Origin of the sequence: Acinetobacter tjernbergiae DSM 14971 = CIP 107465, assembly GCF_000374425.1 — a bacterium.
Classification (GTDB): domain Bacteria; phylum Pseudomonadota; class Gammaproteobacteria; order Pseudomonadales; family Moraxellaceae; genus Acinetobacter; species Acinetobacter tjernbergiae.
The window spans coordinates 1-57,671 of record NZ_KB894366.1 but is presented as its reverse complement, the minus strand read 5'-3'; the positions used below and the strand labels follow the sequence as shown (position 1 = coordinate 57,671).

43 protein-coding genes (1 of these 43 running past the window's edge) are annotated in these 57,671 nt (G+C 38.5%); 33 read left to right on the top strand and 10 right to left on the bottom strand.

The features are described from left to right. From C502_RS0111345 to C502_RS0111335, 3 genes are all read left to right on the top strand, one after another. Positions 1-1,165 carry the 3' portion of a beta strand repeat-containing protein gene (locus tag C502_RS0111345; RefSeq protein ID WP_018678938.1) on the top strand. The gene continues 1,523 nt to the left of window position 1, outside the view, so only the last 1,165 of its 2,688 coding nucleotides appear in the window; the start codon falls outside the window, past its left edge; it ends in the stop codon at positions 1,163-1,165. Positions 1,166-1,292: 127 nt separating this feature from the next. Next, on the top strand, positions 1,293-7,382 hold the full coding sequence (locus tag C502_RS0111340) for an SdrD B-like domain-containing protein (protein WP_023274578.1): 6,090 nt from the start codon (positions 1,293-1,295) through the stop codon (positions 7,380-7,382). 77 nt (positions 7,383-7,459) lie between these two features. After that, a complete protein-coding gene (locus tag C502_RS0111335) occupies positions 7,460-8,566 on the top strand; it encodes an OmpA family protein (protein ID WP_018678936.1) in 1,107 nt (368 codons plus the stop codon). Between the two features lie 52 nt (positions 8,567-8,618). Here the strand turns inward: C502_RS0111335 and C502_RS0111330 are convergent, their stop codons facing one another. After that, positions 8,619-9,236 carry a TetR/AcrR family transcriptional regulator gene (locus C502_RS0111330; RefSeq protein ID WP_018678935.1) on the bottom strand — a complete coding sequence of 206 codons (618 nt, stop codon included), beginning with the start codon at positions 9,234-9,236 and terminating at the stop codon, positions 8,619-8,621. A 489-nt stretch (positions 9,237-9,725) separates the two neighbouring features. Here C502_RS0111330 and C502_RS0111325 point away from each other — a divergent pair, with 489 nt between their 5' ends. The 5 genes from C502_RS0111325 to C502_RS0111300 all read left to right on the top strand — a co-directional run bounded on the left by C502_RS0111325 (position 9,726) and on the right by C502_RS0111300 (position 15,409). Next, entirely contained in the window at positions 9,726-10,685 is a 960-nt protein-coding gene (locus C502_RS0111325; RefSeq protein WP_018678934.1) for a metal-dependent hydrolase, read from the top strand. 303 nt (positions 10,686-10,988) lie between these two features. After that, positions 10,989-11,963 (top strand): metal-dependent hydrolase, encoded by a 975-nt coding sequence (locus C502_RS0111315; RefSeq protein ID WP_018678932.1) that lies wholly within the window; start codon positions 10,989-10,991, stop codon positions 11,961-11,963. Between the two features lie 38 nt (positions 11,964-12,001). Further along, positions 12,002-12,826, top strand: coding sequence for an SDR family NAD(P)-dependent oxidoreductase (locus tag C502_RS0111310; protein WP_018678931.1), 825 nt, complete (start codon positions 12,002-12,004; stop codon positions 12,824-12,826). Between the two features lie 95 nt (positions 12,827-12,921). After that, complete coding sequence (locus C502_RS0111305; protein WP_018678930.1) at positions 12,922-14,442, top strand: flavin-containing monooxygenase; 1,521 nt, start codon at positions 12,922-12,924, stop codon at positions 14,440-14,442. Between the two features lie 94 nt (positions 14,443-14,536). Continuing rightward, the gene (locus C502_RS0111300; RefSeq protein ID WP_018678929.1) at positions 14,537-15,409 is read left to right on the top strand and encodes a class I SAM-dependent methyltransferase; all 873 of its coding nucleotides are present in this window, start codon (positions 14,537-14,539) and stop codon (positions 15,407-15,409) included. A 75-nt stretch (positions 15,410-15,484) separates the two neighbouring features. Here C502_RS0111300 and C502_RS0111295 read toward each other — a convergent pair whose 3' ends face one another. Next, positions 15,485-15,712 carry a hypothetical protein gene (locus tag C502_RS0111295; RefSeq protein WP_018678928.1) on the bottom strand — a complete coding sequence of 76 codons (228 nt, stop codon included), beginning with the start codon at positions 15,710-15,712 and terminating at the stop codon, positions 15,485-15,487. 291 nt (positions 15,713-16,003) lie between these two features. Here C502_RS0111295 and C502_RS0111290 point away from each other — a divergent pair, with 291 nt between their 5' ends. From C502_RS0111290 to C502_RS0111240, 10 genes are all read left to right on the top strand, one after another. Then, complete coding sequence (locus C502_RS0111290; protein ID WP_018678927.1) at positions 16,004-16,615, top strand: LexA family protein; 612 nt, start codon at positions 16,004-16,006, stop codon at positions 16,613-16,615. Between the two features lie 458 nt (positions 16,616-17,073). After that, the gene (locus C502_RS0111280) at positions 17,074-17,616 is read left to right on the top strand and encodes a YbhB/YbcL family Raf kinase inhibitor-like protein (RefSeq protein ID WP_018678926.1); all 543 of its coding nucleotides are present in this window, start codon (positions 17,074-17,076) and stop codon (positions 17,614-17,616) included. 97 nt (positions 17,617-17,713) lie between these two features. Continuing rightward, complete coding sequence (locus C502_RS0111275) at positions 17,714-22,051, top strand: AMP-binding protein (RefSeq protein WP_018678925.1); 4,338 nt, start codon at positions 17,714-17,716, stop codon at positions 22,049-22,051. Positions 22,052-22,105: 54 nt separating this feature from the next. After that, positions 22,106-23,098, top strand: a complete 993-nt coding sequence (locus C502_RS0111270; RefSeq protein ID WP_018678924.1) for a porin — start codon at positions 22,106-22,108, stop codon at positions 23,096-23,098. 97 nt (positions 23,099-23,195) lie between these two features. Next, complete coding sequence (locus C502_RS0111265; protein WP_018678923.1) at positions 23,196-24,002, top strand: AraC family transcriptional regulator; 807 nt, start codon at positions 23,196-23,198, stop codon at positions 24,000-24,002. A gap of 93 nt (positions 24,003-24,095) precedes the next feature. Beyond that, positions 24,096-24,758: an isoprenoid biosynthesis glyoxalase ElbB gene (gene elbB / locus C502_RS0111260; RefSeq protein ID WP_018678922.1), complete on the top strand. Its 663-nt coding sequence runs from the start codon at positions 24,096-24,098 to the stop codon at positions 24,756-24,758. Between the two features lie 6 nt (positions 24,759-24,764). Further along, entirely contained in the window at positions 24,765-25,559 is a 795-nt protein-coding gene (locus C502_RS0111255; RefSeq protein WP_018678921.1) for a 4'-phosphopantetheinyl transferase family protein, read from the top strand. A 154-nt stretch (positions 25,560-25,713) separates the two neighbouring features. Further along, positions 25,714-26,472, top strand: a complete 759-nt coding sequence (locus tag C502_RS0111250; protein WP_018678920.1) for a LamB/YcsF family protein — start codon at positions 25,714-25,716, stop codon at positions 26,470-26,472. Positions 26,473-26,504: 32 nt separating this feature from the next. Next, a complete protein-coding gene (locus C502_RS0111245; protein WP_018678919.1) occupies positions 26,505-28,088 on the top strand; it encodes a 5-oxoprolinase subunit B/C family protein in 1,584 nt (527 codons plus the stop codon). After that, positions 28,081-29,808 (top strand): acetyl/propionyl/methylcrotonyl-CoA carboxylase subunit alpha, encoded by a 1,728-nt coding sequence (locus tag C502_RS0111240; protein WP_018678918.1) that lies wholly within the window; start codon positions 28,081-28,083, stop codon positions 29,806-29,808. Before C502_RS0111245 ends, C502_RS0111240 begins: the two co-directional genes overlap by 8 nt. Positions 29,809-29,879: 71 nt before the next feature. Here C502_RS0111240 and C502_RS0111235 read toward each other — a convergent pair whose 3' ends face one another. Continuing rightward, positions 29,880-30,653: a M48 family metallopeptidase gene (locus C502_RS0111235; protein ID WP_018678917.1), complete on the bottom strand. Its 774-nt coding sequence runs from the start codon at positions 30,651-30,653 to the stop codon at positions 29,880-29,882. Between the two features lie 204 nt (positions 30,654-30,857). Next, positions 30,858-31,565: a cAMP-activated global transcriptional regulator CRP gene (crp, locus tag C502_RS0111230; protein ID WP_018678916.1), complete on the bottom strand. Its 708-nt coding sequence runs from the start codon at positions 31,563-31,565 to the stop codon at positions 30,858-30,860. A 148-nt stretch (positions 31,566-31,713) separates the two neighbouring features. Here crp and C502_RS0111225 point away from each other — a divergent pair, with 148 nt between their 5' ends. After that, complete coding sequence (locus C502_RS0111225) at positions 31,714-32,136, top strand: OsmC family protein (protein ID WP_018678915.1); 423 nt, start codon at positions 31,714-31,716, stop codon at positions 32,134-32,136. Positions 32,137-32,204: 68 nt separating this feature from the next. Here the strand turns inward: C502_RS0111225 and C502_RS0111220 are convergent, their stop codons facing one another. Further along, positions 32,205-33,005 carry a M23 family metallopeptidase gene (locus C502_RS0111220; RefSeq protein WP_023274581.1) on the bottom strand — a complete coding sequence of 267 codons (801 nt, stop codon included), beginning with the start codon at positions 33,003-33,005 and terminating at the stop codon, positions 32,205-32,207. Positions 33,006-33,266: 261 nt separating this feature from the next. Here C502_RS0111220 and clpB point away from each other — a divergent pair, with 261 nt between their 5' ends. Both clpB and C502_RS0111210 read left to right on the top strand, forming a co-directional pair. After that, complete coding sequence (gene clpB, locus C502_RS0111215; RefSeq protein ID WP_018678913.1) at positions 33,267-35,846, top strand: ATP-dependent chaperone ClpB; 2,580 nt, start codon at positions 33,267-33,269, stop codon at positions 35,844-35,846. 164 nt (positions 35,847-36,010) lie between these two features. Next, entirely contained in the window at positions 36,011-36,430 is a 420-nt protein-coding gene (locus C502_RS0111210) for a hypothetical protein (protein WP_018678912.1), read from the top strand. Positions 36,431-36,444: 14 nt separating this feature from the next. On the opposite strand, the gene rlmKL is transcribed toward C502_RS0111210, so the two are convergent. Together rlmKL and C502_RS0111200 are read right to left on the bottom strand one after the other, a co-directional pair. Continuing rightward, entirely contained in the window at positions 36,445-38,649 is a 2,205-nt protein-coding gene (rlmKL, locus tag C502_RS0111205) for a bifunctional 23S rRNA (guanine(2069)-N(7))-methyltransferase RlmK/23S rRNA (guanine(2445)-N(2))-methyltransferase RlmL (RefSeq protein WP_018678911.1), read from the bottom strand. Positions 38,650-38,727: 78 nt separating this feature from the next. Further along, complete coding sequence (locus tag C502_RS0111200) at positions 38,728-38,961, bottom strand: hypothetical protein (RefSeq protein WP_154650418.1); 234 nt, start codon at positions 38,959-38,961, stop codon at positions 38,728-38,730. Between the two features lie 607 nt (positions 38,962-39,568). Here C502_RS0111200 and C502_RS0111195 point away from each other — a divergent pair. From C502_RS0111195 to C502_RS0111150, 10 genes are all read left to right on the top strand, one after another. Then, entirely contained in the window at positions 39,569-39,940 is a 372-nt protein-coding gene (locus tag C502_RS0111195) for a hypothetical protein (RefSeq protein WP_018678909.1), read from the top strand. A gap of 571 nt (positions 39,941-40,511) precedes the next feature. Beyond that, positions 40,512-41,528: an aspartate carbamoyltransferase catalytic subunit gene (locus tag C502_RS0111190; RefSeq protein ID WP_018678908.1), complete on the top strand. Its 1,017-nt coding sequence runs from the start codon at positions 40,512-40,514 to the stop codon at positions 41,526-41,528. A gap of 12 nt (positions 41,529-41,540) precedes the next feature. Continuing rightward, a complete protein-coding gene (locus C502_RS0111185; protein ID WP_018678907.1) occupies positions 41,541-42,776 on the top strand; it encodes a dihydroorotase in 1,236 nt (411 codons plus the stop codon). 173 nt (positions 42,777-42,949) lie between these two features. Then, positions 42,950-43,507: a hypothetical protein gene (locus tag C502_RS0111180; RefSeq protein ID WP_018678906.1), complete on the top strand. Its 558-nt coding sequence runs from the start codon at positions 42,950-42,952 to the stop codon at positions 43,505-43,507. A gap of 158 nt (positions 43,508-43,665) precedes the next feature. Next, positions 43,666-44,445, top strand: a complete 780-nt coding sequence (locus C502_RS0111175; RefSeq protein WP_018678905.1) for a Rossmann-like and DUF2520 domain-containing protein — start codon at positions 43,666-43,668, stop codon at positions 44,443-44,445. A gap of 245 nt (positions 44,446-44,690) precedes the next feature. Continuing rightward, on the top strand, positions 44,691-47,525 hold the full coding sequence (locus tag C502_RS0111170) for a TonB-dependent receptor domain-containing protein (protein WP_018678904.1): 2,835 nt from the start codon (positions 44,691-44,693) through the stop codon (positions 47,523-47,525). A gap of 60 nt (positions 47,526-47,585) precedes the next feature. After that, positions 47,586-47,933, top strand: a complete 348-nt coding sequence (locus C502_RS0111165; RefSeq protein WP_018678903.1) for a DUF3649 domain-containing protein — start codon at positions 47,586-47,588, stop codon at positions 47,931-47,933. Between the two features lie 4 nt (positions 47,934-47,937). After that, positions 47,938-49,635 carry a PepSY-associated TM helix domain-containing protein gene (locus C502_RS0111160; protein ID WP_018678902.1) on the top strand — a complete coding sequence of 566 codons (1,698 nt, stop codon included), beginning with the start codon at positions 47,938-47,940 and terminating at the stop codon, positions 49,633-49,635. After that, entirely contained in the window at positions 49,635-49,970 is a 336-nt protein-coding gene (locus C502_RS0111155) for a DUF3325 domain-containing protein (RefSeq protein ID WP_018678901.1), read from the top strand. The genes C502_RS0111160 and C502_RS0111155 overlap by 1 nt, the downstream gene beginning before the upstream one ends. Before the next feature lie 539 nt (positions 49,971-50,509). Next, positions 50,510-50,737 carry a hypothetical protein gene (locus tag C502_RS0111150; protein WP_018678900.1) on the top strand — a complete coding sequence of 76 codons (228 nt, stop codon included), beginning with the start codon at positions 50,510-50,512 and terminating at the stop codon, positions 50,735-50,737. A 473-nt stretch (positions 50,738-51,210) separates the two neighbouring features. Here the strand turns inward: C502_RS0111150 and trmB are convergent, their stop codons facing one another. Next, the gene (trmB, locus tag C502_RS0111145) at positions 51,211-51,927 is read right to left on the bottom strand and encodes a tRNA (guanosine(46)-N7)-methyltransferase TrmB (RefSeq protein WP_018678899.1); all 717 of its coding nucleotides are present in this window, start codon (positions 51,925-51,927) and stop codon (positions 51,211-51,213) included. 184 nt (positions 51,928-52,111) lie between these two features. On the opposite strand from trmB, the gene C502_RS0111140 reads away from it, so the two are divergent. After that, entirely contained in the window at positions 52,112-54,580 is a 2,469-nt protein-coding gene (locus C502_RS0111140) for an ExeM/NucH family extracellular endonuclease (protein ID WP_018678898.1), read from the top strand. Between the two features lie 241 nt (positions 54,581-54,821). Beyond that, positions 54,822-55,433: a glutathione binding-like protein gene (locus tag C502_RS0111135; RefSeq protein WP_018678897.1), complete on the top strand. Its 612-nt coding sequence runs from the start codon at positions 54,822-54,824 to the stop codon at positions 55,431-55,433. Positions 55,434-55,493: 60 nt separating this feature from the next. Here the strand turns inward: C502_RS0111135 and C502_RS0111130 are convergent, their stop codons facing one another. Continuing rightward, the gene (locus C502_RS0111130) at positions 55,494-55,838 is read right to left on the bottom strand and encodes a hypothetical protein (RefSeq protein WP_018678896.1); all 345 of its coding nucleotides are present in this window, start codon (positions 55,836-55,838) and stop codon (positions 55,494-55,496) included. A 157-nt stretch (positions 55,839-55,995) separates the two neighbouring features. Next, positions 55,996-57,561, bottom strand: a complete 1,566-nt coding sequence (gene ahpF, locus C502_RS0111125) for an alkyl hydroperoxide reductase subunit F (protein ID WP_018678895.1) — start codon at positions 57,559-57,561, stop codon at positions 55,996-55,998. Positions 57,562-57,671 lie beyond the last annotated feature (110 nt).

Below are 57,671 nucleotides of genomic sequence, written 5' to 3'. Positions count from 1 at the left end.
TACGAATAGTACTGGTACAGTTGTTGGTGCGTCTGGTAAAGATACGGGTCAATATATTGATACGAAATCAACCAAACCAGGTCAAGCGACTAACTTCCCATTAACTGTTGATAACAAAGGTGCAACTGGAGATAACTATAATTTATCTACTTCACCAACGTTACCTGCAGGTTGGACAGTTCAGTATTATTTAGCAGATGGTTCAGGTAACCCAACAGGTGCACCAATTACCAATACTGGTAACATTCCAAGTGGTGGTAGTGTTCAGCTTGTTGCAGTTGTAACGCCACCAGCAAATGCTCCAGCAGGTGATCAAGAAGTTATCTTTAAAGTTGCATCTCCTGCAACTGGCTTAACCGATGTAATGTCTGATCGTGTAACTGTAGAAACAAATCGTGTACTTAGCCTGCAAAATGATCGTACTGGTCAAGTTGCTCCTGGTGGTACTGTAGTCTACAAGCATACTTTGACGAACAACGGTAACATTGTTGAAGGTGCAACAGCGGGTAGCTTGCTATATACGCTTACAAACGATCAGGCTGCAAATGGTTGGGTAACTAGTTTATTTGTTGACTTGAACAAAGATGGTATTGCTGATGCAAATGAATTAGTAACTGGCAATGATCTTGCTGCATTAACGGGAAGTATTGCTCGTGGTGCTTCGGTTAACTTACTCATTAAAGTTCAAGCCCCAACAAATGCAACTGCTGGAACACCAAGTGCAGTCGTATTAACGATTAAACCTACAGTTGTAGGTGGTCAAGCTGTTGCTGATCTTGTAAATACTGACTTAACAACAGTTACAAGTGGTCAAGTACGTTTGGTTAAAGAGCAATCTCTAGCAAACTGTTCTACTGGTGTGGCTACAGGTTCTTATACTCAAAATACAGTTTCTGCTAAGCCTGGCGAGTGTGTGAAGTATAAGATTACTGCGACAAACGAAGGTAATGCTGATGTGACGAATGTTGTTATTAGCGATGCGACACCTGCATATACGACCTTGAAAGTAATTGCAAGTGCATCTCCTGTAGCAACAAATGCAACATTAAGTACTTCAACGACTGCGCTTACTGATGGTTCAACGGGTACAGTTTCGGCTGAGAAAACACCTTTGGTACCAAATACAAGTGCAGTATTAGAGTTTGTAATCAAAGTAAATAATTAATATTCATTCGACAATTTTATTGTTGATTATGAATTGATTAAATATATGGGCATTTGTTTTGTGCAGATGCCCATATAAAATAATTTTAATTTTTTTTATTTAGACTATTTAGTTGAAGGGTAAAGCTGTGCTACGACAGAAGCAAATTCAAGTATGCCAAAACATGACTTTCATGTTATCGACGTTGACATTATCGATATTGTCAATGCAGTACGGTCATGCAGCGAATATTCCTGAAGTTGGTAGTACCATCCAAAATATTGCATATGCAACTTTTATTGCTGCAAATGGTAAAGAACAGCAGTCTGTTTCAAATGCAGTAGAGGTTAACGTTTCAGCATTATATGCAATTACTTTAACAACACCTCCAATACTCGATACTGAACCTAATGTCAGAGTGATATGGGCAAATACCTTATCAAATAATAGTAATGCACCAGTTAATGTTGAGCTAGAAGCAGTAACAATAAATGAATTAAATAATATTAAAATCTATATAGATACAAACAAAGATGGTCAGTTTGATACAAATGATCAACAAATAACGACATCAGTGCCTTTAAAAATTGGTCAGAGTGTCAATTTATGGGTTGTTGCAACAACAAATTCAAATTTAACAGAAGGTCAACAGTTTAATTTACCGATCAAAGCAAAGGTAGTCGAAGATAGTAATGTAACAGCGACTGCAGTAGATAGTGCTGTGAGTTATGGTGCAAAATTAGTTGCTACTAAGGAAGTCCTACAAAAAACGTTCGAACCGTCTGCGACAGCAAATTATGATTTAAATTACACATTAAACATTAGTAACCAAGGTAAGAAACTAGCTAGACCGATCGATGTTACCATTGATGGGCAATTGCAAAAAATGGTACTATTGATTGATGAATTACCTGCGAATACTACATTTAAATCTGCGATAGCAAAAAATTCACAAGCAAAGATTTTATATAAACTTGCAACTGATCGTTATACGACAATTGCGCCTAATGATGTAACTCAAATAAATCAATTAGTGGTTGGTTTTCCTCAAATTGAGGCGAATACCTCTGAGCAAATTGATCTTGTCGTCAGTATGAACCGTAATATTGCAAAAACAACGGTTAAAAATACGTATCAAGTATCTTATGCAGTTACTGATAGCCAGAAAGTTGTTTTATCAAATATTGCCTCTACTGTAGTGAGTGGTTCAGCTAATATTACAAATAATACGGGTGATTTTAAAAATATTTTAGCAACAGGTAGTGTAAATAAACCACTTAATATAGAAGCTAAAAATGCAAGCTGTAATGCAGATCGTTATGTTTCTGATCGTGTTAAAATTCGTATTAAATCTACAAAAACAGGTGATATAGAAGATGTTATTGGTATTGAAACAGGTGCTAATACTGGAGTATTCCATTATACCTTGCCAACAACTCTTTCAGATAAAGGTATTCCATATGATTCCGTTTTACAGACGCTTAAACGAGATAAGGTTGATATTAGTTTAACCGATTGCTTAGATGCTCAAGGGCAATCAACTGAGACAATCACGGATATTAATACCAATGTGTTAATGGATCCATATGGTACTGTATTCGATGCTAAAACAGGCTTACCTGTTGCAGGGGCTACAGTCACACTATTAGATCAAAGTGGTCAACCAATTGGAAGTAATGTTGCATTTGAATTAAATGCTCAAACAGGTGATTTGATTTCTTTACCAGCAAAACAAGTAACAAATAGTGCTGGGGAGTTTATTTATCCCTTAGTTATCGCTGGTACATATAGTTTTGTTGTTGATACTAGTACGATTCCTGGGAATTCTCGTTACACCTTTGTGAGTGACAAATCGGTATATCCAAGTTTTCCTGCAGATAAAGCGGTTGATCTTAAATGGTCATATGCAGGACAATTTACTTTAAATAATGGCGATCCAGCGCTGAATATTGATATTCCGATTGATCCTGAATCATCAAATACAAATTCTTCTTTATTTGTAAAAAAAGCTGTTTCGAATAAGACAGCGGAAATAGGTGAATTTGAAGAATATACGGTCACTGTTGCAAATCGTGGTACCGTAGATTCAACCGATGTTTCAATTACAGATACATTGCCTCGTGGTTTTGTGTATGTACAAGGTTCAATGCGTGTTGATGGAACCAAAGTTGCAGATCCATTGGGTGGCAAAGGTCCTTATTTAACACTTGGATTGGGAACGCTTAATCCGAACAAAGAAGTGAAAGTCCAATATCGAGTTTATATTGGACCAAATGCACTGAATGGTGATGGTATTAACCGTGTTCGTGCCAAAGATAAAAAAGGTACTGAGTCTAATGAAGCATCAGCAAAAGTCGAAGTTACGCCAGGTGCAATGATTGCAGATGGTTTTATTGTAGGTAAAATCTTTACAGATTGTAATCGCAATGGTGTGCAAGATGCAGGTGAAATTGGTGTTCCTGGTGTACGTATTTATCTAGAAGATGGTAGTTATGTTATCACGGATAGTGAAGGCAAATATGACTTCTACGGCATTAGTGCGAAAACGCATGTTTTAAAAGTTGATCGTACAAGTTTACCGATTGGTTCTGAGTTGGTATTAATTAGTAATCGACAAGCTGGGGATCCAAATAGTCGTTTTGTAGATTTAAAACGTGGTGAGTTACACCGAGCAGATTTTGCAATTGCGGATGGTGCAGGTCAATGTTCACAACCACTTATTCAACATGTTTTAGAACGCAAAAAACAAATTGAGCAAGATAATACAAATCTAGAACAAGTATTGCGTTCTGATTTAACCGTTGACCCAATTTTTTCTAAAGTTACAGATGTACGTGGGCAGCCAGCAAGTGGTTGTATTTCGGTTGTTGGTGTTCAAGCGAATTGTAATCTAGATTTTTCAAAAGAGCAGATTAAAGAGCTTAAAGAAGTTCAATTTGAACCAGAAAAGTCAGGTGCAAAGTCTTCAGTTGCTTTACCAAGCTCTTCAACTTTAGTGGTACCCGATGAAACACAGGCCGCATTAGTAAACTCGGCTAAAATGATCAACTTGGAAACAGCTTTAGAAACAGCTTCTAATAATCAATTAGAAATCTTGAATTTAAAAGATGGACAAGTATTAGCTTATCCCCAAACTGCTATACAAATAAAAGGAGCTGCTGGTACTCAACTTGAGCTTTGGGTAAATGGAACACAAGTTCCTGAAAAGCGGATTGGTAAGCGTGCAGTTCTGCCTGATTTACAAGTTTCGGGTTTAGATTTTATTGGTGTTGATCTGAAAGCAGGTCATAACACAATTGAAGTACGCCAAGTTGACATGATGGGTAACACGCGTGATACAAAACGTATTAATGTAATTGCACCAGATCAATTGGATAAGCTACAACTCGAATCAAGTAAAATAATTCCACAAGCGAATGGCCGTGATCGTTTTAATGTAACTTTGAAAGTTGTTGATCGTCATGGAACACTGGTTTCTAGCCGTACACCTATTACCTTAGACAGCTCAATTGGTAAAATTGATTTAGTGGATTTAGATCCAAAACAACCAGGTATTCAAGTATTTGTTGAAGGTGGAACATTAACGGTTCCGATTCAAGCACCTATTGAAGCTGGAGAAGGAACACTATCGGTTGAAAGTGGTATTTTCCATTCAAGTACACCGATTCGTTTCTTACCCGATTTAAGACCAATTATTGCGGTTGGTATGGTTGAAGGTTCATTTAATTTTAAAAAATTTGACCCTAAAGAACTCGGTGGCGTGCATTCAAATGATGGCTTTGAAGAAGAATTAAATGAAATCTCCACTTCAAAAGATGGTAAGCGTAATTTAACAGGTCGAGCTGCATTATTTTTGAAAGGTAAGGTCAAAGGTGAATACCTCCTGACACTTGCTTATGATTCAGATAAAGACAAAAAACAACGATTATTCCGTGATATTCGTCCTGATGAATATTACCCAGTTTACGGTGACTCTGCTGCCAAAGGCTTTGATGCTCAATCAACCAGCAAATTATATGTCCGTGTTGATAAAGGACGTTCATATGCAATGTATGGTGACTATGTAACGCGTACTGAAAATGATGAAGGTTTATCTTTAGGACAATATAACCGTTCATTAACAGGTGTTCGCAGTACTATAGAAGTTGATAAATATAAAGTAACTGCATTTGCTGCACAGACTAATACGCAACAAGTTGTGAATGAACAACGTGCTATGGGCATTTCAGGTCCATACAGCCTAGGTGGCGTTAATGCCCAAGATGTTCGTGATAACAGTGAAAAAGTGGAAGTTATTACCCGTGATCGTAATAATCCAGGTTTAATTATTACACGTACAACTTTGACCCGTTTTACTGATTATGAAGTTGATACTTTTAGTAATAGTATTTATCTCAAAGACCCAGTTTCAAGTGTTGATGCTGATTTAAACCCAGTGTTTTTACGCATTACAGTTGAATCTGATCAAGGTGGCGAAGAATATACCGTTGGTGGTGTGTCTGGTTCTGTAAAAGTCACAGACCAAGTCAAAGTGGGTGCTTCTTATGTGAAGAGCAATAATCCACTGACTCAAGATCAATTGGCGAGTGTAAATACAGTGGTTAAATTTGCCAATGATAAAGGTAAATTGGTTGCTGAGTTTGCACGGTCTGAGAATATTAATGATGGTCTGAATTCATTAACACAAATTAATGTACAACCAGATGCAACGGGTAAATTATCAGGCGATGCTGCACGAGTTGAATTAAATTATTCGTACAAAGACTTGGAAATGAAGGTTTATCATAACCAAGCAGATACAGGTTTCTATAATACAGCCGCACCAATTACAGCAGGTCGTAAAGAAAGCGGAATTAAAGGGCGTATTCAATTAAACAAAGTTGGTTTGGCTAAATTAGAAGCAATTCGTACCGAAGATCAATTAAGTGGTGTTAACCAAGGTGTATCTGCAAGCATTGAGCGTGCAATAAATCGCATTTTAGCTGTAGAGCTTGGTTTAAAATATTATGATGAGTCATCTAATCCAGCAACATTGAATACCACACAAGTAACTCCATACCATGGTGTGACTGTTCGATCTAAGTTAACAAGCCAACTTCCTTGGCAAGGTTCGAATGTCTTTGCTGAATATGAACAAGACATCTCTGAAGCAGATCGTCGTATTTTGGCGCTAGGTGCGAATTATCAAATTAATTCGAAACTTCGTGCTTATGGTCGCCATGAGTTAGTTTCGAGTATTAGTGGTCTTTATGATTTGAATAGCAATCAACGCCGAAATGTAACGGTATTCGGTCTTGATAGTAAGTACAACAATAATGGTACAGCATTTAGTGAATATCGTGTTCGTGATGGTATTAGTGCAAGAGAGGCAGAAGCTGCAATTGGTTTACGTAACCGTTGGGAACTTGAAAAAGGTTTTTATGCTAATACGAGTTTTGAACAAACTAAATCGTTATCAAATAATAATAATCTAAGCTCTGATAGCACAGCCGCGTCTTTAGGTTTGGAATACTTAAAGAATCCGAACTGGAAAGCAGTTGCTCGTATTGAGGCACGTTGGTCAGATCAGTCTGATACGATTCTAAATAACTTAGGTGTTGCTTATAAATATTCAGATGATGTGACATTATTAGCAAAAAATGTCGTGAGTCTAACAGATAGTAAAAGTAATAGTGGAGGTGATCGTTTAGTGGATCGCTTCCAATTAGGATTGGCTTATCGTGATACAGAACACAATCGTTTTGATGCGCTAGCTAAAGTTGAATATCGTTATGATGACAATAAAACAGATTTAAGTAATCCTTATCTTAAACATGTTTATATTTTCTCGAATCATTTAAATTATCACCCAACACGAGATCTTACGCTGTCTGGTCAATATGCTGTGAAAAATGTAGATACGACATTCTCTGGTTTAGAGTCTAGTGGTATGACTCATATGTTCAGCGCAAGAGCAATGTATGACATTAATGAACGATGGGATGCGGGTGTTCATACTGGCGTACTATGGTCGGATATGAGTTCAGGACGCCGAGTTCTTGTTGGTGGAGAGGTTGGATATCTTGTTGCAGCAAACTTATGGTTGTCTGGTGGCTATAATTTCTCAGGTTATAAAGATGATGATTTAGCAGATAGTGATACTACAATTCAGGGTGCTTATGTTCGTTTTAGATTCAAGTTTGATGAGAATCTATTCTCTAATAATAATGCTACAGTGAATGCTTCAAGAGAACCATAAATATGAAATATCTTCAAAATGATGTATATAGAATGTGTTCTCCTTTTTATATTGGAGCATCTGCTTGTCTGCTTCTGATGAGTAGTTTTGCATTTGCTGAGTCTGTATCTGAGCAAGTTGTAGTTGGAGAGCCAACTCGTTTATTGGTTCAAGATGTGGATCAGCAGAAACCGTTTAATCCAAAAGATCAACAGGTCGCAGCTTTACAAACGCGCCTTTTACCGTACCTAAAGCCATCAGAAAATATTAGCTATTATCAGGCTGTAAAAGCTTTAGCGTGGTTGGGTTATGCAGCACACGAGGGCAGTGAGAAAAGTTTGAGTTCTGCTCGAGTAGAAGCACTCGAACAGGCAAGAAAGATTATTGAGGGTTTAGAACAAGGGCAAATTGAAAAATTGAGCCTAACGACGCCAATACTTTCTGAATCAAGTGTAATGCGTAGAGATCTTTGGGCAAATGCGGAGTTATTGAAGCAACATGAGGGTTTCTCATGTGCTCAAGCTGAGATTGCTCAAGCTGAGGTCATGTTAGTTTGGGCTGCTGCTGAACACTGTGAACTTGGATGGAGACATTCGAGAGAGTTATTTTTATCTGCTCAAAGTCTTATAGATCAGGCAAATCAAAAAGCATTTGCTTGTAAGTCTGGAATAATTCAAGAATTACCTAAAGTCACTTATCCATCTTTGCAAGAGTTGAATGGTGATGATAAAGGATGTCATGGTGTGAAGGGACAATGGCCGATTTGGTCACCTGAACAAAAAGTTGTTCCTCAACCATTACCGATTATTCAATCCAATGTACCCAATGTCGTTCATTTTGCTTTGGATCAATCGAATTTGTCTAAAGAATCAATTGACGTATTAAATCAAGTTGTGGCGTTCTTAAAAGAGAACCCAACCTATACATTGACTTTATATGGCTTTACTGATGCTCGTGCAAGTGAACAATATAATTTGAAACTTTCGATGAGACGAGCAAAGAGTGTACTTGCATATCTTCAGCAACAAGGCATTCATCTAGATCGAGTTGCGGTTGAAGCAAAAGGGAAAAAGCAAACCATTGATGATGAAAATCGGAAGTTCGGTCATGCTTTAAGCCGTAGGGTAGAATTGATATATGTTGACCCTGAAGGAAAAGAAGTCATGACCTTCAAGCAACGCCAAGATCTACAGATAGAGAAATAGCGCTTAATCCCAAAAGCTTAAGCGATTTTAAAAAAGAGCCATAAGGCTCTTTTTAGCTTTCTGCTTTGGCTAATTCGGTTTCAATATAGCTAATAATCATATTGCTTAAACCTTTCACCATTTCATCAAAACTGATTTGTGGGTTAGGCAAAATGAGATGTCGCGCTACATTAAAAATACTGCTATTAATGCTGATATACGCAGTTACGCTCAGATTATTTATTTTCAAATATCTTGGATGACGCATCATATATTTCATCAGTACTTCCATTAATGCCATTTCGATTTGTCCGATATAGCGTTCATATTTGAGTTCAGTCGCGTATCGGAGACAGATCAGATAACGATCATTGTCTCTCGTCAGCAAGTCACGAAAGGTATAGAAAATCATTTCAAATAAAGGCTCTAACTCCATTTCAACGATGATCGGTGTAAGCTCTTTAACCATATCAAGCACTTCTTTGACAAATGATTTTGCCATTGCATCGTAGATTTCTTCTTTATTTTTAAAATATTCGTATAAAGAGCCGACACTAACACCTGCAATATCGGCGATGTGCCGTGTTGTGGTTCCACTCGTCCCATTTGTTGCAACAGCAATAAAACCTGCTTCAATAATGGTGTCTACGGTGACCTTTGATCGAGTCTGGCGTGGTTTACGAGTAGTCATAAAGTATTGTTATCTAAATCCGAACATAACGTCAGACTAACATGCTGTCGTATGAAGTAAAAGGCTCATAGGTATAATCCGAACAAATAAAATTACATACTTTTTAATATCGAGTTTTTATTTGTAATAAAAATATTCATTCAAGCAAAGAAAGAGATTTTCCTGCCAAAGTTTAGAATTTAAAAAATTATCTATATTATTGATATATATCATTTAAGTTGAATTTTTGTAGATTCTAATAATTCACTATTTAAAGTAGAAAGAGGCATTTATATACGTTGCTTTGTCTCATGTAAAAGGGGAATTTTACCCGAATTGAATCCGAACATAAGATCGGTTTACATTGTTTCTAGTAGGACATCAGGTTCACTAAAATCTCCCGAATGTTTTTTCGTAACTCAAAAATATGTAGTGATACGAAAAGAGATGAACCTGATTCAAAGAATGTAAAGGGCAAATGACGCTCAAGTGAAGTAGGTAGGTGTAGCCATGATTAGCAACACATTAAAGAAAGGTTTAAGTTTATTTAAATCTAACCCGATAACTGAGCAAATTGATTTTGCAAGTAAAAAAAGTATTCCAATTCGACATCTCGCAATTGGTTTTGAAGGCAAGCAAGTCGATTTATCATTTTATATGAACAATCAATTCGCGACCATTTTCTTTGCGACACTTTCTGTATTTTTGACTTATGGTGAAGACTTAGTTATTGAAACAGCACGTCATCATCGTGATTTATTAAAAGATCCTATTTTAAGACAGCGTGTGACCTCATTGATTGGTCAGGAAGCGATTCACTCAAAACTTCATAATGAGTTTAATGATGCAATTGTTGAGCTTGGCTATCCAGTGAGACTTTATCGTTTCTTGGGCGAGCAATTTTTTGATCATATCTTCTTAAAATTTCCACAACCATTAAAACTTTCTTTAATGGCGGGGATTGAGCATTTTACGGCTGTATTAGCTGAATACATGATGGCACATGAGCAAAACTTTTATTTTTCTGATGATGCTAAAACACGTGCGCTTTGGATGTGGCACATGTTAGAGGAATCTGAGCATAAAGATGTCGCTTATGATGTTTATCAAACGTTGAATGGTAATTATGCACTGCGTATTTCTGGCTTCTTCCTCGCATATTTTACGATTTTAGGTTTGATTCCATTTGCCGCAACATTTGTTCCTGTTTTGCGTAGGCCTCAAGAGATGCTGACTTCAAAATTTTGGAAAGATACACGCCGTGGCATAAAACTGGTTTTTAGTCCGAAAGATGGTGTTTTTGGTAGTACACAAGGTCGAATTTTTGATTATCTGCGTACTAATTTTCATCCTAATGATCATGATGCTTCTGCGTATTTTGAATACTACGAAAAGAAATTATTGTCTGAAGGTGGCGCGTTACATCCTTTCTTTGTTAAGCAATTTACACCGAAAGTTCAAGCTGCTTAGTCTCTGTTGTAGCTCATAAGTGCGCAGTCATGTTGATGCATCGAATTGGCAAAAAAGCTCAGGTTTTTATGAGCAATTTGGTTCTTGTTGCCTCTATTTTGCTCGTGCACTATGCAAACACGTTTCTTCAGAAAATATCTGTTCAAAGATTTTCTAGGATGAAAAGAGCGATGCCATCGGACTTAAATTTTTTAAGCATTGAAATCGTAAATGTTGCAGAAATAATCTTATAGACAACATTATGGTTTGAATTGATGTGTAACGCTTTGATTTTATTTTTACTCTCTTCATGGGGATCAAGTCATGGTCGCTCAAGTTATTCGAAATGTTTTTTCCGATAAATTCAGTACTAAATATCAGGGAATTATTCAGAATTTTGTGAATAAATCACCGATTCCTATTCGTCATTTTGATTTTAAATTTAATCCAGCAGAATTGGATGAAAAGTTTTTCTTAAACAAAGAATTAGCGACCTCTTATTTTCATGCGCTATCGATTTTCTTAACTTTTGGTGAAGATGTGGTGATTGAAACCGCACGTCATCATCGTGATTTTATTCATGATCCAATTTTAAAACAAAGACTGACTTCTTTGATTGGACAGGAAGCGATTCATTCAAAAATTCATAACCAATTTAACGATGAGGTTTTGAAAGAAAATGGTTATCCCGTGGAATTGCTTCGTGCGATTGCAGGGAAAGTTTTTGATTATGGCATTTACAAGCTGCCGCAATCTTTACAACTGTCATTAATGGCAGGCATTGAGCATTACACGGCAGTTCTCGCTGAATTTATGATGCAGCATGAAGACTATTTACTTGGCTCACAAGATGAAAGACAACGTGCAATGTGGATGTGGCACATGCTTGAAGAATCTGAGCATAAGGATATTGCTTATGATGTATTTCTTGAGTTATCAGGTGATTACTGGCTCAGAATTACAGGTTTCTTGTTGGCAAGTTTAACAATTTTGGGTGGTGTATCACTCGGTGGTTATCTAATGCCGTTTGTACGTAAGCCAAGTCATTTGATTAATCCTCGTTATATGAAAGATGTCGTGGAAAGTACGGCGTTATTGTTCGGTAGTGAGCGTGGCGTATTTGGTAGTAGTTTTATGCACATTTTGGAATATCTACGCCCAAGCTTTCACCCAAATGATCATGATACGACTGCTTATATGGAATATTACAAAGAGCGCTTGTTAAACCCTGAAACAGGTCTATTAGCCCCATATTTCCTTAAAGAGTTTGTACCGCCTGTACGTGCAGCATCTGCATAACTTGGTCAAGGTAAACACGAGATTGCTGAGAAACAAAGATGAAATTATTTGGTAAAAAAAGAAAACCAAGTCAAAAAGCATTTGCTGTAGTGACTGGTGCGGGAAGTGGGATCGGTCGTAGTTTTGCACTTGAACTGGCAAAACGTGGTGGGACTGTGGTGTGTTCAGATATTGATTTAGACGCAGCCAAAGAAACCGTAAGTTTAATTGAAAACTTAGGTGCAAAAGCATTCGCAGTAAAATGTGATGTAGGGAATGCCAAGCAAGTTGAAAAATTGGCTGAACAAGCTGAACAACTGATGCAGCATCCAACCACATTGGTCATTAACAATGCAGGCGTTGGCTTAGGTGGCAAGTTTGATGAGATGACTTTAGCGGATTGGAAATGGGTTGCGGATGTGAATTTGTGGGGTGTGGTGCATGGTTGCCATTATTTTGTCCCTAAATTTAAGCAACTGGGTCATGGAGCGATTATTAATGTAGCTTCGGCAGCATCCTATACCGCTGCGCCAGAAATGACTGCATATAATGTGACTAAAGCAGGTGTACGTGCTTTATCTGAGACCTTATCTGCTGAACTCAGAAAGTTTGACATCAAAGTGAATGTGCTTTGCCCAACACTTGTTCCAACCAACATTATTAAAAATGGCAAAGTGCCGCATAAAGGTCTTTTGGATTATGCCTTGACCAATTTGGCATTTACCACCAGTGATAAGGTCGCAAAACTGACTTTAGATCGTTTGGATAAAGATCAGCTTTATACCATTCCACAAATTGATGCCAAGTTATTTTGGTTAATGAAACGCGCTGCACCGAATTTATATGCCAAATTCTTGGGCAACTCGTACAGATTTATGAAGTAATTCCATTAAGTGACAAAAGATTTTGATCGATGGAATAAGCGCAAGTCCGATGATGACAGGCTTATTTTAGTTGAATGAATAAAAGGATATTGTAAATGACTGCTCAAGCAAAAAAATTAAACTCAACTGAAGGCAAGGCTTTACCACAGCACATCTATGATACGTTTATCGTGGGGGCAGGTATCTCAGGTATTGCAACAGCAATTCGTCTTGACCAAGTGGGTTATACCAATTACAAGATCATCGAAAAAGCGACACGTGTAGGCGGAACTTGGCGTGAAAATACCTACCCAGGTTGTGGTTGTGACGTGCCATCAGCATTATATTCGTATTCATTTGCGCCGAGTGCGAAATGGAGTCATCTATTTGCTCGTCAACCTGAGATTTTGAATTACTTAGAAGAAGTTAGCGAAAAATTCAATGTGAGTTCAAAAATTGAATTTGGTACGGAATTGTTAAATGCAGCTTGGGATACTGAACGTAATTTATGGGTGATTGAGACCAATAAAGGGCAATATTTGTCTAGGACTGTGGTTTTTGCAACAGGCCCAATCACAGAAGCACAAATTCCAAAGCTCGATGGCATAGAAACATTTAAAGGTGAGATGTTCCATTCAGCAAAATGGAATCATGATTACGATTTAACGGGCAAACGTATTGCTGTCATTGGTACAGGTGCATCAGCAATTCAGTTTGTGCCACAGATTCAACCTTTAGCCAAAGAATTATATGTTTATCAACGTACTGCACCTTGGGTTGTTCCAAAACCTGATACAGATTTAGGTGATGTCAGCAAAGCGTTGATTGAAAAATTCCCATTAATCCAAAAAACATGGCGTAAAACCGTTGCACAATCACTGAATGCGATTAACTTTGGTTTACGCAATCCAGCGGTATTAAAACCAGTTGGTGAGTTAGCCAAACTGATTTTACGTTTCCAAATTGAAGATGTTGAATTACGTAAAAACGTAACGCCAAACTTTACCATTGGTTGTAAGCGTTTATTATTTGCTAACAACTATTATCCAGCGTTACAACAGCCAAATACCAAATTAATCCCACATGGATTGGTGAAAGTAGAGGGGAATACGGTTGTTTCAGCGAATGGTGAGCGTCATGAAGTTGATGTGATTATTTGGGGGACAGGCTTTGAAGTTTCACATCCGCCAATTGGCAAGCGTGTGTTAAATGAAAAAGGTGAATGCCTGAATGACTTATGGAAGAGTAGTTCACCAGAAGCGTATTTAGGTACAAGTATTGAAAATGTACCAAATGCTTTCTTGATCTTGGGTCCAAACGTATTGGTTTATGATTCATTCATTGGCTTAGCAGAAGCACAATTGGATTATATTGTGGATGGTTTGTTGAAGATCAAAGAAAAAAGTATCAGTAAGCTAAATATCAAGCCCGAAGTGATCAAAAAGCATAATGATTTGGTGCAAAAGCATCTTAAAACCACGGTATTTAATGCAGGTGGTTGTAAGAGCTATTATTTAGATGCCAATGGTCGTAACTTTGCGGCTTGGCCGTGGTCACTAAAAGCATTGAAAAAACGTTTAAAACATATGGATCTGAATGATTATCAAGTGACTTATCAAACTGAGAAAACTCACTAATTGTTAGATAAGTCATAAAAGGGCAGTAAATTCTATCTCAGGATGGGATTTGCTGCTTATTTTTTGCAAGATATAAATAATGGAGGCAAGAAATATGAAAGAAGGACAATCAAGTCGAACCGCAGAAGCTGCGGCAGCATTACGTGCCAATCACTTTCAAAATGCTAAAAACCCAGTGTTTTCTGATCCTTTTGCCTTTGAGTTGACCAGTAAAGGCTGGAAAAAGTTATTAACAACGCCTCTGACCGTAAAAGTGATGAATTCCTCTGTATTTAATCGAACACTTGGTTTATTAACGGGTCAAGTGGTAGGTCGATCACGTTATGCAGAGGATTTATTGCAACAAGCTATTCTGAAAGGTACACAACAATATGTGTTAGTGGGCGCAGGATTAGACTCTTTTACGTTACGTCAGGCGCAGCAATATCCCAATTTACGTATCTTTGAAGTTGATCATCCTGATACACAGGCCGCAAAACAGAAAAAACTCAGCCAATTCGGTGAAATTCCAGCAAATGTTGAGTTCGTTGCGATTGATTTCGAGAAAGAGTCGACTGCAGATGCTTTGGCAAGAAGTGGTTTTAAACAGGATCAAGCAGCATTTTTCTCATGGTTAGGTACAACACATTACCTTGAGCCACAAACGACCTTAAACACTTTGCAAAGTATCGCCAATATTGCTGCTGCTAAAAGTGAGGTGGTGATGGATTACTCGATTGATTATCGAGAGCTATCAGGTATTGAACGTTTTGGTAGTCTCTTTGTTTCGCAATTTACCCGATTCTTAAAAGAGCCATTAAAAGGGCAATTTAGACCCAAAATATTACATCAGTCGGTTAACCAACTGGGTTATAAAGTGGCTGAAGATTTATCAGGCATTGGGTTAACTGAACGTTATTTTCAAGCCCGACCTGATCAGATTCGTCATACCATTGCAACGCATATGTTACATCTACGTTTGGATTAGCTCCTCGTCCATGCCCAACTGCTTTAGCCCGTTGTCGCTAAAGCAGGATTGTGATCTTTTTGCTGATTATTTTGATTAAAGTGGTTGTAAACCTTGTACAACATTCTGGAACTCACTGCCGTTGAGCCAGAAAGATTTTTTTAAAAATAGAGTCGTCATTATACTTTCTGCGGCTTCGCTATCAGGACTTTCACAAAACAAACCGTAGCTATGACCTAGGATTGTATTGTTCTCGATAAGACGAATAAAGTAAGCATGTTGTTCATCTGTATAGCCAAGAATAGCATCACGTTGATTGTTCATTTTTCATGTCTCCACATCAAAAATATTTGAATAAAAACTATCTGCTGAGAGATCAAATATATTAATGAATTAGATCAATAACTTAACACTATTTAGAAAAGTGGTTTTTATTTAAGTTTTTGATTTTAATCATTAATTTTAGTCTATTTACATCCATGTTTAAATTAAACAAGCTAAAATATGATCTATAGAATTCATTGTTATGCAAAATTTATACGACGTCAACTTGAATTTGTAACTTTTTCAAGTTAAATTAACTGCACACTTTTAACGCTGGGATAAGGGGAAATAATGTCCAAAAAAATAGAATTTGAACATGGTGGTGTGCGAGTAAATGCTGGACGTAAGGCTCAATTTAGTGAGCCAACCAAAGTGATTCGTGTTCCTGAATCCCAAGTTGATTTCATCAAAAATTGGTTACTGAATAATGTCAAAACAGATATACGTTCAGATTTGTCAGCATCATTGAAAGTTCACAATGTGCAAGCCAAGAATGATCGAGTGTATCGTATTCCATTGGCAACAGAGCGTGTGGCAGCAGGTGCTGCATCTCCCGCGCAAAGCCACGTTGATCAAGCTTTGGATTTAAATGAATATTTAATTCGTAATGAAAATTCCACGTTTATTGTGAAAGCAAATTCACTTTCAATGTTAGATGTCGGTATTGATATTGATGATCCTTTGGTTGTAGATCGAAGTCTAGCAGCAAAGTCGGGGGATATTGTGATTGCTTTGATTGATAATGATTTTACGGTGAAACGACTGATGATTGATCATCATTTCAATCCACCTAAAGTATGGTTAAAAGCAGAGAATCCAGATTATCAAAATATTTATATTACTGAAGGGCAAGAATTATTGATTTGGGGCGTGGTGACTTATAACTTGAAACCGATGAGATAAAATTAGAGTGCTTTGCCAATACATTATTCAGATAAATTATCACAAGAGCAACTGTCTAATTTCACGGAAGTGCAGTACTTTTTATTTATTCTTTAAACTGGTATCAGAGAGAATCTCGTGATGCTTGGAAAGAGTCTTGCTATAAAACAAGCGGTTTGAATTTTATTGCCTGATTGAAACAACATAAAAACCTAAATAATTAGTTGAAAGGTAACGGAATAGGCAGAATGCAGCTATGCCAGTGATTGTTGCCCTTATCGAATTTTGCTCTAGTGACCATGAAACTTGTGTCGTCTTCCTGAATTTACTTTGTTTAGCCTTTATTGATAGAAGTGTTGGTAAATTATCTGTATTTAGTCAGGATATGATTTATTTAGGCGAAAACATGGCGCATTAGAGAGAATTCAAACGAATTAAAAACATTAAGATCACCCTGTTTTCCATAAACAGAGATCCTAATGTACAAATCTATTTTAAAACTCATGTTGCCTTTGATCGGCTTGACTGCTGGATTCACACATGCTGACGAATTCAAATTAAAAAGTACCGATATTGCGCATGGCGCATTCATGAAAAATACGTTCGAATTCCAAGGTTTTGGCTGTTCAGGCGAAAATAAATCGCCGCAGTTGTCATGGAGTGGTGCTCCAGCAGGGACGCAAGCGTATGCAATCATGGCTTATGATCCAGATGCTCCGACGGGTAGTGGTTGGTGGCACTGGCAAGTGGTGAATATCCCTGCTGAAGTGACTTCAATTCCATCTGGTAATGGCAAGCTTGATTATAAAGATGTGATTGATGTGACCAATGATTATGGTCAAAAAGGATTTGGGGGAGCGTGTCCACCTCAGGGTCATGGTGCACATCGCTACCAATTCACAGTGTACGCACTTTCAAAGAAACTGGAATTACCTGCTGATGCATCTGGGGCATTAACAGGTTATATGGTCAAAGCCCATTCGTTGGCATCAAGTACGATAGAAGCTCTATATAAACGATAAAGCATCTCAATAGCTTCTTGAGCTATTGAAACATGTAGCTCAGGAGGTTGTTGAATCTTATTCGCAATACATGTTTCTTAAACGAAGGAAAAATAACATGTCTGCTCAAGAAAACCAAACACCGAAAATGCAGCGAAAAATCTTAGCCCTTCATGGAAATGGTAGTAATAAAATAATTACCAAACTACAACTTCAGAATTTAGAACTTAATGACCAAGATTATGATATCACTTATCTTAATGGCACCATCCAAGTTAAGTCTCCAGATATTCGTTTATCTGAATTGACAGGATTGGTTGAAGGACCTTGGTATTCATGGTTACCTCCTAAATCTGATTGGGAAAATTTAGATCATCGAGCATTATTGCAGAGTATTTGTTGTGCGATAGAAAGTGTTTTGTTGGCTATTGAAATACATGGACCTTTTGATGCAATTTATGGGTTTAGTCAAGGAGGATACATTGCTAGCTTGGTAAATAATTTACCGAATGATCCTGCATTACTGGATGCAGTTCAAAGCTACATGGGTAGGGAAACCCAGTTCAATATAAATTCTAATATTCCTTTTAAAACCTCTATTTATGCCTGTGCTGGTGCTGCGATTCCACTATTGGATATGAGAAAGCTTGCAGGTTTACCAGAATGTGCTGAGGAATATAGTCAAAATCAAGCCATACATTTAATTGGACAACATGATGCTCTAAAACCGTGGTCCGAATCATTGGTGCTACATGATAAAAATCCGAATACCCAAATTTTTTATTTGGACAGTGATCATGAAATTAGTAGTACGATCGCAAAACCGATTAAGGATGAAATAAAACATTGTATAACAGGCATTTCATCAGCAAGCCAGAGAACGGAAAGCACTGAACAAGCTTCGTGTAAATTCAGTTCTAGAAGAATTGATACAGAAGTGCAAGTCGCTCATGTTTCGATTCATTCTGAAGGACAAGCAACCACAATTATAGAATTATTGGAAAGACGAGCCCAATCATCTCCTTTGTTTAGGCTTGCTAGAGAGCAAAATAACCAAATATGTACCACTTATGGGGATTTACTTTCATTTATTCGTTCAGGGGGAGAGGGTGATCTCAGACGAGTAGGAGTTAAAAGTGGGCAGATCGTTGCATATATGGCACCTTCTGGCGGTAGTGCAGAAGGTGCTGTTGCTTTCCTTACTATCGCAGCTCAGGCATGTGCTGTTCCGCTTTCTACCACAATGACACAGGCTGAAGCCTTATCTGCATTAAAACAACTTCAAGTCGAGCATGTTATTTTATTTGAAGGTGTGAATGCTAAAAATGTCATTGCAGCTTGTGAAGAATATTGCCAAAGTAACAATAAGTCATTACATCATGTCAGCCCATTTTCATCCCAACATCCAGGTTTATTTAAATTTAAACACTCTTTAGATGGGTATGAAAACCAGCCAGAGTTAATCACTCATGCACATGATGACTGCCTTCTACTCAGAACTTCTGGCACGACTTCTATGCCAAAGGTTGTGCCACTCAAGCAAAAAGATTTGGTTCTCAACAGCACAATTTTAGCGGATAGTATTGGAATTAATGAATTCGATGTGACCTATAGTGTGATGCCGTTGGATCATATTGGTGGTATATCTGCTTCGATCTTGGCGAGTTTATCTGTTGGCGCAACGATCACATGTGAAGGTTTATATAACCCACAACTTATGGCTGAGGCATTGGTAAAATCCAATCCGAAACCAACATGGTATTCAGCTGTACCCACGATCCAGCTCGCAACTTTACGTTATCTTCAGGAAAATCGAGAGCAGTATTTAGATCATGATGGTGTATGGTCTGAACACAATCTGCGCTTGATTCGCTCGGGTGCATCTGCGCTCAAAGAAGAAGATCGACTGGCACTTATGAAGACTTACGATTGCCCAGTGTTGCCGACTTATAGTATGTCTGAACTCATGCCTATTTCGCAGCCTGCTCAGACAGAAATGAGCTGGGAGGTTAAGGCGAGCTCTGTTGGCGTGCCATTAATTGCGTCATTGGCGATCGTTGATCCAGTTACTCTTAAACCGCAACCTTTTGGTGTTGCTGGTGAAATTGCGATTTCAGGTGAGACTGTTTTTTCTGGTTATAAAGAGAATCCTGAAGCCAATAATAAATCTCGATTCTTAATGCCATTGCCTCAATCTGGTGAAATCCACACTTGGTTTTTAACGGGTGACTTGGGTCAAATTGATGCTTTTGGTCATTTAAGCTTAGAAGGTCGATTGAAAGAGTTAATCAAACGAGGCGGTGAGCAGATTGCACCTGCTGAAATAGAAGACAATTTAACCAGTCATTCGAGTATTGATATCGCGATATGTTTTCCCGTGCCATCTGAAACTTATGGTGAAGAGGTGGGGTGTGCAATCGTTTCATCTGACCCAGTATTTAGTTTGGAGAATCAAAGTAAGTGGGTAAATGAGTTACGCTCTTTTTTACTCAAACGAGGAGTCTCAGCACATAAAATTCCTTCGATTTGGAGAGTCGTTGATAAAAATGATTTACCAATGACGAACAGTAAAAAATACAAGCGAAATGTCATGGCAGAATCGCTAGGTATAACGACGCAGCCTTCCCCGAATCAGCAAAATACAGCGATAACTTCAGAACGCAAAGAGAAAAAAGTCGCGACTAAAAATACCAGTGAACTCGCTTTAAATACGAATCGCTTAGACAAGCCAAAAGTGGATTGGGAGACAATCGCTGGGTTTAGATTTATTTTGGCATGTTATGTCATGTTTATGCACATTGGGGCGAATAACTCATGGGAAGCATTTAATAATCTCCGTCAGTTCCAATGGCACGTGAATAGCTTCTTTATCTTAGCAGGCTTTTCTCTCGCTATTCTCATGCCTGCGATGATTCAAAATAAATTTGCTTTTGTAAAAGCAAGAGTAGCGGTGATGTATCCTTTGTATGCATTAGCGATTATTTTTGCGATGGGGAATTTATTTGTCAGTTGTCATCCATCAACGTTTATACCTAGTTTTAGTTGGGGACCTTTAGTTCATGAAGGTACTGCATCGTATTGTCAGGGAACGCCGTGGATCGAAGGCTCTTGGCTAGGCAATGTCATTTTATCATTTGGAATTCATGCGACAGGTTTGCAAGCAACGCCATTGTGGGGAGCGAGCTGGTTTATTGGTTTTTACCTGTGGTTTATTTCGATGTATTTCCAATGTCTCGTTATATTCCCGATGATTTACAATGCCTTGTATAAGCAACGAGGTAATGTTAAGAAAATTCTCATGTATATAGGAATTGGATTAACGACGAACGTTGTGATCCTAATGGGATTTTGGTACGGGTTTGTTGTCGATTTTGTTGGATATGGTCTATTTGATCCTGATACAGGATTACGTTCAATACCTACCGCGGCTCAGGTTGCATTGGCGGGTAAAGAAAATGCGATGGGCTTAGGCTTCTATCTGTTTGCACCTTTCTGGATGGTGTATTTCTTGGTCGGTATGTGTGCTGCATTCTTATACGATGCTATTAGACCGACTGAGCAAAAACGTTCGCATATTTGGGGCTATGTTGCTGATGCGATTACACTGATTATCATCTGCGTCAGTATTGCACATATTGCTCAAGGCTATACACATTTTGGCCCTGAAGTAACCCAAGTTCCTGTAGATGCTTATTTCATGAGACCTGAGGGTGCAAATAGTTATGCGGATCCTGCAATAACCAATCGTATTTGGGATGAAATCTACAGCCGTTCATTTGCGCCACTGACTTTACTTTGGATTTTTGCACTCAGTACAGGTAAGGGCTTTACTGCCAGACTGTTAAGAATGAGTCCATTCCAATTCCTTGCACCTACTGCTTATGCTTGCTTTCTATTTCATCAAATGGTTGGGCAATGGTACTACGCAGCCACGCGTGGTGGTGAATGGTGGAACTGGTGGGATTATCGTAAAAGTTTCTATTGGTTTAGTCCTGAACCAGTTCCTGTTGAATGGTATGAATATTTCTATGTGGTTGGTTTAGTCGTTATTTTTGCAAAGTTAATTCAGCCAGCAGATACCTTGCTTCGCAATTTGGTTGCAATGATTATTCGATGGATCAAATCGGTGGGCAGTGGTACAGACGATAGCAAGCCTGTTTTAGATACCGCAGAGGTTGTGCTAGAAACTGCTGCAAAAATCTCTGGGCTTGAGGTAAATAGAGAACTTAGCCTGAATGATAATGGGCTTGCATCACTGGGGATTGTTCGATTTGTCAATGCTCTTGAGTCTGAGTTTTCTTTACCTGGACAGAAAGTATCATTCTCTATGGCAGAAATTATGGCTGCGCAAGACCTCAATGAAGTCATTGCAATTGTTGAAAAGGCGATTTTACAGCCTGAAATATTAGAAACAAACATGATCTTAGATGACCACTACCAGCATCGAGGCATATAAAAAATTAGGCGAGAAAAGTGATTTTCTCGCCTAAGCTTTATGCAAAGGAAATATATGAAAACTTTGACGATAGTTTCACTTTTAGTATTGCCTGTTTCTGCGTTTGCAAATCAATCATGTGAGCCAGATTATAAGCTTAATCTACGTTTGGCTTATGCACTCGGTTATTTTGATGTAGATAATCTATCGGGTGAAGATGCATATAGAAAAACATCTAATAATGCATCGAGAGTAGGAGGTTCCGTTTTATTAAAGTGTGGTACAACAACATTCAAGTATAGCTACCATACAGCGATTGATTTTATGGGTGACCATTTTATTGATGCCGATAAAATTATCAGTAGTTATTCTATTAGTGATCCAGAGTATGGCTCGCTTGAAGTGGGTAAAATGAATACCGCGTACAAACTAGCAGGTAAACAAGGAGACCCATTTTGGGATACGCCTGCAGGAACAACGTTTGCAGCAAATAGCTTTGGTTTCTCGAGTATGACTCGGGGTTTTACGAACGATAGTATTTTCTATTATTCCCCTAAAATGAATAACCTAAAAGCGAATCTTGGTTATACTGGTACAAATTCTAATGGTGATATACACCTTGGTCTAGAATATAGTAATGAAGCAGATGTGTTGGGAATCCAATATGTTGATCTAGGTGAAAAGCCAACGGTTGCGAATGGGAGCAATAATAAAAATGCAACCAGATTGTATTATCGTAAAAAGCTTGACGATTGGCAGTGGTCTTCTTCTTATGAACACATTAATACGATGCGTTCTGGTAAAGATGAATATTTGAATCTCTCTGTTCAAAAGCCGATTGCCAATTTTGGTCGGGTTGCTGCTGCAATTGGGCATGTGTCGAATGCAGATTTTAAATTGATCAATGGTTCACGTTATTCTGGAGATGGTCAAAGTTTAACATTAGGTGCTTTCTATAATTGGATTAAAGGTGGGGAACTCTATTTATTGGGAACTTACATCGATCTAGATAATGGTCATCATCAAAAGAATTTGGCTTTAGGTTTTAATTATCATATCGATTTTTAAAAACTTTAAATTTATTTATGGGACATTAATTTAATATTAGGGGTAGAGTTTTGGGATATAAGCGGGAAGAGTTCGCTTATATCCCGAACGCTTAATTATGGATAATATTATTGTAGTTGCTAAAAAAGCAATTAAAAACCAATCACAATTACCTTTTTCAGTTTATTCATCTCATAAAGAACAGATGATTACCAATGTCCCGATTATAAAGCCATTACTCATTTTTATATTGAGCGGTACTAAGCAATTGGGTAAGTCTGGCTCAGTCGAATGTCTGTCGGGTAGCTTTGTATTTTTATCGAATAGTCCTCGAATAGATATGCGTAATATTCCGATTCAAGCAGAATATTTTGCAGTACTTATTGATTTTGAACATGAAGATTTTGCTGAACTCCCTAAAAGCCCCGCGCCGTATAAAAAATATTTTCAGGGTGACATCAACCCTGTACTTGCCAGTGCATTATGCCAATTTATGGAATTCTCATCGATTGCACCTGCTCAAGTAATGAGACTGAGAAAAAGAGAAATACTGGAGATTATTTATCATTCAGGCTACAAAGATGTTTGTAATATTGTTGAGCCTCCGAGTCTAAGTGAGAAGGTTCAATCAATGATCTCAAATGATATTTCTTGTGATTGGCCTGTGGATTTAATCGCTTCTAATTTATTTATGAGTGCTTCAACATTAAGACGTAAGCTAAAAACTGAAGGTAATAATATTCAAGATATTCGCAATCGAGCGCGATTAGGTTATGGTTTGCATTTATTACAAACGACACAATTTCATATTGGTAATATTGCAGAGCAATGTGGTTATCAATCTCAATCTCGATTTACTGAGCAGTTCAAACTACTTTTTGGTATGACTCCACGAGAAATTCGTAAAACAAAAATGCTCGATTAAGGAGAATTTATGACGTATTCGGATATATTACGATTTAATAAATAAACTTATTATTTGTGTGTAACACATCATTAAGAAAATTAAGGAATGAATATGAAAAAAGTAGCGGTTATTCTATCAGGCTGTGGTTATTTGGATGGCGCAGAGATTCGAGAGTCTGTTTTAACGCTATTGGCATTGGATATTGAAGGTATTGAATACAGTATTTTTGCACCTGATATCCAACAATATCACGTAGTGAATCATATAGCAGGTGAGCCAGATCAATCTGCAACTAGAAATGTACTACAAGAAGCAGGTCGAATTGCACGTGGCAAGATTAGTCCAATTACTGAATTGGCAGCAGAACAGTTTGATGGACTGCTTATTCCTGGTGGTTTTGGCGTTGCAAAGAATCTGTCGAGTTTTGCTTTTAAAGGTTCAGAAGGTGAGGTCGAGCAATCCGTGATTGCTGTTCTGCAAGCGTTTAAAACAAGCAATAAACCAATCGGTGCGATTTGTATTTCTCCTGCATTATTGGCGCTGACGTTTGGTGATCTTCAACCTACACTGACGATTGGTCATCATGCTGGAACGGCTGCTGAGATTGAGAAAACAGGTGCTGTGCATCAGGTTTGTGAAACCAATGATTGTGTTGTAGATACGACGCATCGCTTGGTTACAACACCAGCTTATATGGATGACCACGCTAACTTAAAGGATATCTTCCAAGGGATTTCTAAGTTGGTGAAAGCGATGGTTGAGCTGAGCAAATAAAATTCAATGGATCAGGATGGCGTGATTTCTGCCCTGATCCATTTCAATCAATCATTTGAGATTGACGCAGTGCTGAATCGTTTTGTGAATTCTTATATTCGTTGTGCGCTTCCAAATCGGTTTATAAAAATGCATAAGTTGCTCTATGAACCGTGTTTTGATTTGTATTTGGCGTATTGTGAGTTTAATCAGCAATATTTTGATATGAATCTATTTGATGAACTCTCAATTTTGCTTCCAACCCAGTTGCAGTCCTATCCCACTGTTCGGCAAAGTGAGTTTTTAGCAGGGCGCTATGCAGCAAAATTGGCATTAGCTGCAATGCCTGAAAAACGTTGCTTAGAGCAAGTGATAATTGGCGGACGTAAAGAGCCGATATTTCCTAAAGATTTGATTGGCACATTAACACATAGCGATACTATTGCAATGTGTGCGGTTACACCATCCAAAGCCCTTTGCTGTGTCGGAATTGATATCGAACCGATTATGACAAAAACAGATTTCTTAGGAATAGAGGGGAAAGTTTATTCCGTACGAGAGCTTCAGTTATTAACAGCAAAAGGAATAAGTAAAGAAATCGCGGCTACATTGATCTTCTCTGCAAAGGAAAGCATATTTAAGGCATTTTCGAAACAAATTCATCATGGTATTGATTTTCATCGTTTTGAATTATCTGAGCTGATCTTTCTAGGGCATTCACTCTCAATGAAATTTGATGTCAGAGAAGTCAATTTTGAAGCTCAAATTATGGTTTCAGCAAAAATTCACAAAAAGCATGTTTTAACGCTTGTTGCACAATAATTATCATCTAAAACCGATCATTCTTTCTTCACCATATCGCAATCAGTTAGATCGTAAATCCTCGTCCATGAGTGTCGATAAATATGTGATTTCGTGATCATTTCGAATATATTATTCAATCATAGGATTATGAAAAAATAGCATTGGGCGAAATATGCATATTGATTTAAACAGCGATTTAGGCGAAAGCTATGGCGCTTGGAAAATGGGCAATGATGAGCAAATTCTTTCAATCGTTAGCAGTGCCAATATTGCATGTGGTTTTCATGCAGGTGATCCGTTAAATATTTTAAGTACTTTAAAACAAGCAACCGCACAGAATGTAAGTGTAGGTGCGCATGTTTCTTATCCAGATTTGGTTGGTTTTGGTCGCCGTAATATGGATTTGTCTTATGATGAGTTATACGCAGACGTGCTTTATCAGATCTCAGCTTTGCAGGGATTAGCCCAAGTCGTGGGAACGAAAGTGACTTATGTCAAACCACATGGTGCGTTATATAACACCATTGCCACCAATTTAGCTCAAGCCCAAGCAGTGATTGATGCAATGCAGCATTTTGATGAAACATTAGTTTTAGTTGCATTGGCGGGTTCACCATTAATTCATTTTGCTCGTGAACAAGGTCTCACTGTTATTTCTGAAGCATTTGCAGATCGTGCCTATCATCGCAATGGTGCATTGGTTTCACGTCGTTTAGATGGTGCAGTTTTACACGATGCTGAAGTCGTCGCTCAGCGTGTACTGAACATGGTTCTGAAAGGTGGTATTGAGTCGATTGAGGGGGACTTCACTGTAATTCATGCGGATACAATTTGTGTGCATGGTGATACGTTTGGAGCGGTAAAAATGGCAGAAAAGATCCGCCAAGTATTGCTCGAAAATCAAGTTGAAGTTCGTGCTTTTCATGGTTGAGTAAATTTTAAACGTTTTGAAAGAGCTATTTTATGCGATTTTTATCCGTCAATTTAGATTGTTTTCTTATTGAATTTCAAAGTTTAGAAGAAACCATGGCAGCTTATGACTGCTTAAAACAGAAACATCATCCCCATATACAGGAACTTATTCCTGCCGCGCGTAGCATACTGATTTACTTTGATGCTTTACAGGTTGATCTCCGTACATTGATCCGATGGATTTCAACTCAGAAAGTCAATCAGGATACTTTGCGCAAAGGCAAAGAAATTGTCATTGATGTCCGTTATAACGGGATTGATTTAAATAATGTCGCTGAATACTTGGGAATCAGTACCGATCAAGTGATCCAGAAGCATACGAGTGTTGACTGGCAAGTTGCATTTATTGGTTTCGCACCTGGTTTTGCCTATTTAATTCACCCAGAACATGCTTTTGGCAGTATTCCGCGTTTAGCATCGCCACGTAAAAAAGTCAGTGCGGGTGCGATAGGACTCGCGGGTGAGTACAGTGGGATTTATCCAAAAGACAGTCCTGGCGGGTGGCAGTTGATTGGTCAGACTGATGCGGCATTATGGGATATTCATCGGCAACAGCCTGCTTTGTTACTTCCCAGTGATCATGTGATTTTTAAAGATATTCGCCATAATCCAACCCAAGTCAGTGTACCTGCTCAGTCATTTTCTCCAGCTCAATCCATTCAAAAACCGATTGTATTTCGTATTAAAAATGTGGGCTTACAGGCGTTGATCCAAGACGAGGGGCGTAAGCATCTTGCTGAATGGGGTGTGGGGCAAGCAGGAGCAATGGATCAAGGTGCATTTCAGCAGGCGAATTTAATCGTTGGGAATCCAAAAAATGCAGCCGTTATAGAAGTATTAAATGGCGGATTACGATTACAGGTTTTAGAAGCGACAGTCATTGCTGTGACAGGTGCGCAAGCGGAAGTCTGGATTACTTATGCTAACGTGGATAAAGTCAAAGTGGCCTTGTATCAGCCGATTGCTTTAGATCATGGCGATGAAATTTATATTTCAGCACCGAGTGCAGGGATTCGAAATTATATTGCGGTACGTGGTGGTATTGCTGTTGAGCAAGTCTTAAAGAGTGCTAGTTATGACTCTTTGGCAGAATTGGGTACAAAACCAATCCAAGTGGGTGATGAGATTTACTCTGCCCAATTAAAAACGCAGCCTGTCAGTTTAAATGTAATTGCTGCTGCATTACCTAAACAAGGTGAGACGATTAACATTGATGTTGTATTAGGCCCACGTACGGATTGGTTCGCCGATGAAAGTGTTGATCTATTGCTTAAGCAAAGTTGGTTGGTCAGTACAGAGAGTAATCGAATTGGATTGAAACTAGTTGGTGATCTGCCTTTACAACGGCAGTTCAATCAAGAGTTACCGAGTGAGGGGTGTTGTACAGGCGCCTTACAAATTCCACCCAACGGTCAACCTGTATTATTTATGAATGATCACCCAATAACAGGCGGTTATCCTGTGATTGCTGCGGTCGCATTCTATCATTTAGATTTGATCGCGCAGATTCCTACGGGTTGTTATATTCAATTTCGTAAAATTTCAGATTTCATGGACATCAAAGAACATGCATAACAAACATAAGCTATTGATTGCGAATCGTGGAGAGATTGCTGTTCGAATTATACAAGCCTGTCAGGACATGGAAATTGGATCAGTCGCCATTTATGCAGATGATGATATCGCCAGTTTACATGTCAAACTTGCTGACGAAGCTTGGGCATTATCAGGGCAGACAGCACAGCAAACCTATTTAGATATCAATAAAATTCTTGATATTGCGCACAAAGCCCAAGCCACCATGATTCACCCCGGTTATGGTTTTTTATCAGAACGTGCCGAATTTGCCCAAGCAGTGATGGATGCAGGTCTGATTTGGGTTGGGCCATCTCCTGAGAGCATTCATAAACTTGGCGACAAAATACAGGCACGTAAGATTGCACAATCGGTAAATGCGCCGTTGGTGCATGGGACTGAACAGCCACTTCAATCAGCTCAAGAAGCGGTAGATTTTGCGAAACAGTATGGTCTTCCAATTGCAATTAAAGCTGCCTACGGTGGCGGTGGGCGTGGCTTAAAAGTCGCTTGGCAACTGAATGAAGTTGCTGCTTTATACGAGTCTGCTGTACGAGAAGCATTAGCTGCTTTCGGTCGAGGAGAATGTTTTGTTGAGCAATATCTAGATCGACCTAGACATTTGGAAGCACAAATCATTGCAGATCAGCAAGGAAATGTTGTGGTAGTGGGAACGAGAGATTGTTCTTTGCAACGCCGTAATCAAAAGCTAGTGGAAGAAGCACCTGCACCATTTATTGATGAGCAAATTCATACCCAACTCATTCAATCTTCAATTGCGATCTGCCGAGCTGCTGATTATGTCGGGGCCGGTACAGTAGAATACTTACTCAGCCAAGATGGTCAACTGTCATTTCTAGAGGTCAATACACGCTTACAGGTTGAACATCCTGTGACGGAACAAACTTCTGGTCTTGACTTGGTGGTTGAACAAATTCGGATTGCCTTAGGTGAAGCACTTTCTATTCGGGAAATGCCAAAACCAGTAGGTCATGCAATCGAATTTCGGATTAATGCAGAAGATCTAGCACGCGGTTTTATTCCTGCTTTTGGACAGATCACACGTTTTTATCCACCCTCAGGAATTGGTATTCGTCTTGATACTGGGGTCATGACTGGAAGTCTTGTTTCAAGCCATTTTGATTCGTTAATTGCGAAATTGATTGTCACTGGTGCAACACGTGAAATTGCAATTCAACGTGCGAAAAGAGCATTGGCTCATTTTGAAATAGAGGGCATTGCTTCAGTATTGCCATTCCATCGTGCAATCTTGTTTGATGCTGACTTTGTTGATGAGTTTAAAGTACATACGCGTTGGATTGAACAAGATTGTCGACATGATTTTCCCGATCATTCGCGCAGTAAGTTGAATAATCAGCCTGAGTTACAACGTTATCCAATTGAAATAGATGGAAAACTTCACCACATTGGCTTGCCAAATGTACTTTTTAGTTTAATGGGCACACAGCAGCTCAATTTAAATTCGAATGACTTAAATACTACTCATAGTGAGAATACTGTTCTAGCACCGATTAGTGGTGTGATTACCACTTGGAACGTTCAAGAAAATGATCAAGTGAGCCAAGGTGATACCATTGCGATTATGGAAGCAATGAAAATGGAAGTTCCTGTTCTTGCTCACCAAACGGGGAAAATTCAAAAGTTGATAGTGATTAATCAGACCATTATTGCTGATACAAAAATTGCTGAGATTCATTAAAAAACTCAGTCTGTCGTATTGAGCAGTGTGCCATTAAATCTACTTTTAGAGATTTAATGGCTGTATACACATTAACGGCGCTTATAAACTGCCATAGCAGCGGGTAAATTTTTACGCATATCGCCAATACGTTGGCTATTTGATGGATGCGTAGATAAGAAAGATGAGCCACCTGCACCATCTAGGCGATCCATTTTTTCCCATAGACTAATCGCTGCATTTGGATTGTATCCTGCTCTTGCCATGAGCATTAAGCCACCATAATCGGCACGACTTTCAAGGTTGCGTGAATATGGCAAACCAATACCAATTTGACTACCTAAAGAAATTGCAGCATTACCTGCTTCACCGATATTTGCACCAGCATAAGAAGTACCTATTCCTATCGCTAAGTTTGTAAGTGCTTGCGCACCAATTTTACTTTTGGCATGCTCTTCAAGCGCATGGGTCATTTCATGCCCCATAATTGCCGCAATTTCGTCATTGGTTAAATTTAGCTTGTTCACGATACCTGTATAAAAAACGACTTTGCCACCAGGAGCAACATAGGCATTGACGGTATCTGATTTTAACACTGCCAATTGCCAATCAAACCTTTGACCTGTTTGATTCATTTGATCAGCATATGGCTTTAAACGCAAAAATACTGAATTAATACGTTGGTAAGTATTCGAGCTGATGTCCAATTGATTTTTGGCACGTGCCTCTTGAGTCATTTTTGTGAAGCTTTGTGCTGACTGAGCATTTAATGTGGCACTGTCTGCACCTGCCATATCAGCAAATGAGGCACAGCCTGAAAATGTTAGCATGGTCATTGCACAAAGGCTTAAAGCTAATTTACTCATATTTATTCGCTCCAAATCAGTATCTTATCAATATCATCATTATGGTGGATTATAAAAAATGTTTGCAGCGCTTTACATTCTGATTCTCTCTATAATCATAGTAATTGTGTAATCAGATTTGATCGAGATTTACTTTTTGCATGTTTATAAAAAATAAAAGCCAGTATTTACACTAGCTTTTATTTTATTTTCGACTAGAGGAGGTTAGTCCTCATCATCAAACTCTTCTTCAGAAAAACCATTTTCTTCTAAAGAAGTATCAAAAATTAAAATTGCCTTACCATCCGTTTGGATCATGCCTTGGTCTTCGAGTGTTTTAAGTACACGACCAACCATTTCACGTGAGCAACCCACGATACGACCAATTTCTTGACGTGTAATGCGAATCTGGCGACCATTCGGGAGGATCATCGCCTCAGGTTGAGCAGATAAGTCGATTAAACAACGTGCGATACGACCAGACACATCAATAAATGCAAGATCAGTTACTTTACGTGTCGTATTTTTAAGACGGCGAACAAGCTGTGCAAATACGGCATAGCTGAGATCAGGATATTGCTTACTGAGTTCATGAAAATTTTCGTAGGTGATCTCGGCAATTTCGCAAACATCTCGAGTACGTACTTCTGCGGTACGTTGAGGATTTGTTTCAAAAAGCCCCATCTCACCGAAGAAATCGCCTGGGTTGAGATAAGCAACAACAATCTCACGCTCATCGTCTTCACGTAATATGATTGACACTGAACCTTTTAATATTAAATACAGTGATTTTGATTCCGTTCCAGCGTCAACAATCGCGGTGCGTTTAGGGTATCTGTTAATATGAGCACGTTTTAGCAATGCTTTAACTGATTCAGGTAATTGACCTGGAGACAAAGCATCAGTGCTAAGTTGTGAAAAATTTGAAGTCATGCTTAAAATTTCCGAATTTGGATGAAACCGATCGCACAGGCCCCCATAAGAGCCTTTTCTACACAGAAGAGATGAAATTCCTTATCAACTCATTTTATGCTAGTGTACAAGAACATAGTAAATTTATAACGTTTCGTAGGTAGTTGCAATGCAAACAAGTGTACATTGGTTAGAGAATGTTGCTTTTGAGGCGAAATCAGAAAGTGGCCATAGTGTGGTGATGGATGGTTCTGCTGCATATGGTGGGGAAAACCGTGGTCCACGTCCTATGGAATTGATTTTAATGGGACTTGGTGGTTGTGCTTCGTTTGATATTGTGACCATTTTAAAGAAATCTCGCCAAGATGTGACCGATGTTGTGTGTCAGTTGAAAGCTGAAAGAGCTGATACGATCCCTGCTGTATTTACAAAAATTCACTTACATTTTGTTGTAACGGGAAAATCTGTCAAAGCCAAGCAAGTTGAAAAAGCAGTTGAACTTTCGGCAGAAAAATATTGTTCAGCAAGCAAAATGCTATCTGATGGTGGAGTAGAAATTACCCATGACTTCGAAATTCTCGAAGCAGAATAATTTCGATTGTTAAGTTTAACTAAAAAGTTATCTATATTATAGATCACTTTTTTAATGATCGTTATATTTTATTTTATAAATAACTGCGGATCGACACGCGCATTATTGAGACTCATTCCCCAATGTAAATGCGCACCTGTCGCTCGACCTGTATTTCCAACTAAACCTAAGAGCTCGCCTTGAGTAATATGTTGACCTTTTGTGACTTCAATTTTACTTAAATGGCAGAACATACTAATCAGGCCTTGACCATGATCAATTAAGACCGTATTGCCATTAAAGAAGTAATTTCCTGTTTGTATGATGATACCATCTGCTGGGGCAATTACTTTTTGTCCAATCGGTGCAGGAATATCTAAACCTGAATGCGGTGCGCGTTCTTCTTGGTTAAAAAAGCGTTTTCGTCCAAATGAGTTACTAAATTTACCTGCCGTAGGGCGAATAAAGCTAGGAAGCTGTGTCCAAGTGCTTTGACTAAAAGAACGATAAATATCATTTTGTTCCTTTGCTTCAACTGCATAACGGTCTAGTTGCTCTTGTTTGGGATTGACATAGTCTTGATTTTTAACACTGAGATGCTGTTCTGCGTATTGATAAGGCTTCACTTCAATTTCGATTGGCTTGTGATTGGTTTTTAAGGTCAGTGTTCCTAATGGCGCTGACATTGGAATACCAAATACTGCATAACGCTGAACGCCTTCTTGAGAAATAAGCACAGGACTTTGTTCATAGAATATTTGAGTTACTTCTGCTGTGATGGGAATAACGGCGATTCCTCCCGCTCGTCTTGAATCTTGCGGTAGTTGGGCAAACGCAATGTGAATAGGCAGAAGGCAAACAGCGGAAAAATAGATTTTTTTTAGTAACATGATCATCAGTTTGATTAAATAAAACGCTAAGCTAAAACCTTTGCCATAAAAGTACAATAAAGGTTTTGCGTAAATTTAAATAGATAGAAAAACTATACAAAATATACTTGAAATAGGTTGTTTATATACCCATATTATTACTAAGTCTTGTATTTTATGTTTTTTATAAAATATTGAAAAATATATAAATTTTATTTGAAATTTGAAAAAGCGTTCCCATCTTAGTGATAAGTTAGAAATTTGTTGTGAGGAATAACAAGAATGCGTTTTGAAAAATTTACCAACCGTCTACAGCAAGCACTCTCAGATGCACAATCATTGGCAATGGGTAAGGATCATACTGCAATTGCAGGGATTCACATATTGTCGACTTTACTTGAAGAACCAGCCAATTTGAGCTTGTTGCAACAATCAGGAGCGCGTTTACCTGAGTTAAAACAGAAGCTTGAGCAGGCACTAAGCAATGCACCAACTTTAGCAAATCCAACAGGTGATATTAATCTAAATCCTGAAGCGGTAAAGGCACTGAATTTAGCTGACCGTTATGCCCAAAAAGTGGGTGATGAATTTTTATCTACAGATTGGGTGTTGTTAAGTTTGGCAGAAACAGGTGAGACCAAAACCATTTTAAGTGGTGTTGGTGTCACACCAGATAATTTACGCAAAGTAATTGAAAACATTCGAGGAAATGACAAAGTCATGAGCAATAATCATGAAGATCAACGTGATTCACTGAATAAATATACGATTGATTTAACTGAACGTGCTTTAGCAGGTAAATTAGACCCTGTGATTGGTCGTGATGATGAAATTCGTCGTACGATTCAAGTTTTATCACGCCGTACTAAAAACAACCCTGTTTTAATTGGGGAACCAGGTGTCGGTAAAACTGCCATTGTTGAGGGTTTAGCCCAACGTATTATTAACGGTGAAGTCCCTGAAAGTTTGAAAAGCAAACGAGTACTGTCTTTAGATCTCGGTTCATTACTTGCAGGTGCTAAATATCGCGGTGAATTTGAAGAACGTTTAAAAGCTGTACTCAAAGACCTTGCAAAGCATGAAGGTGAAATCATTCTGTTTATTGATGAGTTACATACGCTTGTCGGTGCAGGTAAAGGTGATGGTGCAATGGATGCAGGCAATATGTTGAAACCGGCTTTAGCGCGTGGTGAATTGCGTTGTGTTGGTGCGACGACCTTAGATGAATATCGTCAATATATTGAGAAAGATGCTGCGCTTGAACGTCGTTTCCAAAAAGTACTTGTTGATGAGCCAAGTGTTGAAGATACCATCGCAATCTTACGTGGTCTAAAAGAGAAATATGCGACCCATCATGGCGTTCAGATTTTAGACTCTGCGATTATTGCCGCAGCGAAGATGTCACATCGTTATATCACTGATCGCCAACTCCCTGATAAAGCCATTGATTTGATTGATGAAGCAGCATCTCGAATCAAAATGGAAATTGACTCGAAGCCAGAAGCTTTAGACAAACTTGATCGCCGTTTAATCCAGTTAAAAATGCAATTGGAAGCGGTGAAAAAGGATGAAGATGTGGGCAGTAAAGCCGAGGTGAATCATCTTGAACAGCAAATTGCTGAAAAGCAAAAAGAGTACAATGATCTAGAAGAAATTTGGAAAGCTGAAAAAACATTAGTTGAAGGTGATAAGAAGGCTCAAGTTGAATTGGATCAAGCACGTGTGGCTTTGGAAAAAGCAAAACGTGAAGGTGATTTGGCTGAAGCAGCTCGCTTGCAATATGGTGTGATTCCAGAGTTACAAAAACGTTTGGAGCAAGCCGAAGTCGCGGAGGAAAATGAAGAACCGAAGCTGATTCGTACTAAAGTGACTGAAAATGAAATTGCTGAAGTGGTGAGTGCAGCAACAGGTATTCCAGTGGCGAAAATGTTGCAAGGCGAGCGCGAAAAGCTGCTCAGTATGGAAGATTTCTTACATAACCGTGTGGTTGGGCAAGATGAAGCGGTAGTGGCAGTTTCGAATGCAGTACGCCGTTCACGTGCAGGTCTATCAGACCCGAATCGTCCAAGTGGATCATTCTTGTTCTTAGGTCCAACGGGTGTCGGTAAAACCGAATTAACCAAAGCATTGGCAAATTTCTTATTTGATAGTGATGATGCCATGATTCGTATTGATATGTCCGAGTTCATGGAAAAACATTCGGTCAGTCGTTTGGTTGGAGCACCTCCAGGTTATGTTGGCTATGAAGAAGGTGGTGCTTTAACTGAAGCAGTACGCCGTAAACCATACAGTGTGGTTTTATTTGATGAGGTGGAAAAAGCGCACCCTGATGTATTCAATATCTTATTGCAAGTGTTGGATGACGGTCGTTTAACAGACTCACAAGGTCGAGTGATTGATTTTAAAAATACAGTGATCGTGATGACGTCTAATCTCGGTTCACAGGATGTTCGTGAATTGGGTGAGGGGGCAACTGATGATGAGCTTCGTACTGTAGTGATGAGTGCAGTAAGTCAGCATTTCCGTCCAGAGTTCATTAACCGTATTGATGAATTGGTGATTTTCCATTCATTACAAAAAGCTCAGATTCGTGGCATCGCCGATATTCAGTTAGATCGTCTACGTGCACGATTAAGTGAACGTGATATGGCTTTAACTGTGGACGATACAGCATTTGATTTATTAATTGATGCGGGTTTCGATCCTATTTATGGTGCACGACCATTAAAACGAGCGATTCAGCAACAAGTGGAAAATAGTTTGGCTCATAAGATTTTATCTGGTGAGTTCCAAGCAGGAGATAACATCTTAATCAAAGGTGAAGATGGGCATCTTGTGTTTGATAAAATGAAGTTGAGTTAATCATTTTGATAAAAAAATAAAAAGATGGTGATGAAAATCACCATCTTTTTTTATATTGGTGCAACTTATCCGATTTCTAAAGGAAAGTTACCAATGACATTGCTAGTTTGATAAAAACTTGATAGTTTCAAGCCAAATAAGAACAAAATTCAGGATGAATTGCAATGGAGAAAAAGCAACATCATTACATCAGTATGGGTGTAATTTTGTTCAGTGCTGTTTTACCGTTAATGAGCTGGGCAGCACAACCAATGGCTGAAGGATCATTAGCACTTGAAACAGGGATATTGAATAATAGATTACCAAATAGTATTAGAAAAGCTGAGCAGGATGCTTTAAAACCTATAGAACAACGCTGGCTTGCACAAAAAGTATTAAGTGATCGTAATTTACGTGAAATACGGATCAGTATGCTCGCAGAAGGGGCTTTATCACCTTATGAAGAACAAAAGAAAACTGCCGTCATGGATGTTCGTGAGAAAAAGAAAGCAACCATGAAGCCCCATGATGAGGCTCCTGATCGCTTTATGATTTATGAATTTGACTCATCAAATGTGAAAAAAAGTAAAATAACGTATAAGTAAGATTCAATTCTAACTTATACAGCTGGGTGTTGAATTTTCCAAGCACGGTGAATTTTCTGATTACGTTTAAAGTCTAAGCCTATCGTTTCAGAAGTAATTTCTTCAACTTGATACATCGCCTCGATTTCTTCATCTAACTCAAACCCACGATAGTTATTTGAGAAGTACAAAGTGCCATCACTGGTTAAACGGTTCATTGCACGTTTAAGCAGAGAAACATGGTCGCGTTGTACATCAAATGTGCCGTAAAACTTTTTTGAGTTAGAGAAAGTTGGCGGGTCAATGAAGATGAGATCATATTGTTCATGACCTTCTTTTAACCATTCAAAGCAATCGCTCGAAAAGAACATATGTTGTTCATCAGCATGATCTACAGTTAAACCATTCAATACAAAGTTTTCTTTTGACCAATTTAAATAAGTATTTGATAGGTCGACACTCGTCGTACTTGCTGCGCCACCTAAAGCGGCATGTAGACTTGCAGTAGAGGTATAACTATACAAGTTCAGGAAGTGTTTACCACGTGCTTCTGCCGCAATTCTTAGGCGGATTTGGCGGTGATCCAAGAATAAACCAGTGTCTAAATAGTCTGTTAAATTGACTAAAATTTTAGCTTTGCCTTCCTGCACAATGAAACGTTTAGATGCGGTGCTTTGTTTTGCATATTGATTGGTTCCCGTTTGTTTTGCACGGGTTTTGATAAAAATTGCATCACGATTTAAGCCTGTTACTGCACGAATGGCAGCCAAGCCTAAATTAAAGCGTTTTTTTGCTTTTTCAGGATCAATCGTTTTTGGTGGTGCATATTCCTGAACATGCAAACGATCTCCATATAAATCGACGGCAATGTTAAAATCAGGTAAATCGGCATCATATAAACGTAAGCAAAAAATATTTTCCTTCACAGCCCATTTCTTTAAGGCTTGCATATTTTTTTGCAAACGATTGGTAAAATCTTCCGCACCTTCAATTTTTTCAAATTGCTGAGGTTGCCAAGTCGCCAAGAATGGTTGAACTACGGCTGCAGGCTTTACTGTGCCGAAACGGATATAGATTGGAAGTTTACCATTCATCAAACGTAAAGTTTGAGGTTCGTTAATGGCAAGTACATCTGCTTGTTCAATTTGTGCTGCAATCACGGCAACAGGTTGATTTGGAAAATTCTTTTGTAATAATCCTGATAGGCCTAAATAGAATGATCGACTAGACGCCTTATCACCTAAACGTTCCCCATAAGGCGGGTTGGTGACAATAAAGGCTTTTTTACCTTCAGCGTGGAAATCATCCCAATCAGCTAAAGTACGTTCCTCAATTTGAATCTGATCGAGGATTTTTTCAAAACCTGCCGCAATGATGTTTTGGCGAGTGGCTTTCACAGCTTCCCAATCGGCATCATAAGCATAAAATTTTGGTAATGGTGCTTCTAAGGCTTTTGCATGACGTTCAACAGCCTCATCTTTAAGTGATAACCATAGCTCACGATCATGTCCATGCCAACCATTGAAGCCAAAGCGACGTACTAAACCTGGCGCACGATCAGTTAAAATCATTAATGATTCAATAATGAATGTGCCTGAACCACACATTGGGTCAAAAATTAAGTCGGGTTGCAGTTGTTGTAGTTGTGCTTTTTGTAAGATTGCCGCTGCAAGGTTTTCTTTAATCGGTGCATCCGTCATAAAGTGACGGTAGCCACGTTTATGTAATGAATCACCTGATAAATCTAAGCAATAAGTGTGTTGAGTTTTTCCTGCTAAAACATAAAGTGTAATTTCAGGTTGTTTAATATCAACACTTGGACGTTTTCCAACAGCTTCCATAAATGAGTCAACAACACCATCTTTTACACGTAGTGTAGCGAATTGCGAATTGACTTTAATTTCGCGTTCTACATGCAAACGAACCGCAAAGGTACTTTGTGGTGCAAAAATTAGAGACCAGTCAAAGCTAATTGCACCTTCATAGAGCTCTTCTGCAACATCACGGGCATCATGTGTATATTCAAGTTCATGTGTATGGATGGGTAACAGTACACGAGAAGCAAGACGTGACCACATACAAATGCGATATGCATTTTCCAATGACCCTTTAAATACTAAACGCCCAGCAAAACGTTGGATATTTTGAATACCTAAATCTTCAAGCTCTTGTTGTAATAAGGTTTCAAGCCCGTCTGCACAGGTTACCCAATAGTCTGTTAGACGTGGTTTAGCGTTCATTCAAATTTCCAAAACGTTTTTAGCAATCGAGTATTTTAACTGATTTTGGAGTGGAAATGAGGGTTTTTCTTTTAGTGTTTAGCCTTTCCATGTTCTATGTATTAAATCTAACTTGTGGTCTAGGGCATATTGTAAAGTTCTTTGGACAAGTAATACTGCAACTAAAGCATCTTCAGACCTATATTCCTGACAGTTCTGATATTCATGTATATCTTGTATTGCATTGTTTGCCCATATGGTGAGTGTATAGCCATATTGTTTGATATCTTTTTCATCCCAAAGTGTAATATCTGTACTTGGGGAAATAAGCATAGCCCACATCTATTGTGTTTCTTGGCTTAAAGCCTGAAAAAAACGATCAATTTCATCAATTAAATGCCGTTGATCGTTGGAAGTTACTAGAGTGTCAGGATAGTTGAAGCTATATTCTTCCTCCAAATCAATATTTGGTAAGAAATATAAATCATTAAAATAGGTAAATAATATATTTAAGTAATGACCAATATAGTCTTTGTCAGATGTAATTTCAAAGAGAGTTTGTCATGCTGTGGGGGAATTTTTATCTTGCAGGTTAAAAGCATGTCGACGAAGCCATGACATAGAAATCTCTTGTTAAAATTGTGATTTAAGTGTTTCATGGATTAGATATAAGTGTTAACCGTTTGCTTATTTGAAAATATCAATAACCAGATGTAGGGTGCACAATAAATCAAAGAAATTTTCAATATCATGGTTTTGACTGTACCAACATCCTTAATCTAAATTTTGAATGACTAATATTTTCCTTATTTTTTGAATTTTAGATAAATTAAGTATTATACGCTAATAAAAAGTTATGCAAATTTAATCATTGGTACATATTTTGCTTTTATTTACATGAGTTATCAATAAACACTTCTCCCAACGATGTGAGGACGTTATGAAAGCAAATATGAATCATGAAATTGTAGTAAATGCGGAAGCCTTTGCAATAGCAACCCAAATGTATGTTCGATTAAGACGCGTATCTGGTCGTGTAATTGATGTTATGTATTTAGTGCATGACAAAGATTATGCTAGATATGTTGTTGAATTTGCTTTGGAAACAAAAGATGTAGAGTTAGAGCGTTACGCAGCTCGTTTAAGTTCTGTAATTGACTTATATCCAGAGCCTAGCTTGGTTCTAGAAGAGAGCAAAGGTGATTTAAAAACAGAACCAGTAGACGATTTAGATGCGTATTCTGCCGAAGTCACACCAGAAGAAATTTATCAAGCTCAAGTCGCACATCACTATATTGGTGCATTGCGCTAATTTATAACAATAAAAATATATAAATCTAAAAATATGGATGCAATTTATAGGGGGGAAGATATTCTGTCCCCCTTTTTTTATTGAGATAAAATAATAATATGAATATCTGGCTTAATTCTGCTGAATATTATTTTAAATATCCATTCAAGTTGCCGTATTGAGGTAAGTTAAACTTTTAGGTTATTGTCTTTGGTAGACGAGAAAAATCTATTTATTTTCTTTACGTGGAAGAAAAAGTTGAACCATAATGAAGCAAGTTGCTAAGTTTAAAGCCATTAATCCTAATTTTGGTGCGATGGTTCGATATTATCGTAATTAAAAAAATATAAATTTACTGATAATGGAGAATAAAAATAAATTTTTTTGACCAGAATAGTGCTGAGATTGGATCAAATGATTAAGAATGAACTTTTTTCAATAGATACAGCTGAGGTCACTTGGTCTATGAAAATTAATAAAAATAGCGATAGCGAAAAATCAACAATATTTTTAGTTAAGTGCTGAAAACTTCAACGACGAATGAAATCTAAAGTCTGTATAATGCCTTAACTTAACGTATAGGGAATCTCTTATGCACTTGGCAGCATTGCATACTCTGAGTCAGATTCAACTCAATCAACAAGGAAATTTAAAGCACTTTTTAACTATTGAAGGTCTTTCTAAAGAAAGCCTGACCAAGATTTTAGATACCGCACAAAGCTTTTTAGACGACAATAATAATTTGATTAACCGTCCGTTATTGGAAGGACTGACGGTCATGAATCTGTTTTTTGAAAACTCTACTCGTACTCGCACAACGTTTGAAGCTGCGGCAAAACGTTTGTCTGCAAATGTCTTGAATATTGATATTGCTCGTTCAAGTACTTCTAAAGGTGAGACTTTACGTGACACACTTTGGAATTTAGAGGCAATGGCTGCGGATATTTTCGTGGTACGTCATTCATCTTCGGGTGCGGCTCACTTTATTGCAAAAGATGTATGCCCGAAAGTTGCGATTATTAATGCTGGTGATGGTCGTCACGCACATCCGACTCAGGCGATGTTGGACATGTTGACGATTCGCCGTGAAACCAAGAAGCCATTTGAAGCGTTAAGTGTCGCGATTATTGGTGATATTAAACATTCACGTGTTGCACGTTCAAATGTAGCGGCATTGCAAACACTCGGTTGTAAAGATATTCGAGTGATTGCACCGAATACTTTGTTACCTGTTGGTTTTAATGAATATGGTGAGCATGTTCGTTTATTTAATCAAATGGATGCGGGTGTGACAGATTGTGATGTCATTATTGCTTTACGTATTCAAAATGAACGTATTGATTCGCCTGCATTAGCTTCTCAATCTGAATTTTATAAAATGTATGGTTTAAATAAAGAGCGTCTTGCTTTGGCTAAACCTGATTGTATCGTTATGCATCCTGGGCCAATGAACCGTGGGGTTGAGATTGATTCAAGTGTTGCTGATGGTGATCAATCTGTGATTTTGAAACAAGTCACTAATGGTATCGCTGTTCGTATGGCGGTACTGGCACTTGCAATGCAAGGGCAGTTACAAGAACAAGGTTTAATTGAAGCGATTGCACTGTAAAGGATAGATCACATGAGTATTGTAAAAATTGAAAATGTCCGTGTGCTCGATCCAATTCAAAAAACTGATCAAGTTCAAACAGTTTATATTGAAAATGGCAAGTTGATTGGTGCCGTAGACCAAGTTGATGAAACGATTGATGGACAAGGCAAATGGTTAATGCCAACAATGGTCGATTTGTGCGCTCGTTTACGTGAACCAGGTCAGCAGCAACATGGCACTTTAAAGTCAGAAGGCAAAGCTGCACGTGCCAATGGTATTTTGCATGTCATTACACCACCTGACTCAAAGCCAATTGTGCAAGATAATGGTGCGCTTATTCATGGTTTAATCGAAAAAGCACAATTAGATGGCGGTATTCATCTGCACATCATTGGCGCACAGACACAAGGCTTAAATGGTAAACAACCAGCGAATATGGCAGGTTTAAAGAAAGGTGGTTGTACTGCCGTTTCCAATGCCAATGCAGCATTTGAAAACGATGATGTTGTTATTCGTACGCTTGAATATGCAGCTGGCTTGGACTTGACTGTGGTGTTTTATGCAGAAGAACCACAATTGGCAAAAGATGGTTGTGCGCATGAAGGCTTTATTGCCTCTCGTCAAGGTTTACCAATGATTCCTGCGCTTGCTGAAACAGTTGCCATTGCAAAGTATTTACTCATGATTGAAGCAACGGGTGTGAAAGCACATTTTGGCTTATTGTCTTGTGGTGCATCAGTTGAATTGATTCGTGCAGCTAAAGCCAAAGGTTTGCCAGTGACTGCGGATGTGGCAATGCATCAATTGCATTTAACTGAACAATTGACCGATGGTTTTAACTCACTTGCGCATGTTCGTCCACCATTACGTTCTGAGCAAGATAAAGCATTGTTGCGTCAAGGGGTTAAGGAAGGGGTGATTGATGCAATTTGTACCCATCACGAACCATTAAGTAGCTCAGCGAAAATGGCACCTTTTGCAGAAACGCAACCAGGAATAACGGCTTTTGATACTTATGTCGCTTTGGGTGTGCAACTGATTCAAGAAGGTCTGTTTGAACCATTAGAGTGGGTTGAAAAAGTGAGTTCAATTCCTGCACAAGTTGCAAATATGACTGAGCGATGGCAGCAAGAAGCAGGTTGGGTTTTGGTTGATCCAGAATTAGAATGGTTGGTCTCTAAAGAAACAATCATTTCTCAGGGGAAAAATACGCCGTTGTTTGGGCAAACTTTAATTGGTAAGGTTATTGATATTTTTATATCATAATCTATAAAATTCAGCAGAATAAGTGAACTGATACGGTCTTATTCTGCTTTGTAAAATATTTTTAATTGTAAAAATAGAGCAACAGCAATAAAATAATATGCAAGTAATAAATACGAAAACAGCATAAAATTAAAAAATAAGGTATATAACTACCAATTGTTGGAGTGATTAAAATGTCTATAAATCCAATAGAATTGCTAAGACAAAAGGTAAGTTCAGTACTTTTAAATACTCCAGATGGGTTGGCAAAAGAAAAAAGTGTATTATTATCCAAATTTTATCCAATTTTTCTATCAATTTTAGTGACTAAGCCAAATTTAATTCAAAAATTAAAATACGTGATTGTGCCTTCACTATCTGATTTATTAGAACAAAATGATCAAGCTAAAAATGTTTTGCTAACAAACTTGGTAAGTGGTCGATTAACAACTTTTGAGGCAGAACAAATCATTAACCAAGCTATTCCGAAATGCCTCGCAGCATTAACGAGTGAAGCAGGAAATGATACTCCAAGTATTATTCATTATTTGGAACAATATGCTGATTCAATTCGTGCATATGTTTCTGAATGGGCCGTTGCTTTACTGACTCCTTTAGGGTTGATAACAAGTTTATCTGCTTCAGAGTCAAATTTGATAAATACAACAGAACTTGTAGGGTATAAAAACTATCTTTTATTATTTATCTTTGGCTTTACGGCTCTAGTTCTATTCATCCTCTGGCTATTGTAATGTCAATTTAGTTAGGGAGTATAGAAAACTAGATTGAATTTTATTTGTTTAAGGATTAGACAGATCAAATTCATTGATAAGTTATTTAGATTAAGAACAATTGATTCACCTATTTTTTCTTGGCATGCTTACACTGAGAAAGTATCTTAGATAATATTATGCGAATTACATTGATTGGTGCTGGACGAGTTGCCACGCATTTAGCAACGACATTAGGGGTAGAGCACCAAATTGTTCAAATTTTTAGTAGAAATTTAGACCACGCAAAAGCTTTAGCAAACCAAGTGAATGCACAGGCAATCAATCAAAGTGAACAACTCAATCAACAAACAGATTTGGTGATTGTTGCCGTCAGTGATCAGTCAATTCCTGCTGTTATTCAATCTATAGCAACATATTTACCAAACAGTCTTATTGTTCATACTTCAGGCAGTACGAGTTTAGATACACTCGGACAAATACATCCGCGAGTGGGTGTTTTTTATCCGTTGCAAACCTTCAGTTTTGAAAGAGAAGTTGATTGGTCTGAAACCCCTTTATTTGTGGAGGCGAGTCATGCTGATGATTTAGCATTATTGACCGTATTAGCACATAGTCTTAGCAATCGTGTGTATCAATATAGTTCTAAACAGCGGCAGACTTTACATCTAGCTGCTGTGTTTGCTTGTAATTTTAGTAATTATTGTTATGACATGGCAAAGCAAATCGTTGATGCGGAGCAAGTTGATTTTAGTTTGCTTTTTCCATTAATCGTTGAGACAGCGAATAAAGTAACAGTAAGTGATCCTAAACTGATGCAAACTGGCCCTGCGATGCGTGGAGATCAAAATATTTTGAATATGCATAGCCAACTCTTGGCAGTATCTCAGCGAGAGGATTTAAATAAACTTTATGAGTTAATGAGCGAGGGTATTTTTAAAAGACATCATTTGCATTAATTTAGTTGATAAATAGCATATTTCAAAATAAATTCGATTTTGTTAACGGAAGTCTAAAGTATTAACTAGTTTAAAAATAATAAATTTTATTTTTAATAAAGTATAAAAATCAATAAGATAAGGTGAGGTCGAAGGCGAGGATAGGGTAATTTCATATAAATGAGAATAATTATCATTAGTATTGTTATTTTTGTTTATTTTATGTATTATTCACCAAATTTTTAATAATGAATTAAGGTTCTTACATGTTAGAACAAAATTTATCTCCTACCTTACCGAGTTTTATTAGAACAACACTTTATACTTCTGTTTTATTTGTGATGTTCACTCCATCAGTATCTGCACAGAACACTTTAGAAAATATATCGGTACTTCCAACGATTTCTGTTACTGCAGCAAAAGAAGACGTTGCCTATAAATCGGGCAATATGGATATTCCGCGAACCGAAGACGATGTCCAAGCCTACACTATGATTGAGCGGGAAGAGATTGAGCGCTCAGGTACCACCACAGTCACCGAGTTATTGTCTAAAGTATTGCCAATGGCGACCTCAACCAATAATTCCAGTTATTTCTCCGGCACATCGAGTCAAATTAATTTACGTGGGCTTGGCGCCAGTCAAACTTTAGTGTTGATTAATGGCCGTCGTAGTGCGGGAACAGGTAGTCGTGGTACTTCTGAATCTACCGATCAGCCTAATTTAAATAATATTCCATTGGCTGCAATTGAACGGATTGAAGTATTACCGACATCAGCCGCTGCGATTTATGGTAGTGGGGCGATTGGTGGTGTGATCAATGTAATTTTACGTAAAGACTATGTTGGCACTGAAGTAAATGTGCGCTATAGCGATACCGTGGATAATCAACAACCCGCCAAATCTTTTAATTTGGTTTCAGGTTTTTCTCTGGAAGATGGCCGTACCCATGTGATGTTGACCGTTTCCAAAAAAGACCAAGATAGCTTGTTGGCCAGTGAACGTGACTGGAAAAATAAATCTCGCCAAAATATTTTAAAAAATAATCCGAATAGTCTTATTGGAGACAAGGTCAACCCGCCTGCAGGCAATTTAACCAATATTCGTAGTAAAGATGGTTCTGAATTAGTGCCAGGATGGGGCTCATCTATGGCGCATCTTCCTAAAGGTTGGAATGGCGATCTGAGCAAACTGGGGCAAGGCTATGCATTAGGTTTGTCAGATGGAGTCAGTGCTTGGTCGGATAAAGAGGGATTACTTTACGATACCAAGACAGAAGCATTTGGCCTTTCTTTAAATCGTGATTTCAGTGACCGTCTGAATGTGTTTCTTGAGGCGGGCTATGAAAAAGAAGAGGGTTGGTCATTTAATACCTCACCGCATGGTTATGGGGTGGTGACGGTCAGCAAAGATAGTCCGCATAATCCTTTTGGCAAGGATATTTTAGTCAACTATCCTTTGAGCTTGAATAGCCTAGGAGCCTATGCCAAGGACACATTTGAAACCACCCAGAAGAAAGTAGCAACAGGCTTTACCTTTGACCTTACACCAGAATGGATACTCTCGGCAGATTATGCATGGAGTAAATCGGATATTCGTCAACGTTATACGCGTAAAGGCAGCAACAATCCGAAAGCCAGTGCATGGAACAAAGATACCGCTAATAATGCAATTGATTTTTTGCAAGATTTTACCACTACACCAACTAACCTAATTTCAAAATACTGGAACTATCCAAAAAATAATACACAGCAGACCTTAAATGATTTCTCGATTCGAGCCACAGGTCCAATTGCAAAATGGTATGCAGGCGATATTCGATTGGCAACGGGGATTGAGCATCGCCGTTATGAAAGTGAAGGCTTTGCGGATCATCAACATGTCGATAATCCTTGGGTAAAACCTGCCGAGCGTAAGAGCAATGCTTCCAGCGTTTACACGGAATTTAATATTCCCCTGATTTCCCCTGAGCTGAATTTGCCTTTCGCCAAATTACTCGATGTGCAACTGGCTGCACGTTATGAGGATTTCAATGTCCAAGCCAAGATACCGCAATATGACAGTAAAATTGATCCTGCTACAGGCTATCGTTCCAAGTTTTTAAATTATCATGATTCAGGTAAATCGAAATTTGATGCGATCACGCCAACAGTAGGTTTCCGCTTCGCACCGAATGATCAATTGATGTTCCGTGCGTCTTATAGTGAAGGCTTTGTTACACCATCGGTTTCGCAGATTTCTCAAGCGACTTCGACCCAAGTGACGGGCGCGACATTAACCGATCCTACAACAGGAAAAATTATTAGCACGTATGAAAGCATTTCTGGCGGTAATCCTGATCTAACCCCAGAAAGCTCAAAAAGTATTAATGCCGGGATTGTGTTAACCCCAGAGGCGATTCCTGATTTACGCCTATCCATTGATTATTACAACATCAAAAAAACCAATAATATCAGTTCGATCAGTGCGCAATATATTTTAGATAATCAAAGCAAATATGGTAGCCGTATTCAACGCAATCAAGCTGGCGATGTGGTTTCAATTGATATCACGCCCTTCAACGCTTTAAACCTTAAAACCAGTGGGATCGATACCAACTTAAATTATCGCTTTGATAGTGTGATTGGAGAAACTACCTTTAATTTGGGCTATACCCATGTCAATGAATATCGCCAACAACATAATTTGATTGATCCAGAGAAGAATTTTGTCAGTGTGGTTGGTGGTGCGGTCTCGGATGCACCCCTGAAAAATCGTGCCAATGCTTCGATTTATCTACAAGCCAATGACAATTGGGGTTTTGGTTGGGCAAGCCAATATTATGGTTCGTACGAAATGGTTGATGCTTCTGCGATTTTGAATCAAACGGGTCGTGCCGATCAAAAATTAAAAATCGAAGATCAAATTTATCATGACATTTTTGCCAAAGTGAAATTGCCGAGCAGTAAGTTGCTAAAACACAGCTCAAGCGAACTGAGCTTCGGTATTCAAAATTTATTTAACGATTACACGGTCGACATGTCTGGAACGCAATCATACCTCAGCAAATATAGTGATGTCCGTGGTCGCCAATATTATCTAAACCTTAAGTTTTCTTTCTAATCTTCCTGAAATGCTGGTGGCGATTATTTTGCATCATCGTCACCTGACTGGGTGTCTTTTATGAATATTGAAGCGTCTGTGCCCTTGGCCTCCGCCAAAAGGGTCACAAAAAAGAAGGTGGAACAATCATCATTGATTAAATATCGATTGATGATTTTTTCACGTTTTGTCTTGGCTATTTTTGGTGGTTATTACTTTGCTGCGATTGCAGCAATGTTGATGGGGGCTTTGTTTACCACTGAGCCTTTAAAAGCCAATGCCGTGTTTGGGGCGACCATGCTGGCATTTGTGATTCATTGTGCCGTGTTTATTTGGGTGTTTCTGGTCAACTCGACTTTGAAAGTCTGGTTGGGAGTCATTGTTCCCAGTGTATTGATGACGTTGATGTATTGGTTTTTAAAAGGGTAAAGTCATGCGTGTTGATGGTAAAAATGAAGGCCCACGCCAGTCGATGTCATGGTTACATACATGGACCAGCTTGCTCTTGGGATGGCTACTTTACGCCGTTTTTCTGACGGGCACGCTCAGTTTTTTCCAAAATGAAATTACGGTGTGGATGAAACCCGAATTGCATCAGTCTGTGAATAGTACCTCACAGCAGCAACAACTGGGTTATGCATTACAGTATTTGCAGCAAAATGGGCAACCTGCCGAAAGTTGGAATATCCGTTTTGCCAATGAACGCCAACCAGCCATTATGCTGAATATCCGTAAGCCGGGTGAAGGTCGTCGTCGTGGAGGTGAAATCTATTTAGATGCACAAACGGGACAAGAGATTAAAGCACGTGAAACGCGTGGTGGAGGTTTCTTATATCGTTTCCATTTTGAACTCTATGGCATGCCGCGTATTTGGGGGCGCTGGATCGTCGGTATCGCAACCTTATTCATGTTTGTGGCGATCATCAGCGGTATTATCACCCATAAAAAGATTTTCAAGGATTTCTTTACCTTCCGTCCAGCCAAAGGTCAGCGTTCATGGCTTGATGGGCATAATGCAACAGCGGTATTTGCCTTACCTTTTCATATCATGATCACCTTTAGTGGCTTGTTGCTATTGATGTTTATGTTTATGCCTTGGGCGATGGACAGCCATTATGGAAATGGTCAGAATTTCTATCAGATGCTGAATGAGCCCGTCGCCAAAACACCTGAACAAGCACGCTTATTGGCAGAGCAAAAACAAAAGGAAGCTGCCGAAGATGGACGTGGTAATCGAGGCGGTGGCCGTCGCGGTGAGGCTGAACATGCGGCGCCTGTGCTTGCAGCAGCACCGATGGTAAATTTGCTGACATTGAGTCAATACGTTCAACAAGGTTGGGAGGATAACCCGATTGCTTCAATTCGAGTGAATAAACCGAATACCGTTGAAGCAGACGTTCAATTTAATGCAACCCGTACCACCACATTGCTTGATCGAGAAAGTATTCCTTCAATGAAGTTTAATGCAGTGACAGGACAATTGATTGATGAAGCCAAACCTGTAAATTCAACTTCAAAAGCCATTTATACCCTAGTGACATGGTTACATATGGCACATGGGGTGGATTCAGTTCTACGTTGGTTATTATTTTTATCGGGTATCTTGGGTACTATGATGGTGGCCTCAGGTCTGATCTTGTGGGTGGTAAAACGAATTCCAGATGTACAGAAATTGGGCTATAAGCCTTTTGGCCATCGTGTGGTTGAAGTGCTGAATATTACCGCAATCACAGGTTTACCGATTGCCTGCGCAGCTTATTTCATTGCCAATCGTTTTATCCCAGCTCAATTGGCAGAACGTTCTCCACTAGAGATTAATGTGTTCTTTATTGTATGGCTGCTGTGTTTAATTCATGCGGCTATTCGAGCGCATCGTCCCGCATGGTTGGAACAGCTGGCTTTAGCAGCGGTATTGTTCCTGTTTATGCCAATTCTAAACTTCTTAACAGGCGGTCAGGCACTGTGGATGAGTATCTATCATGGACAATGGATGATCGCCAGTTTTGATCTGGTGTGTATTATTTTGGGTCTGATTTTTATCTATTCTTATTTCAAGTTAAAGCGTTACCAAGGTTTGGCGGTGAAGCAGAAAAAACAGCCTAAAGTTCAAGCTGGACAGGAGCAAGCATAATGGCTGCATTGATGTTGTGGTGTGTTGCTGTGGTGGCGTTATCGGCACTTGCCTGTGGGATGAGTAAGCATCAGCGTGATATTTTTAGTGCTCAGATTTCAGCACAAAACAGTCGCCGTTTTGAAATCGCAGGCTGGGTGGTTTTGCTCCTCTCTGCGCTGGTCATGATTTATATTAAGGGGGCTTCGGTCGGTTTATCTGAGTGGTTGGGGTGTATCACTTTTGCTGCTTTGGCAGTGGGGTTATTATTGACTTATCACCCTAAAAAACTCTTGCAGGCGAATGTGATTGTCACTGTTGTATTTGGGCTACTGCTTATTGTGATCTTGATTTAATATTTAGCATAGGGAATTATATGTGAAACTAAGATAGCACTAAATATCTCTACAGTCTCAACAGACCTATGATCTGACCCATGTTCAGGATATTCAGAAAGGGTTGCAGCAGTCGGTACAGGTTTTGAATTAGAATATAAGGGGTGCATTAAGGCATCCCATATTCCTGTTTAAATATCTTTTTTAATTTTTTTTAAAATCTGGATTAATAGGCGACTTCTTTCATAAATCATATTTTATTCAGCTCTAAATTATGAATACCTGCAATCAAATTGAATCCTAAGCCAAGTCTTTTCTCTCTATTGCGATAGTGCTCAGCAAGGATATTGGAGGCCTTTAATATTCCAAATACATGTTCAATGCCTATTCTTCTTTTATTAATCTTTTGATTATATGTCTTTAATAAAGGAGCTAATTTACGTCTTTTTTTAGCCTTAGGGGGTAATGAATGATTTTCTGTAGAATTTTCTCAATAAAGGATTCTTACTTTACAATTTTGTTTCTCTATCTCACAAAATCGACCATAGATATCTGTCCCTTTGAATGATCCAACCATTAATGCAATTATAAGTAACATTACTGTATTTAATCGCAACATATTTCTCTCCGAGTATTTTCAACCGAAGCGATACTATACACATGCGGGCTCAGGTCGTTTCTTAGATATTGCAAACGATGCTAAGTTTGTTGCGGCACATATTACCCAGCAGCTCAATATCCAAACTCCAATACTCAAACCAGCGATTACCGATGTTGTTGAGGTCTAAAATTTGGCATTTGATTTATTTTAGCAACGATAAATTTTTGCCAAATTTTATTGCTGCTTCATCTGTTAGTTGCCCAGCATCTTTTAATGGAACATCAGGATAAGGTTCAAGAATAATAATTTCCTATTTTTATCAAATGTATACCTATATATCCATGTTTTTCTTCTTGTTGATTTAATATCAATGGATAAACTATTGTTTAATTTATCTTTGGTTATATCTTTTTTCTTTACCTTTATAAGATTGAATTTCTCTATCGGTTGAAAATACGAATGTATTTGTTGTTGTATTCATTTTGATATTCCTTGAGACTAATTCAAGAAATTATTTTTGATACTTTTTGGGGACTAAAAAAGTATAGCACTGGTAGAAAATTTTTAGATACTATTAGGTGGTAATATAGCATTAAATATCATATATTTAATGCTATAAACTTGTTTTAAAGATGGATTTGGTTGAACAATATGATTTATTTACTTTATTTTCTTGAAAATAAAATCATTGATTTTGTGACCTGATTCGAGACCACGACGTTCGAATTTAGTCACTGGACGCCATTCAGGGCGAGGGTAGCTATTGCCTTTACCTGCTAGATTTTCTAGATTAGGACGATGATCTAAAACGTCAAGCATCCATTCTGCATACGGTTCCCAGTCAGTTGCAGCATGGAATGTACCTCCAAGCTCTAACTTTTGTTCAACCAGTTGCATACGCTCGTGAATCACAAAACGACGTTTAAAGTGACGTTTTTTCTGCCATGGGTCTGGGAAGTAAAGCTGTATACAGTTAATGCTATTGTCTGGCATTTCACGTAGTACTTGGATTGCATCTGCATCGAGTACAAACAAGTTCTTTAAACCAGCCATACCGACTTCATACACACATTGTGCGATACCAGGGATATGCACTTCAATCCCGACAAAGTTACGCTCAGGATTTGCCTTTGCCATTAACATTAAAGAACGACCCATACCAAAGCCGATTTCGACTGTTAATGGGCGCTCAGGGTGTTCAAAGTGTTGACGTAAATCGCCAGCAGGATATTCCAAAATTAAATCACGATAATCTTCTAAAGCAGTACGTTGTGAAGTATTGAGCGGGGCTGAACGACGCATAAACGTCACAATTTCACGGTGCTCTGGCAAATTGTCGAGTTCCGTAATTTGCGTTTCTAACTGATCGTTTGACATGATTCTGGAGATATAAGGATAGAAATGCCGTATTTTAAGTGTTCAGGTGGTCAAGTCAAATGTTTAAATGACTTTATTTAAGAGTTCATTTTTTTGATTGCCTAAAACTTGTAAAAAATTCTTCATGTCGTTGTCACACAGATTGAATAGCCTAATGTCGATTTGAACATTAAGTAAAAAATTTATGAAAAACTTTAAATTCCATTCGATTGCAGTTTGTTTAGGATTGTTGGGTGCATCTTCGATATTTTCTGTGGCACATGCGCAGTTGATGTTTAGCCAGTATATTGATGGTAATAGCAATAAGAAGGGATTAGAAATTTATAATCCAGATGTGACATCGGTTAACTTGGCTGATTATGAGATCCAACAGTTTAATAATGGCACGACGTTGAAGCCTTTGGTTTTTCCTTTGAATGGGAACCTTAAAAGTAAGGGGCGCTTTCTAGTTGGACATGCTGCATTACAAACTGAGCTAGGGGATAAGGTTAATCAAGTCGCTGGATTTACGTTTAATGGCGATGATGCAATATTATTAGTTTATAAAGGGAAAGTGATTGATCGTTTTGGACGACTAGGTGAACAACCTACATCAGGCGGTTGGGGAACAACTACCATCAGTAAAGCGAATAGTTTTACTCGCTTGCAAACGGTGAATCCTGTAACTGAAATTGATCCAGCAACAGCAACAGCATTTGATTTAGATGGTTCATGGCGTGCATGGAAGGATCGGAATGATTTTTCAAATATAACGGGTTCAGCAACAACACCTCCTGTCAGTGAAACAGTGAGTTGCTCTAGTACGGACACCGCGATTGCAGATTTAAATAATAAAGTAACTCAAGGGCAAAACTATACGCTCCGTGGTGTGATCACTGCGGATTATCGTTATGAAAATGGTTTTTCGGGTTTCTATATTCAAACGGTTGATAGCAAAGCCAAAGCAAATTTGAGTAATGCGATTTTTGTTTATATCCCAGCGAGTAGCTCAGTTAAAGGTGGAAAAGTTGGAGATGAGGTGATCCTACGGGGGCGTTTGACTGCCTATCAAAACCAATTACAGATTGATCAGTTACAGCAAGACATTTTGACCTGTAATCTCAATGCCGCAAGTCAAGTACAGCCTAAAAGCGTTGATTTACCATTTAATAGTTTGGCTGAATTAACTGCAAATTCACCGCAACTTTATCAAGGGATGTTGGTGAAATTGCCACAGACTTTAACCATCAGTGAAAACTATAATTATGGTCGCTTCGGTGAGTTGTCACTGAGTAAGGAGCGATTGTTCATTCCGACTAATTTATATCCACCTTTGTCCGCTGAGGCAAAAGCACTTGCACAGAAAAATTTGTTATCAAAGATTATTTTGGATGATGGTTATAATAATCAAAACAGAACACCTTGGTTGCCGCAGAATTTTAGTGCAATAAATAGCTTACGCTCAGGCGATCAACTTAAAAATGTTGAAGGGATTTTAGAATATCGCTTTAATGGTTGGCGTATCCAGCCTATACAAGGGCGTAGCCTGCCAGAGGTCGTGAGCAATACTCAATTGAGACAGAATATTGCAGTGAAAGATACTAATCTGATTCGTGCAGCAGCATTCAATGTCTTGAATTATGATAATGGTAAAACAGGTTTCCCTACTGAACGTGGTGCAACGAGCCAAACGGAGTTTGATAAACAACATCGTAAAATTATCAAAGCATTAAAGGCAATTGATGCGGATGTGTATGGTTTGATGGAAATCGCAAACAATGGCTATGATAAAAATAGTGCAATTGCGTATTTAACCCAAGCTTTAGGCGCTGATTGGAAATATGTGATTCCTGAAAATCAAGATCGCTTGGGAACGGATGTGATTGCTGTTGCCATTATTTATAACAGTAAACGTGTAAAACCTGTCAATAAACCAGTTGTGCTTGATTTAGGTGATAAGAATAGAACAACGATTGCGCAAACTTTCCAACCGATTTCTGGAAAGCAAATGTTCACGATTATTCCAAATCATTTGAAATCTAAGGGGTGTACTGGTGTTGATACTCAAACAACAGATGCCGATCAAAAAGATGGCCAAGGTTGTTGGAATCCAACACGTGTGAAAGCTGTCGAACAATTGGTTCAATGGATGGTGAAAAACCCAACGCAAGTCGAAAAGCCAAATATTTTACTTTTAGGTGATATGAATAGTTATGCCAAAGAAGACCCGATTCAAGTCTTTGAAAAAGCGAATTATAAAGTCTTGTTAAATGACAAAGTGGTAGGGCAAGGCGAACAAGCTTATAGTTATGTGTTTGGTGTAGCAAGTAATGCTGAGGGTTATGGCGGTGCAGGCAATTTAGACCATGCGATTGCCGATGTAAATCTATATCGCAAAGTAAAAAAAGCATTTGCTTGGCACATCAATGCCGATGAAGCAACCGTTTTAGATTACAACGAAGAATATAAAACGGATGCGCAGAAAGCATTATTTTTCTCAGAAAATGCTTATCGCTCTTCAGATCATGATCCTGTAATTGTTGATCTTGATATGAGTGATGCCGAGAATAGACCTTCACCGTCAAATACTTCATCGGGGAGTTTTGGGTGGTTATCCATCTTAGGGTTATTCGGTTTAGCAAGTTATTCGCTTTATTCAAGAAAAAAACGTTGATCTATACAAAAAGAGAGGGGTGTTGGTGTTTTCTATACGCCTTAAAAATCTGATCTGTTTGAACAGGATATATACGATGATAATAAAAAATTGACATAAGACTACTTGCAAAATCATGTAATTTCACTAATAGTCAGATGATTAAGTATTTTTTACTTTTTTTGACAAATTTGTGGAAACATATTTTGCAAATTAACGTAAAGCGATTTAGAACATAAGAGTTAGATAACAAGGATCACACATGAAGTTGTATTATTCACCTGGTGCTTGCTCATTGGCAGCACATATTATTTTAAATGAAATAAATGTAGATTTTGATTTAGAACGCGTTGATCTAAGAACACATAAAACCTCTAAAGGGGCTGATTATTATGAAATTAATCCAAAAGGTTATGTTCCAGCTTTAGAGATTAACCCAGGTTTGATTTTGACTGAGAACGTTGCGATTTTACCGTTTCTAGCTCAGCACGATCCGAAGCAGGATTTAATTCCACCATCAGGGATGGGACGTGCCAAAGTTCTTGAATGGTTAGGATATTTAAATTCAGAGTTGCATGATGCCTATGCTGTTTTCTTTAGTGGGCAGTTAACTGCTGATGAAAAAATCAAAGCTTATGCTGAAGTTGATCGTTTGCTTAAATATATTGATAACTATTTAGCTGAATCAGAATATGATTATTTAGTTGATGATAATTTTGGACCAGCAGATGCGTACTTATTTGTAATTACAAATTGGTCAAATCATATTGAACATGACTTAACACCTTATATTCATATCATCGCTTTACGGAATAAAGTGGCTGAACGTCAGTCCGTACAAATTGCAATGCGTGATGAAGGATTATTAGGTTAGTTTTTTGTTTGCATTAAAAAAGCCTCTGTGATCAGAGGCTTTTTTAATGCAAACAAAAAATTATTGTTGCGCTTTTTCTTTTACATCCGCCGCAGTTGATTCTACCGCACCAGCAACTTTAGCGGTTGCATCACGTGCAGCAGCCTCGGTTTTTGCAGCCGCTTCAGCCGTTGCGTTAGCGGTATGGTCTGCAGCAGCATCAATTTGATCACTCGCTGTATCTACCGCGGTTGCAACATTGCTAGCAGCTGCATTCGTTGCTGTTTGGACATCAGCACCAGCTTGTTCAGCAGCATGTTCTAAGTGTTCACCCGTTGTTGCGCCTGTTTCAGGTGCTTTATCTTTATTACAGCCTACAAGCGCAACAGTAGCAGCGAGACCTAATGCAACAAGTAATTTATTCATTTTCATGTTTCCTTTTCTTTGTGGCATCCAATAGGTATGGATAGCGAAAATATAAACATAAACTGTATGAATAATAAAGTTGAAAATTTGTTGATAACTTGTAAAAACACGCACTTACATTTGGAAATGTAAATGCGTAGACATGTTTTAGATCGTTTTAAACCCCAGATCGAATCATATAGTCAAAAGCTGATAGAGAAGCTTTCGCGCCTTCACCTGTCGCAATAATGATTTGCTTGTACGGCACGGTGGTACAGTCACCTGCGGCAAATACACCTTTGACATTGGTTTCGTTACGATCATTAATCACAATCTCACCACGATTGCTGAGTTCAACGGCACTGTTTTTCAAGAAATCGGTGTTCGGTAATAAACCGATTTGTACAAAGATTCCGGCAAGTTCTACCGTATGTTCAACATCAGTGGCACGATCTTTATATTTCAACGCCGTTACTTGAGCACCATCACCCACCACTTCTGTACTGAGTGCATTCAAAATCACAGTGGTATTTGGCAAGCTATTTAACTTGTCTTGCAACACTTGATCTGCACGAAGCTTGGTATCAAACTCAACTAACGTCACATGCTCTACAATTCCTGCAAGGTCAATTGCTGCTTCTACACCTGAGTTACCCCCACCAATCACCGCAACACGCTTGCCTTTGAAGAGTGGGCCATCACAGTGTGGGCAGTACGCTACACCACGGGTACGGTATTCAGCTTCACCCGGTACATTCATTTCTCTCCAACGTGCACCTGTTGAAAGAATAATGGTTTTCGATTCAAGCTTAGCCCCATTTTCCAATTCAACTTCAACCAGACCATTGGCAGTTTGATCTGCACCTGTGATTTTACTCACGCGTTGCAAGTTCATAATGTCCACGCCATATTCACGTACATGCGCTTCCATATCTTGAGCAAACTTTGGACCTACGGTTTTTTGAACTGTGGTGAAGTTCTCAATGTCCATGGTATCCATGACCTGACCACCAAAGCGTTCAGCAACGATACCTGTTTTGATGCCTTTACGTGCTGCGTAGATCGCCGCTGTACCACCTGCAGGGCCACCACCGATCACCAATACATCAAAAGCATCTTTGGCATTGAGTGCTGTGGCATCTTTCTCAGCTGAGTTGGTATCTAACTTAGCAACAATTTCTTCCAAAGTCATACGACCTTGTCCAATATGTTCGTTGTCTTGGAACAGCATTGGCACAGCCAAGATTTTACGTTCTTCAACTTCATCTTGGAAGAAACCGCCATCAATCATGGTTGCAGTTGCATTTGGATTGTAGATGGCAATCAAGTTTAAGGCTTGAACCACATCTGGACAGTTATGGCAGCTCAATGAGACAAACACGTCAAAATTTGAGTTCAAGTTTAAGCCTTTGATTTGATTTAACACATCATCAGACACTTTAGGCGCATAACCTGACACTTGTAATAAAGCCAAGATCAAAGAAGTGAACTCATGTCCCATCGGTAAACCAGCAAAGAACACACGTGGTTGTTCGCCTGCTTTGGCTACACCGAAACTAGGACGGCGAGTATTTGAACCATCAAAACGTGCCGTGACTTGATCAGAAAGTTCTGCAATTTCAGTCACAAGTTCTTTGATCTTTGCGGCTTTGTCCGAGTCATCTAAAGCAGCGACCAACTCGATTGGACTTTCTAAACGTTCTAAATAAGCTTTTAATTGCGTTTTAATATTTTGATCTAACATGTATTTCTCCAAATTCTAAGCAGTTTAAATCAGCTAAATTCATTCAATGAAGCTATAGTACGCAAAATATATAAATAGGTAAAACAGTATGTTTTTATGAAAATAATCGG

Coding starts and splice junctions, on each gene's coding strand:
- C502_RS0111170 (WP_018678904.1), top strand. CDS start 44,691: ATGTTAGAACAAAATTTATCTCCTACCTTACCGAGTTTTATTAGAACA.
- C502_RS0111185 (WP_018678907.1), top strand. CDS start 41,541: ATGAGTATTGTAAAAATTGAAAATGTCCGTGTGCTCGATCCAATTCAA.
- C502_RS0111165 (WP_018678903.1), top strand. CDS start 47,586: ATGAATATTGAAGCGTCTGTGCCCTTGGCCTCCGCCAAAAGGGTCACA.
- C502_RS0111140 (WP_018678898.1), top strand. CDS start 52,112: ATGAAAAACTTTAAATTCCATTCGATTGCAGTTTGTTTAGGATTGTTG.
- C502_RS0111275 (WP_018678925.1), top strand. CDS start 17,714: ATGTCTGCTCAAGAAAACCAAACACCGAAAATGCAGCGAAAAATCTTA.
- C502_RS0111180 (WP_018678906.1), top strand. CDS start 42,950: ATGTCTATAAATCCAATAGAATTGCTAAGACAAAAGGTAAGTTCAGTA.
- C502_RS0111190 (WP_018678908.1), top strand. CDS start 40,512: ATGCACTTGGCAGCATTGCATACTCTGAGTCAGATTCAACTCAATCAA.
- elbB (WP_018678922.1), top strand. CDS start 24,096: ATGAAAAAAGTAGCGGTTATTCTATCAGGCTGTGGTTATTTGGATGGC.
- C502_RS0111330 (WP_018678935.1), bottom strand. CDS start 9,236: ATGACTACTCGTAAACCACGCCAGACTCGATCAAAGGTCACCGTAGAC.
- C502_RS0111325 (WP_018678934.1), top strand. CDS start 9,726: ATGATTAGCAACACATTAAAGAAAGGTTTAAGTTTATTTAAATCTAAC.
- C502_RS0111310 (WP_018678931.1), top strand. CDS start 12,002: ATGAAATTATTTGGTAAAAAAAGAAAACCAAGTCAAAAAGCATTTGCT.
- C502_RS0111290 (WP_018678927.1), top strand. CDS start 16,004: ATGTCCAAAAAAATAGAATTTGAACATGGTGGTGTGCGAGTAAATGCT.
- C502_RS0111295 (WP_018678928.1), bottom strand. CDS start 15,712: ATGAACAATCAACGTGATGCTATTCTTGGCTATACAGATGAACAACAT.
- C502_RS0111265 (WP_018678923.1), top strand. CDS start 23,196: ATGGATAATATTATTGTAGTTGCTAAAAAAGCAATTAAAAACCAATCA.
- C502_RS0111250 (WP_018678920.1), top strand. CDS start 25,714: ATGCATATTGATTTAAACAGCGATTTAGGCGAAAGCTATGGCGCTTGG.
- clpB (WP_018678913.1), top strand. CDS start 33,267: ATGCGTTTTGAAAAATTTACCAACCGTCTACAGCAAGCACTCTCAGAT.
- C502_RS0111175 (WP_018678905.1), top strand. CDS start 43,666: ATGCGAATTACATTGATTGGTGCTGGACGAGTTGCCACGCATTTAGCA.
- C502_RS0111280 (WP_018678926.1), top strand. CDS start 17,074: ATGTACAAATCTATTTTAAAACTCATGTTGCCTTTGATCGGCTTGACT.
- C502_RS0111225 (WP_018678915.1), top strand. CDS start 31,714: ATGCAAACAAGTGTACATTGGTTAGAGAATGTTGCTTTTGAGGCGAAA.
- C502_RS0111240 (WP_018678918.1), top strand. CDS start 28,081: ATGCATAACAAACATAAGCTATTGATTGCGAATCGTGGAGAGATTGCT.
- C502_RS0111335 (WP_018678936.1), top strand. CDS start 7,460: ATGAGTAGTTTTGCATTTGCTGAGTCTGTATCTGAGCAAGTTGTAGTT.
- C502_RS0111315 (WP_018678932.1), top strand. CDS start 10,989: ATGGTCGCTCAAGTTATTCGAAATGTTTTTTCCGATAAATTCAGTACT.
- C502_RS0111135 (WP_018678897.1), top strand. CDS start 54,822: ATGAAGTTGTATTATTCACCTGGTGCTTGCTCATTGGCAGCACATATT.
- C502_RS0111305 (WP_018678930.1), top strand. CDS start 12,922: ATGACTGCTCAAGCAAAAAAATTAAACTCAACTGAAGGCAAGGCTTTA.
- crp (WP_018678916.1), bottom strand. CDS start 31,565: ATGACTTCAAATTTTTCACAACTTAGCACTGATGCTTTGTCTCCAGGT.
- C502_RS0111195 (WP_018678909.1), top strand. CDS start 39,569: ATGAAAGCAAATATGAATCATGAAATTGTAGTAAATGCGGAAGCCTTT.
- C502_RS0111130 (WP_018678896.1), bottom strand. CDS start 55,838: ATGAATAAATTACTTGTTGCATTAGGTCTCGCTGCTACTGTTGCGCTT.
- C502_RS0111235 (WP_018678917.1), bottom strand. CDS start 30,653: ATGAGTAAATTAGCTTTAAGCCTTTGTGCAATGACCATGCTAACATTT.
- C502_RS0111160 (WP_018678902.1), top strand. CDS start 47,938: ATGCGTGTTGATGGTAAAAATGAAGGCCCACGCCAGTCGATGTCATGG.
- C502_RS0111300 (WP_018678929.1), top strand. CDS start 14,537: ATGAAAGAAGGACAATCAAGTCGAACCGCAGAAGCTGCGGCAGCATTA.
- C502_RS0111245 (WP_018678919.1), top strand. CDS start 26,505: ATGCGATTTTTATCCGTCAATTTAGATTGTTTTCTTATTGAATTTCAA.
- C502_RS0111155 (WP_018678901.1), top strand. CDS start 49,635: ATGGCTGCATTGATGTTGTGGTGTGTTGCTGTGGTGGCGTTATCGGCA.
- ahpF (WP_018678895.1), bottom strand. CDS start 57,561: ATGTTAGATCAAAATATTAAAACGCAATTAAAAGCTTATTTAGAACGT.
- C502_RS0111210 (WP_018678912.1), top strand. CDS start 36,011: ATGGAGAAAAAGCAACATCATTACATCAGTATGGGTGTAATTTTGTTC.
- C502_RS0111270 (WP_018678924.1), top strand. CDS start 22,106: ATGAAAACTTTGACGATAGTTTCACTTTTAGTATTGCCTGTTTCTGCG.
- C502_RS0111255 (WP_018678921.1), top strand. CDS start 24,765: ATGGATCAGGATGGCGTGATTTCTGCCCTGATCCATTTCAATCAATCA.
- C502_RS0111200 (WP_154650418.1), bottom strand. CDS start 38,961: ATGCTTATTTCCCCAAGTACAGATATTACACTTTGGGATGAAAAAGAT.
- rlmKL (WP_018678911.1), bottom strand. CDS start 38,649: ATGAACGCTAAACCACGTCTAACAGACTATTGGGTAACCTGTGCAGAC.
- C502_RS0111220 (WP_023274581.1), bottom strand. CDS start 33,005: ATGTTACTAAAAAAAATCTATTTTTCCGCTGTTTGCCTTCTGCCTATT.
- trmB (WP_018678899.1), bottom strand. CDS start 51,927: ATGTCAAACGATCAGTTAGAAACGCAAATTACGGAACTCGACAATTTG.